Below are 57,082 nucleotides of genomic sequence, written 5' to 3'. Positions count from 1 at the left end.
GAATCCTGATTTGAAGAAGGGCTTCAGCTAACCATATGATTACTGCAAATCTGCCACAGCGGATCCAAATCAATGACGTCGCGGTGCGTGATGGCTTCCAGAGCGAGCCGGCATTCGTGCCGACCGAAGAAAAAATCAAGCTGATCGATCGGTTGTCGTGTACCGGCCTGGCCAAGATCGAAGTCACGTCCTTCGTCTCGCCCAAGGCGATCCCGAACTTGCGCGACGCCGCCGAAGTCATGCAAGGCATCACGCGCGTGCCGGGCGTCACCTATGTCGCGCTGGTGCCGAACGAGCGTGGCTGCGAGCGTGCGCAGGCCGCAGCGGTTGATGAGATCAATCTGGTGATGTCGATCGGCGAGAGCCATAATCTGGCCAACATGCGCATGACTTGCGAGCAATCGCTGGAGCAGTTTCGTGGCGTCATGAAATTGGTGCGCGGCAGCGCGATGCGCGTCAACGGCACCGTGGCCACGGCTTTCGGCTGTCCTTTCGATGGCGAACAGCCGTTGTATCGCGTTCTGTGGGCGGCCGAACAATATCTGGGCATGGGCATGCACAGCATTACCTTGGCCGATACCACCGGCATGGCGCATCCCCGACAAGTCGAACAAGTCACGCGGGCGTTCCGTAATGCCTTTCCTGACGTGCCGTTAACCCTGCATTTCCATAACACGCGCGGCATGGGTTTGGCGAATGCCTTGGCGGGCGCTGCTGCTGGCGCGCTCAGTTTCGATGCCTCGCTGGGCGGTATCGGCGGTTGTCCATTTGCGCCTGGCGCGACTGGCAATATCTGCACGGAAGACCTGGTGCATATGTTCGATGCCTGCGGCATAGCGACCGGTGTCGACCTGGACGCATTGTTGACGGTGGCGCGCGATTTGCCGGCAATCGTCGGTCATGAGGTGCCGGGACAGGTAATGAGGTCAGGCAAGCGCACCGAGCTTTACGCGCGCCCGGCAGCATAAGACACGCATACCAATAAAAGGATGAGACACATGCAATTGCGCGACCCGAGCTTATTTCGCCAACAAGCCTATATCGGCGGCGAATGGTGCGATGCCAATACTGGCGCAACTCTTGCCGTAACCAACCCTGCCGATGGCAGCGTGCTGGGAAGCGTGCCCGACATGGGGCAGGCGGAAACCCGTGAAGCGATTGCGGCAGCCGAGCGTGCGCTGCCGGCCTGGCGCGCCAGGACCGGCAAGGAGCGTGGCACTATCCTGCGCCGCTGGCAAGACTTAATCGAGGAAAACCTTGAAGACCTGGCCTTGCTGATGACGCTGGAGCAGGGCAAGCCGTTGGCGGAAGCCCGCGGCGAAATCCGCTATGCCTTGTCCTTCGTTGAATGGTTTTCCGAAGAGGCCAAGCGAGTCTATGGTGACGTGCTGCCCGCGACTCGCGGTGATCAGCGTCTGCTGGCGTTTCGCCAGCCGATCGGCGTCTGCGCGGCGATCACTGCGTGGAATTTTCCGAGTGCGCTGGTGACCCGCAAGGTGAGCCCTGCGCTCGCGGCCGGCTGCACCGTGGTGCTGAAACCGGCAGAACTGACGCCATACTCGGCGCTGGCGCTCATCGAGCTGGCTGAACGCGCCGGTGTGCCGAAGGGCGTCTTCAATATCGTCACCGGCAACCCGGTGGCAATCGGCGGCGAGCTGACTGCCAACCCGACAGTGCGCAAGCTGACCTTCACCGGCTCCACCGCGACTGGCCGCCTGCTGATGCAGCAAAGCGCAGCCAACATCAAGAAGCTGTCGCTGGAGTTGGGCGGGAATGCCCCCTTCATCGTGTTCGATGACGCCGATCTGGAGCAAGCCATCGAAGGCTTGATGGCTTCGAAATTCCGCAATGCCGGCCAGACTTGCGTATGCGCCAATCGAATCTATGTCCATGAGGCGGTGTTCGACGATTTTGCCGGACGTTTGGCGCGCCGTGTCGCCGCCTTCAAGGTTGGCAATGGCCTGGAAGCGGAAGTCGAGCAGGGCCCGCTGATTGATGGGCGTGCTCTGCAAAAGGTACAGCGGCTGGTCGATGATGCCGTCGCCAAGGGCGCGCAAGTGCATGTCGGCGGCAAGCCGCATGCACTGGGCGGCACGTTCTTCGAACCGACGCTCCTTTCCGGCATTACTGCCGACATGGAAATCGCGCATGAAGAAATTTTCGGCCCGGTGCTTGGCCTGGTGAAGTTCAGCAGTGAGTCAGAAGTGATTGCCATGGCCAACGATAGCGAAACCGGCCTGGCTGCATACTTCTACAGCGAGAACCTGGCGCGCGTCTGGCGTGTGATGGAAGCCCTGGAGTACGGCATGGTAGGCGTTAACACCGGCATGATTTCCAATGAGGTCGGCCCCTTTGGCGGTATCAAGGAATCCGGTCTGGGGCGCGAGGGTTCCAAGTACGGCATCGAGGAATTCATGGAGCTGAAATATGCCTGCCTGGCGGGCAACTTCTCCGCCGGTGCATGAGCCAGCCAGGGTTCGGCAATAAAAGGACAAGCAACACCATGACATCAGTATCCAATAAGAACGCAGAGACATTCGATTACGTGATCGTCGGCTCGGGCGCCGCCGGCGCCATCCTGGCCAGTCGCCTTTCCGAAGATGGCAAGACGACCGTTTGTCTGCTGGAAGCCGGTTCATCTGACTGGCATCCATTCATCCATATTCCAGCAGGCTTCATCAAGACCTTATTCAACCCGGATTTCACGTGGCAATTCAAGAGCGAGCCGACGGAACTCACGGGCGGCCGCCGCATTCCGCTGCCGCAGGGCCGCGTGCTGGGCGGATCCACCTCGATCAATGGCCTGGTGTACAACCGTGGTCAGCGCAATGATTACGACCAGTGGGCCGAGATGGGGAACGCGGGGTGGAGCTATGCCGAAGTGCTGCCTTATTTCAAGCGCATGGAGCGCCGGACCGGTGGCGACGACCGCTATCGCGGCCGCAATGGCGCCTTGCCGGTATCCGATATCGAATGGAAGCATCCGATCTGCGACGCATTCATCGCCGGTGCGCAAGGAATCGGCATTCCGCGCAACCCCGATTACAACGGCGCCGATCAGGCTGGCGTAGGCTATTACCAGCGCACCATCAATGGCCGCTGGCGCATGAGCACTTCCCGCACTTACCTGTGGCCGGCCCGCTCGCGCACCAACCTGGCGATCAGGACCAACTCCCAGGCGATCCAGATTCTGCTGGAGGGCAAGCGAGCAACCGGCGTGCGTTACATGAAAAACCGCGAACTGGCCAGCGCCACGACTGTGCTGGCACGTCGCGAAGTGATCATATGCGCCGGTGCCATCAACACCCCCAAGCTGTTGCAGCTTTCGGGAATCGGCCCGGAATCCTTGTTGCGCGAGATCGGCGTGCCGGTGCAGCATCACGCACCCGGCGTCGGCGCCAACCTGAGCGACCATTTTTCCGTACGCCTGGTAGCTCGCGTTAAAAATATCTCCACCATGAATGAGATGGCGCGCGGCTTAGGCCTGGGCGGGCAAATCGCGCGCTGGCTGCTGGGTAGGCCGAACATCCTGGCCTTGAGTCCCTCGCTGGTGCATTTCTTCTGGAAGTCCAGGGAAGAACTGACGCTGCCGGATCTGCAAGGCGTATTTTCCCCGGCCAGCTACAAGGAAGGCTATGTCGGCATGCTCGACAGTTTTCCCGGCATGACCGCCGGCGTCTGGCAACATCGCCCATACAGCCGCGGCACTGTGCAGGCGCGTTCGGCCGATGTGTTTGCCGACCCTGTCATCCAGGCAAATTATCTGGAAGACGAACGCGATCGCGAAGTGCTGGTCAACGGCATTCGCCTGGCGCGCCGCCTGTTGCAAACGCCGGAGCTGGCCAGGTATGCCGAGTGCGAAACCTTGCCTGGTCCGAGCAAAGTCGGTGATGACGAGTTGCTCGACTTTGCGCGCCGCTACGGCGTCTCTTCCTATCATCTGAATGGCACGGCGCGCATGGGGCGCGCAGACGACGCCATGGCTGTCGTCGATAACCAGTTGCGCGTGCATGGACTGACAGGCTTGCGCGTGGCGGATTCCTCGGTCATGCCGAGTATTCCTTCCGCCAACATCTGCGCCGCCACGATGATGATCGCAGAAAAAGCATCGGACCTGATTCTTGGGCGCGCGCCTCTGGCGGCCGAGGAGTTGCCGAAAGCGGCATAAACCATATCAGCATGGTGGCAATGGCCGGAGCCGCCCTGGCGATTTTCGTATGCAGACCGGAATGCCTGCGGCAGTAATGCTTCAGGAAATCTGGCACGTAATCCGGCACGAACCAATTCATGGAGATGAAAATGCAATTCAAACGTAAGGCAGTAGCATCGGCTGTGGCAGTTTCGATGGCTATGGGCATATCAGCGCCGGCTTCGGCGCAGATATCCGACGACACGATCAAGATCGGCATGCTGACGGATATGTCTGGCGTGTATTCCGACATTTCAGGGCAGGGCGGCATCGAGGCGCTGAAAATGGCGATCGCCGACATGGGCGGCAGCATCAACGGCAAGAAGATCGAGCTGGTGTACGCCGACCATTTGCACAAGGCTGACATCGCCTCCAGCAAGGCGCGCGAGTGGGCAGACCGCGACGGCGTCGACTTGCTGATGGCCGGCGCCAATTCGGCCGTCATGCTGGCCATGGGCAAGATCGCCAATGAAAAGAAAAAAGTCTTCATGATTCCGGCTACCGGCACCGGCCGCATCACCAATGAAGATTGCAATCCCTACATGATTCACTACGGCTATGATACCGTGGCGGCGGCCCGCGGCACCAGCTCGGCCGTGGTCAACCAGGGTGGCAAGAGCTGGTACTACCTGACTGCCGACTATGTGTTTGGCCACTCGCTGGAAGGTGACTCTGCCAAGGTGGTCAAGGCCAATGGCGGCACGGTACTGGGTGCGGCACGTCATCCGCTGAATGCTTCGGACTTCTCTTCCTTCTTGATGATGGCGCAGGCTTCCAAGGCACAGGTGCTGGGTTTTGCCAATGCCAGCAATGATCTGGTCGCTTCCATCAAGGCCGCCAATGAGTTTGGCGTGAACCGTTCCATGAAGATGGCGGTATTGCTGATGTTTATCACCGACGTGCATGCGCTGGGCTTGCAGCAGACCCAAGGCCTGTACTCCACTGCCGGCTGGTACTGGGATCAGAGCCCGGAATCGCGCACCTGGTCCAAGCGGTATTTCGCGGTGATGAAGCGCATGCCGACGGCGCTGCATGCCTCGACGTATTCGGCAGCCATGACGTACCTGAAGGCGGTCAAGGCGCTGGGCACGGATGATTCGGACAAGGTCATGGCCTACCTGAAGAAGAATCCGGTCAATGACATGTACACCAGCAATGCGAAGATCCGCGAGGATGGCCGCCTGATGAGTGATCTCAAGCTCATCCAGGTCAAGAAGCCGGAAGAATCGAAGGCGCCTTGGGATTACTACAAGATCGTGCAGAACATCAAGGCTGAAGATGCCTTCACCACCAAGGCCGAATCCAAGTGCTCCTTGCTGAAGTAAGCTGACCCAGCGGTAAGCTAAGTAATTCCGCAATAAAAAAATGGCACCGTCAGTCGGTGCCATTTTTTATTGTCGCCGCGCTCAGGCGGGTCAGTGCAGCTTCCTGTTTTTCAGCATGTCCTGCAAATCCGATTGGCCATGCATCGTTTCAGTCTTGCCCAGCATGCGCACGAAGTTGGCGAGCCGGTCATCCTTGATGAAGCTGGCGGCGGATTCCGCTTCCAGCAGCTTGGCCGGGTCCTGCGGGCGCGAGACCGCATAGCCTTGCACGTAATCGACGCCGATCTCCGCCAGCGTCTGCACGGTGGCATGGTCTTCGGCCCATTCGGCGATGGTCTTCATGCCAAGGTTCATCGCCAGGTTGACGATCGCCTCGACGATCGCCACGTTGGTCGGATGCTCGTTCATGTTCACCACGAAGCTGCCGTCGATCTTCAGCACATCTGCCGGCAATTCCTTCAGATAGGAGAAGGAGGTGTAGCCGGCGCCGAAGTCGTCCAGCGCCACGCGCACGCCGTAGCCGCGAATGCTGTCGATGAAGCGGCGGGTATTGTTCAAGTCGTGCAGGGCCACGCTCTCGGTGATTTCCACGCAGAGGCGGCTGGCCGCGCGCGGGTTATCGGCCAGCATGGCGTAGGCATCGTGAATGAAGCGTTCATCGTTGAGCGAGGCGCCGCTCAGGTTCATGCAGACGAACCGGGTGCGCGAGAGGCGATCGTAGTGGCGGTCGATCCACGCCAGGGTGGTGGACATGACCCAGCGGTCCACCACGCCCGTGCGGCCGCTGTTTTCCGCGGCGCCGATGATGCGGCCTGCCGGAATCACGCTGCCATCCTGGTTACGCATGCGCAGCAGCACTTCGAAATTGAGCGAGTCGTGCGGCGCTTTCAAGGACATGATCGGCTGCATTTCCAGGAACAAGCCTTCCAGCAGGCTATTGCCGGAGAGGCGTTCAACCAGCTTCAGCTCGGCTTCGCGCTCGATGAAAGCTTTGGCATTCTTTTCATACACCACCAGGCCTTCCTTGTGGCCGCCCTTGGCTTCGCGGCAGGCGCGGTCGGCGTTGGCCAGCGCATCCTTGAATTGCGTGCCCGGGCTGATATCGATGAGACCGATCGAGACGCCGACCTGGAATGCCTTGTCGCCGATGCGGTACGGCTCGGCGCTGACGCATTCGATGATGCCGCGGCAGGTCCATGAAGCCGGTTGCATCGCCGTCTCGGCCATGACCAGCACGAATTCGTCGCCGCCGACGCGGCCGATGAACTGGCTGCCGGCCAGCATGCTGGTGATGCGTTCGCACACCTGGCGCAGCACCTGGTCGCCGGTGGTATGGCCGTACAGGTCGTTAATCAGCTTGAAGCGATCCAGATCCAGGTAAGCCAGCGCCAGCGGTCTGGTTTCGCTCACTTGCGCCACCGCCGCTTCGTACATCTGTTCGATGCCGCGCCGGTTGTAGACGCGCGTGAGCGGATCGTTCAAGGCCATGAAGCGCAGGTTTTCATCGGCCTTGGATTTTTCCGTGACATCCTGCAGCCAGCCTTCGATCTTGCCGTATGCCAGGATCGCCTTGACGCGGTAGCGTTTCTGATCGTTGGCTTGGCCTCCTTCGCGGCCGCGAATTTCCAGCTCGACTTCGGAACCGGCATGAATCAGGTCCAGCAGGCGGCTCCAGGCGCCGGGCTCGAAATGCTGGCTCCATTGCTTGTGCTGCGGCGCCAGCACATCCTTGCCGAGCATGGCTTGCAGGGCCGGATTGGCATTGATGAAACAGCCCTGCAGATCCAGCGTGAACAAGCCGATCGGCATGACTTCGTAGTTATGGCGAAGCTGCGCTTGTGCTTCGAGCCGTTCCTGGTGCTCGGTGCGCATTTGCGCCGCCAGCGCCAGCGAAGCCAGCAGGCTCGACGACAGCGCGGCCGTGACGCTGTTGATCGTGCCGAGCATGCCTTTCCAGCCGAACGCGGCGGAAAATACTTCATAGAGGCTTGCCGCCAAGGTGATGGCGATCGAGGTGCTATACCAGATAGCCACCGGCGAGCGCGCATACATCAGGATGCGGACCAGCAAAAAGATCAGCAGCGGCACACCGATTGCGGTGGCAACCCAGAAGAACTGGAGAAATTTCGCATGCGGCAGGATGAAAGGCAGCGGCAGCATCACCAGGCAGATCCACTGCATGACATGCATCACCCAGCGGTAGCCGACCTTGCCAAGATCTTCCTTGAACAAGGCCCGGAACAGGCCGACCGTGGCGATGTAGTACGCCATGATGGTCAGCAGTCGGCTGAACTGCACCCACTCCGGCGGAATCCTGTGCCCGAGCCATTGGAAATCCCAGCCTGCGGAAATGGAGCCGACACGCAGGCAAGTGATCAGCCATGCCGCAAACAGCATGTAGATCGCCGTGCGGTTGATGAGCGCCGTCACCAGCATGAACAGCGCCAGCATGATCATGCCGCCTTCGAGCAAGCCGGAATGGCGGTGGAAAGCCAGCACGTTGGCGTTCAGTTTCGCTGCCGGCCATTGGGCGACGGCGATCCGTGCGGGTCCGACAAAGCTGGCCTTGCAGAGCACGCGATCGGCGAGCAAGGTTTCTTCCAGGCCGATGGCGAAACCGGCCTTGGCTTCCGACATGGCGCCCTGGACGCGGCTTCGATCGGCCCGCCCCAGTTCCTGCAAGGTGTCGGCATTCCAGCACACGGTTTGTTCCGCATGCCGCGAAGTCAGCTCAACCGCGATGGCTTGCCCATCGGCGGGATGTCTGACATCGAAAACAAACCAGAAGGGTGTTTCTGCCAGCCTGGTATCGAACTTTTTAATTTCCGAAACTTGGTTCAGGCCGGCGAGCGCCTGTTCGGGAGAGAGAACATCCTTAGCATCAGGAATAAGGCGAAATGCCAGGGGCGTGACATTTTCCGATGTGGGGTAGTAGGTCTTCCAGGCGAGCAGGGAAATGACCGAAAGTGCCGCGATGAGGAAGGGCAGCGCATACGCGGTAAAGCCATACAGGATCCGGTCCAGTAGTTGGACTGCACGGGCGGTATGGCGCCCTTTCGGCAGAAAATGGAAAGCGGTAGTCATAGTGAGGAATCGGCATTACTACCGCATCTTAGCCGAATTTTACATTCTATTGCTCCGACGTAACAATTTAGTCGTCCAGCAGCAACACTTCGAATGCGAACGCTACCCAAGTCAGGATGCTTACTGCAACAGATGGCTGTTGCGCTTGCCGACATCGATATCCGGGTGATCGGTGTGGAACACGAAGTTGGTCAGCGGATGCTTGGCCTGGTTCCAGCGCTCTTCGGCCGTGCCGACTTCAAACGACAGCACGCGATGCGGCATATTGTTGGCATGCTGCAGCGGGATATAGCCCATGCCCGGATAGACATCGGAAAACAGTAGGCGGTCATACTGGCGATCGATCGGCGAGCGGCCGGCAATCACCATCCACTCGATGCCGTTCTGCACGCAGAACTGGAAGTAGGCCTTGAAGAGCGCGGTCTTGACGTTGCGGCCGATGCTTTGCTCGGTGACGCCAAGGCGGGTGGCTTCCGCCAGCGAACGGTTCTTCAGCCACTCCGGCAATTCGATCGATTGCTCCAGGGTGAGCGGATTGAACCAGTTGGTCTGGATGCGCATGGTCCCCAGCGGCGAGCCGTCCAGCTTGGATTCGGCCAGCAGGATGGCGACGCCATCGGTGTTATCGAGCGGCTCGGCCATCTTCAGCGTTTCGGCAAAAGTCGGCACATGGCGCGCATAGGCGGAATAACGGATTTGCAATGCCTTGCTCAACTGCTCGTCGGATTGCACCAGTCGAATAGTGAAGGGCAGGTATTCCTTTTTGCTTGGCGTCGCGCGTTGCGCTTGCGGCGCCAGCGGAGCGTATTCAATATGATTGCTTGATACCGGGGAGATTTGGGCTTTGGTGTCCATGTGCGGCTTCCATAAATTGGCTATGTTGACGTGTAACATCGTAGCCTCCCATTGCCGGTTTTTTAATTGAGAAAAGACTCATGAAAGCAGCCCAATTTCGCGGATTGAGTGCAGGTGCGCTGGACTTGGCGGCCAATCAACCGGGCGGCGAAGAGGGCGATTGAACAGGAAAACTTGGCTTCGGGGGCCGGGTGCGCATGACCTTGGTCGAAGCACAACCATAGGCGCCATGATGTTTGACAAAACTTGGATGCGATGCAATCCAGCCATTAAAATTGTGGCGAAATCAAAAACTTGTCAGGAACTTATTTGCATACTGCCCTCACGAAGAATGAAATCTCAAGCGTTTCTATCTTGCGAGGTGCGCAATGGCCCGGGTCGAATATGAAGCTTACAAGCTGGAAGTGCTCGTCGAAGCCGCGTGCCGTTATACGCTTGTCATGGATTTGCTGTCTGCCATCCATGATATGCAAAAAGAAATGCGGAACGGCCAGCCAATCAATTTTGCCGAATCCGAATTGCTGAACACCGCCAGCGTGGCGGCATTGCTGGCTCGCGCCGAGCGTCTCAATCAAGGCATCGATAAAGAATAAGCGTATTTTTCCCTCTCCTCGCTCTTACACAAGCAGCATCAGCCTGCTAGACTTGAAATCACGAAATATCAAAATGTAGACTGGAACGTATCAGGCACGTGCTATCGCATGGCTGTATACGAAACAGGATAGAAAAAACAAGCGGGACAATCGGCGGGAGACAGTGCGCCGTCAAGGGAGAGTAGGGTGAAACCGGGCTTGCACATCGATGGCATCGATGCACGTTTTCTCGTGCATGGCCGCATGGAGATTCTTGCGCTGCTGAACGAGCTGATTTACTACAGCGAACCGGTCAGCGTGCATTTCGGCGTGGACGAGTGCATGGAGACGCGCCTGCTGGAAGCGCGGGAACATGCCCTGGTATTTGAAGCCGGCCGCGATGCGCAAGCGAATGCGCGCCTGGCGGCAGCCTCCGCCTGCACTTTTTCCGCACGTCCGCAAGGCATCCAGGTGTTGTTTGCCGCGGAGCGCGTTGAGCCGCTTCGCTGGGGCGACAGCGCCGCTTTCAGCGTGGCGCTTCCCACGAAGCTGGCACGCCTGCAGCGCCAGGAAAATGTCCGCACCATCGTCCCGTCCCAGCAGCCGACTGCAGTGGCGCTATACGCCGGCGACGGCAAGTTGCTCGGCGAGTGGCCCTTGCGCGACCTGAGCGTCGGCGGACTGGGCGTGGCGTTGCCGACGCCGGACGAATTGCGCCGTGCTGCCAGCGCCGTGCGCGCACGGCTGGATATCGCCGGCCATGCTGTGGTCGATTGCGCCGTCAGCGTGCGCCATGCCACCGATCTCGCGCAATCCGAGGATGAATCCGGCTACCGCATCGGGCTGGGGTTCATCGACTTGCCGGAGCCGGTGCGCGTCGCGATTCTGCGTTACATCGTCGACATCGAGCGGGAACGGCGCGGCGCATCGCCGTCACATCAAGCGGAAGACTGACATGCTGCCTTCTTTGAGCGACGATGAAATCGAGGACCGTTACTTCCTGATCGGGAGGATGGAAATCCTGAGCGTCCTGAACGAGCTGATTCTGCGCAGGGAGCCGGTGACAGTGTACTTCCGCAGCGGCCGTGATTTCTTTCAAACGACCTTATTGGAAGCGCGCGCCGACGCGCTGGTGTTCGACCTCAGCGGCGATCCGGAAATCAACAAGCGCTTGCCGATCAGCGTCAGCTGCATCTTTGTCTCCAATCTCAATGGCATCCGTGTGCAATTCGCCTGTGGCCAGGCCGAGCGATTCGAGTGGGGCGGCAGCGATGCTTTCTCGGTGCCGCTGCCGGATCGCATCGTGCGCGTGCAGCGGCGTGAGAGTTATCGCATCCTGCTGCCGGTGGCCAAGCCGTTGATGGTGAAATTGTTTGACGACGATGACCGCGTATTAGGGGAGTGGCCCGCGCATGACTTGAGCGTCGGCGGCCTGGGATTTTCGACCGTCGGCGAGCCGCCTCTGCAAATCGAGCAGCACATCGCGCGGCTGCACTTGCCCTTGCCAGGACAGGTCGATGTGCAAAGTGCCGCTCAGATACGACACGTGACGCCGATGGTCGAGCGACCGGACGGTGTCCGGTTCCGGGTCGGCGTATCGTTTGCCGATCTGGCTCCCGCCACCGGCGTGGCGATCCAGCGCTTCATCACGAAGATCGAACATCAGCGACGCGGCCAGGATAACGGCAGGCGCCTTCGTTGACGGCTGCGCGCAGCGCAATCAGGCCGCGCGCAATTCCCAGCAATCGGTCGGCGTGGTCGCCTGGCTGGTCTTGACCAGCCATTCTTTTTCCAGCAAGACGACTTCGGATTCCAGCGCCGCGCTGGTATAGGCATGCACATTCATTGCCGCATCCTGCGGACAGCGCTGCGCGAACGCCTTGGCAAACCAGTGCAATACTGCGGGGCAGTGCACACCCGAACTGAGGTTGACAATAAAGAGATGGAAGACATCCTTGCGATACGCCTGTGAGGCTTCCTTGAGCAGATGCGCGACTTCAGGCGCCGCCTGTTCGACGTCAAGTTCGATGCCTTTTTTCTGCAGGTAGGCATGCTCTTCGCGGAAATTCTGCTGCATTTTCTTCAGCATGATCAGCCAGCCTTCCCAGCAAAACAGCGCAGGATCGGCGGCACTGGGTAAATCACCCGCAGCGCGCGTCTCCTTCATTTCCTTCAATACGCCTTCGGACGATTCCGCCCAGTCTTCCGTCGCCGGCAGCCAGGCGCCATACTTGCCCCGGCTTTTCAGCAAGGCGTGTTCGATGACCAGCGCCAGCTTGTCGCGTGCCAGCGAGCTGGCCAGCGTGGCGCCGAGGTAAAGCGTACGGCCATGGAGCACTCGCCGGTTCGGTTCCAGGCGCATCTTGCCGAATTCCAGCCGGCACTCGGGCACAACGCCGATGACGAGATGGTCAGGCATGGCGACTTCAAGACGAAGACAGGCATCGCTTATCAGCAACCAGATCGCCGGAGCATCCTGTGGCGAGACTGTCTTGCCGGTGCGGGACCGGCTAAAGCCGCGCCATAGTTGCCATGCAGCCTTGGCGTGCGGCGGCACGCGGATGACAGCGACGATGCCGATGACGGCGGCAATTTGTACGCCAATTTTGTCGTTACCCCACCAGACCTGTGGAGCAAACCACATCAGCAACCCACCAGTCACGCCACGGATGATCACCATCACAAACGTGATCAGCAAGCCAATGGCACCCAGCCAGGAGGCGTTGCGCAAGACCCATTCCTGCCAGCGCTGCGACCAGTTCGGCAGGGAAGCGACCAGCAACATAAACTTCGGAATGAAAAAGACGAGGCCCAGCGCGAGCCATTGCGCAAATGCCACCGGCGTATACAGATCGCAAATGCCGGTGCTGTTGCTGTGGCAGAAATCAGCCAGAGATAAGGCCTGATCCGGATGGGCACGCAGCCAATCGAGCTCCATTTTGTGCAAGGCTTCGCGGGCCCAATACCAGCAAAAGAAGGGAATCGGCAACAGCAGATACAGATAACGGAATGGGCTGAACGGTACCGGCTTGGTGATGGCGGAGCGCGAAAAGGGCTTGCGCGGATCGACTTGGCGGACGTCTACACTCATGGCTTTTCCTTAGTAAGACTGCATTACTGTTTGGCCTGCACTACTGTTGCCTGCCGAAGCGGATTCAGCATCAGTTTGCGCTTGAAGAATTCGAACATCTGTTTCTGGCCTTCCTGAGTCGCGGCAGCGTCGTAGCTGAATGTCATGCGGTCGCCACGAAATGTGAAGGTGGAACGGCCACTGACTTCCTTCAAATCCCAGCCATGGCCGGCTTGGGGAAAGACGTGCCATTCGACCGGTGCGCCTGCAGCTTGCAATTCCTGCAGGTGCGGTTCGCAATCATAGGCAGGCGTGTAGATATCGTCGCCACCCATCAGCAACAGCAGCGGCTTGTCGATATCCTGGCGCAGGAAGTCGGCTTCCTGTTTGCCGTAGCGCGCCGACAGATAACACAAGGGGTACCAGGCCGCGCCGGCGGCAAAGCGTCGTTGCCGGCCGAACAGCGCCGTCGATTGTTTCGATGTCAGCATCAACGCCACCGTGCCGCCCTGGGAGTAACCGGCGACGGCAATCCGCTGCGGATCGACTTGCGGCATCTTGCTCAAGTGGTCCAGCGCATCGTAGGCATCCTTGATGCGCCGCTCGAAAGACACGCGCAGGGGCGATATGCAATTGTTGGGATGGCCGCGCAAGCTGTCGACCACCATGACGACATAGCCTTGCGCGATGCCGGCTTCGACGCGCTGCTGCATGCTGGCTCCGATCCTGCCGCTGCAATCCGGCAGCAACACCAGGGCAGGGAATGGCCCAGATCCGCTCGGCTTGAATACGGCATTGGATAGCTTGCTGAGAGTGCTCAACTCTGTCGCTTCAGTGGCAAAGCGCAAGTCGTCATGCTTGGTGAGGACTTCGCGCGCTTGTGTTTGCAGCTGCTCTTCGAATAAGCGGGCAGCCGCATCGCGCATCGCCTGCGGCTGGCGCCGCTGTTCCTGCCACGAGCCGCCGTCGCCGTAAAACACCCAGCGACCGTTTTCACGGAATAGCCGTGCGCTCTTGGGAATGGCACCGGCTTCCGTGCGGATTTCTCCATGGATGACGGCGAAGTCGCCATCTTCGCGCAATTCCTTGACTTGCCATTCATAGCGGCGCGTATGGTTGAAGAGCTTGCGCATGGCCGCCAGGTCTTTTTGATTGGTGACCTTGAATGCCGGGTGATGCAGGCCCAGCACGGCGTCCATGTCCTGATTCGCCCATGCCGCGGCATTCGCATCCAGCAGTTGCCGGATTCCGGCTGGTACTTGCGTATTGGCGAAAGGGTACACGTGCAACTTGTATGCGCCTTCGCCTTGCACATGCATGGCCAGCGCGCGGCTGCCGGGGGCAAGCAATTCCTTCCACAGCGCTGCCTGCGGGTTCACAGTCATCCAGCCGAAACCGCTGTTGAAACTCCGGGGGGGCGCTAATGCCTGGAACGATGCCTTGATGGCGGCGCCGCTCTTGTCGAACAGGAGCCAGTCGTCGGGATTATTCGGCCAGTCTTCCCGATACCGCGAGGTCTTGGTGGTGACTACCGAATCAAACGCCACCTCGGCAAGCGTCGCACCGTCGCGCCGCACCGATACTTGCCACTGGTCGCCGAGCGAGCGCTGGATATCGATATCGGCAATAAATTTCGGAAAGCCGATCGCCTTGCCGGCTTCCACGGCGAGCCAGTCGGTCTCCGGCATGGCCAGGAGATACCAGACATTGTCGCCATCCTTGCTGGCCAGGATGCTGAGCTGCGCCAGCCGGTAAGGGCGCTGCGGCAATCCCATGCGCTCCCACGTCGTCACCGAGACACGGACATAGGGATGTGCCGGCATGTCATAGCCTTGCGGCAGATGGCGGCGGTACGCTTCGAGATCGGCCGGCGAAAAATCCGCCACGATATTGCTGAAGCGCTGGTACAGGCTGGCTTCCTCGCGCTGCTGGTTGCCGTGCAATTTCCACTTGCCGTCTTCCTTGACGAGCTTCGCGCCGGCTTGCAATGGCAGTAATTGCAGCGAGGGCGCCAGCACGCCTTTTTCGGAAGTGGCATAGGCGCTCAACTCGATGCCATCGGCGTGCTCACGCATCTCGACCGGCGTGATGTGCGAGGTGCTGAAATATTGCCGGTTCTTTTGCAAGTGGTCGAGGAAGGCGTCACGGTTCATGCCCTGATATAAAAAATCCTGCGACAGCAACGATGCCACTGCCTTGCCATCCGCTGCGCCATAAGCCTGTCCCAACTGACGCAGAAAAACGGCGATATCATCGGGCACCGAAACCGCAGCCGGCTGCTCATGGCTGGTTGGCACATCATTGGCATCGAACTTGATTTGCGTGAAGCCCAGGCCGCAGGCAAACAGCAGCACACCTGCCACGCCGAGCGTGCGCGGGCGCAGCGGTAGCGCATGACGATGGCCGTTGAGCAGGGCGCTGACCGGCGTGTAGCGCACCAGCAGCAGATAAGTCAGCAGGCACGCCGTCGTGGTGGCAGCCAGGTTGATCGCGATCTTGGTCAGGGCACTATAAGGCGCATCGTAGAGCAGAACGCCAAAGCCGACGGTGAATGGGAAATGTACCAGATAGACCCAGTAGGAGCTGTCGGCAACAAAGGAGAGCGCACGGTTTTGCGCCGGCAGGTGGCGCATGAACAAGCCGATCAGCGCGAAGCTCCACAGCCAGGTGGCGCAGTGATACAAATAGGCGAGCAGCACTTGCACATGTGGCAGCACGTGCGGATTTTTGTCGAAGGCGTCGAACACGCCCATGGCGACAATGAAGAATACCAGTCCGGCGCCGGCGTAACGCCAGCCATGTTTGACGTAATGCGGCAGCAGGCTTTCCTGATGCCGGTACAGATACAGGCCGAAGGTAAAGAACAAGCCGTTATGGACCAGCTCGGCGGCATTAGGCAAAAACGAGCCATCGGGCGAGACGATGCCATTCCAGTAAAACGATCCCGTCACCGCCAGCGGCAGCGTCAAGACCAGGAAGCCCCACCAGCGGGATGCGAGCATGCGCCATGCTGCGGCGACGCCATTGCTGAGCCGCTGCGGAGCATATCGGCCCAGCATATTGCATAACGCGGCCATTGCGCAAAACCACAGCAGGTAATACAGGAACCACAGGTGCATGGTATTGACCAGCCTGTCCTCCGGCGGTTGCGGCGGCTGGCCATCCGCATCCAGCGGCATCAGGCTCAGGTACTGCTTGATGAAGAATCCTGTGGTGACGAAAATCAGCGGCCAGAAAATCAGGAAGGGGAGGCCGATACGGCGCAAGCGATGCTTCATCATGCCCGCCGCGCCGCGCCTTGCCATCAGTAGCGCGACAAAGAAACCCGCCAGGATGAAAAACACCGGCATGCGGAAGGTATGGATGAATGCCATCATGAAGTTGGCCGCCAGCGTGGTTTCCGGATCGCGCCAGAACAGCGGCGACTTGCCGACCATGTGATTGACCGCGACATGCAGCACGATGCCAAGCCACATCATCACGGCGCGCAAATTGTCGAGAGAATGAAAACGCTGCGTCGGGTTCATGGGGTTTCTCTTTCGTGGCGTGTTATTTTTGATTGTTGTTGGCCAGATCTTTTGCCAGGCAATAGTCGCTCGATGCCGGGCGTTGGAGTGCCGCTCCGGGTTGTGTGGCTCCGTGCGGCGCAGCGCCTCCTGCAATCCATGCACGATGCAGATACTCCTGCAACTTTGAACTGAGGGCGGCGCCCGCGCGCAAGGTCGGGTCGCTGGCAAGAGCTAGCAACAGCTTTTTGCGCAACTCGGCATCATGGTTGACGATACGGTCGACAAGGTCATTCCACTTGGCCACGGCCTGTTGCGCTGCCGGACTTTCCGGTGCCACGCGCGCTTTGATTAATCTATCGAGCTCGGCCGCCAGCGCGGTCCATTCCTTTTCCAGCGTGACGTTAAAGCGGCTTAATTCCTCCAGCGTGAAATGCTGGCGCAGCGCGCCCATGCGCAAGGCAATCGCCTTGTGGATGTATTGCGACATTGCCACGCTTACGCCATTGCGCCCCTGCACGATCGGTTCTTGCTTGTACATGCGGTTCCAGCGCGCCATCAATTCAAAATCGCCACCCATCCAGAGATGCGTCAAGTCCATCCATTGCCGTGCCAGCGGCTGGACCTCCGGGTGTTCCGGCGCCATGCCGCGATCCATGACGCTGCGTACCTTGGCGATCAGGGGCGGCCACAGCGTTTCGATGCGCTTCCAGTTATCCAGGATGACCTTGGTCTCGGCTGCGCTGAAATACCTGTTGTACGTGGCCATGCGCTCCAGTACCGATAGCCAGTTGCTCATGTCGGGCTCATCGCCTTCGGTCAGGCGGGTTTGCAGCATGGTGAGCTGGGTGCGCAGTTCGTTGGCGCGGGCGATCTGGCGGTCCAGTGCCAGCAACTGGCGCTGGATGGTGGCGGGAAGCGGCTCGCCTTCGCCTGTCAACAGACCGGCAATTTCCGCCAGCGGCATGCCGACCTGCCGCAGCGCCTGAATCGCATGCAGGCGCGCGATATCGTCGCGGTTGTAGAGCCGGTAACCGGCTTCGCTGCGCGCAGAAGGCTTGAGCAAGCCCATGGTATCGTAATGATGCAGGGTCCTCACGGTCAGGCCCGTGCGGCTCGCCAGTTCCCCCACCTTCAGCAGCATGCTGCCTCCCTTGGCTTGTATTTATGTCAAGGCAGTGTAAACCCTGACGTTATGTGAGGGTCAAGGATTCGGGGATGAAGCAGGTGTATTGTTGTATTAATACAGCTTGATCACGATTGGGCAACCCGGCGCGCCGGGTGCATAATGATTTTCACCAGCAGCCAGATAAGGAATCTCACCATGTCGACTCCCTTCATTGATTTGCCTGGCCTTAGTTTCGATCATGGCGACGATATCGCCGCCTTGCGCAGCGCCATCCAGCAATTTGCGCAGGCAGAGATCGCCCCGCGCGCTGCCGAGATCGATCGCAGCGACCAGTTTCCGATGGACTTATGGAAGAAGCTCGGCGACCTCGGCGTGCTGGGCATCACGGTGGAAGAAGAATACGGCGGCGCGGCGATGAGCTATCTCGCCCATATCGTCGCCATGGAAGAAATCTCGCGGGCCTCGGCCTCGGTCGGCTTGTCGTATGGCGCGCATTCCAACCTGTGCGTCAACCAGATCCGCCGCAACGGCACGGAAGAACAGAAACGCAAATATCTGCCCAAGCTGATTGCCGGCGACTTTATCGGCGCGCTGGCGATGTCCGAGCCGAATGCCGGTTCCGATGTGGTCAGTATGAAGCTGCGCGCGGATAAGCAGGGCGACCGCTACATCCTCAACGGCAGCAAGATGTGGATCACCAATGGGCCGGATGCCGATGTCCTGGTGGTGTATGCGAAAACCGATGTGCAAGCCGGTCCGCGCGGCATCACCGCCTTTTTGGTCGAGAAAGGCTTCAAGGGCTTCTCGGTCGCGCAAAAGCTCGACAAGCTGGGCATGCGCGGCTCGCACACGGGCGAGCTGGTATTCCAGGATTGCGAAGTCCCGGAAGAAAACATCTTGGGCGGCGTTGGCAAGGGCGTCAATGTGCTCATGTCAGGGCTCGATACCGAACGCATCGTGCTCTCCGGCGGGCCGCTAGGCATCATGCAGGCTTGCATGGATGTGGTCATCCCCTATGTCCACGAGCGCAGGCAATTCGGCCAATCCATCGGCGAATTCCAGCTCATGCAAGGCAAACTGGCCGATATGTATTCCACCATGATGGCGTGCAAGGCGTATGTCTACGCGGTGGGCCAGGCCTGCGACCGCGCGACCACGCCGGATGCGGTACGTGCGCTGCGCAAGGATGCCGCCGGCGCAATTCTCTACAGCGCCGAAAAGGCGACGTGGATGGCGGGCGAAACCATCCAGGCGCTGGGCGGCAATGGCTATATCAATGAGTATCCGGCCGGACGGCTGTGGCGCGATGCCAAGCTGTACGAGATCGGCGCCGGCACCAGCGAAATCCGCCGCATGCTGATCGGCCGCGAATTATTCGACGAAACGGCATAGCGATATCCCGTCTACGTTTCGTTTTTTCGCGAATCTGGTAAAAAGTTTTATTCCTGGAAACTTTTTCTGCTAGGATGGTAAAAAAAACGAACCATATTTGGGTGGATTATTGGACGCTGATTCCTTGCCGCTTCAGGCTAAACGGGCACAATCCCTGGCGCGGCAGGTAGTACTTGCGTCGCGCTCGATTTCCAGGATAGTGCTGGAAAAGGTCAAGATTGAGAACTTTCAGTTCAATCTCACCTATGCCGCGATTCTGCCGGCAATCGACCTGGAGGGCACGCGGCTGACCGAGATTGCGCGCCGTACCGGCCTGACCAAGCAAGGGCTCTTTCCTTACATAAGCGAATTGGAGTCCCTGGGCTTCATCACCAAAGTCGAAGATCCCAAGGATAAGCGGGCCAATCTCATCATGTTTTCCGCCAAGGGGCGGGCATTGCTGGAACAGGTGCATCATGCTCTGTCCGAGGCGGAGCAGATGGCCCAGGAAGTCTTGGGGCCGCAGCATGCCGTTACCGTGCGCGAAGGCTTGGCCAAATTAAATGAGGTGCTGGTTGCGCAAACCGATCTCAAGTCCCATCCAACGCAAACCGCACTTCCATCCAGCGCAGATCTCTTCAGCAGCGCCTTCACGCATGCGGCGATCGGCATGGCCCTGGTCGGCCTTGATGGCAGGTGGCTGGATGTGAATAACTCGATGTGCGAGATCGTCGGCTACACCCGTCCCGAGCTATTGAAGCTGACATTCCAGGACGTTACCCACCCGGACGACCTTGACGCCGACCTGGAATTTGCCAAGCACTTGCTGGAGGGGCGTATCTCATCCTATCACCTGGAAAAGCGTTACATCAAAAAGAATGGCGAGACGGTGTGGATTCTGCTGACCGGTACGCTGGTGCGGCATGCGGATGGATCACCCTACCACTTCATCGCGCAAGTGCAGGATATCACCGACCGCAGGCAGGACAATGCGTGAAATGCCTCGCAGCAGTATCGCGCGGAACAGGGCGAAACCAATGGCGACGCTACAAGATAAATCAAAGGGGAATGGATGCTTGTGTTGATTGTGGATGACGACACGTTGACTGTCGCGATGATGTCGCGGCTGGTGTCTTCCATCGAAAATATTACCCCTGTATCTTTTACCGATCCCTGGCTGGCGATCGAATGGTGCCAAGCCAATGAGCCGGACATGGTGATGGTCGACTATCAGATGCCGCAAATGTCCGGGCTCGATTTTATCGAGGCATTTCGCAACTTGCCCGGCAAGGAAACCATTCCTATCGTGATGGTGACGTCGGAAAGAGATGACGAGATCAGGCGCAAGGCCTTGGCACTCACGGCCAACGACTTTTTACTCAAGCCGGCCGACATCGACGAGCTCAAGGCCAAGATCAACGATATGCTGGTCTTGCGCAGGAGCCTTGTGTTGAATGTACTGATGCGCGGTTCCAAGCTGGGCGCGCCGCAATAAAGCGCGAGTCAACTTTGAAAAGAAAAACGGCAGTGAAATGCATCACTGCCGTTTTTTATTTGAGGAGCTTATGGGTCTGCTTTTACTTGCCGGTCTCGATCCCCGCGCCATGCGCCTGCTGGTCGGCATGGTAGCTTGAGCGCACCATGGCGCCGACAGCCGCATGCGCAAAGCCCATCTTGTAGGCTTCCTCTTCCAGCATCTTGAACGTATCCGGATGCACATAGCGGCGCACCGGCAAGTGGTCGCCCGAAGGCATCAGGTACTGGCCGATGGTCAGCATGTCCACGTTATGCTCGCGCATGTCGCGCATGACTTGCAGGATTTCCTCGTCGGTTTCACCCAGCCCCACCATGATGCCGGACTTGGTCGGCGTATTCGGATGCATGTCCTTGAAGCGCTTCAGGAGATTGAGCGAATAGGCATAATCCGAACCCGGGCGTGCTTCCTTGTACAGGCGCGGCACGGTTTCGAGATTGTGGTTCATGACATCGGGCGGCGCGGCCTTGAGGATTTCCAGCGCGCGGTCCATGCGGCCGCGGAAGTCCGGCGTGAGGATTTCGATGCGTGTCTGCGGCGACAACTCGCGGACCTTGCTGATGCATTCGGTGAAGTGGCCGGCGCCGCCATCGCGCAAGTCATCGCGGTCGACCGAGGTGATCACCACGTAGCTCAATTTCAGCGCAGCGATAGTCTTGGCCAGGTTGAGCGGCTCGTCCGGGTCGAGCGGATCGGGGCGGCCATGGCCGACATCGCAAAAAGGGCAGCGGCGCGTGCACTTGTCGCCCATGATCATGAAGGTGGCGGTGCCCTTGCCGAAGCATTCGCCGATATTCGGGCACGACGCTTCCTCGCACACCGTCACCAGCTTGTTGGCGCGCAGGATATCCTTGATTTCATAGAAGCGGGTCGTCGGCGAGCCGGCCTTGACGCGAATCCAGTCCGGCTTGGGCAGACGCTCGGCCGGAATGATCTTGATCGGGATGCGCGCAGTCTTGCCGGCGCCTTTTTGCTTTTCGCTGGGGTTGTAGGCGGGTGCCGCCAGGTCCTTCTTGTCGGTCGGATTTGCGTCCATGATGTGAACCGCGCCCGTCATGATCATGCCGGCGGGGTGGGCCGGTACGCCATGACTGGCGTGTCTATCCTTTCAGTCTTTTCAATAAATGTTCAGTGAGCGCAGCTTGCGCTTCGGCCAACGGCACCGTCACGCCAAGGGTTTTCATGTCGACGGTCCGCAAGCCGGCATAACCGCAAGGGTTAATCCAGCCGAATGGCGCCAGGTCCATGTCGACATTCAGCGCCAGGCCGTGATACGTGCAGCCGGAAGCGCGCACCTTCAATCCCAGCGCGGCGATCTTGGCGCCTTGCCAGGGGCCATCAGCGATATAAATGCCGGGGGCTCCCGCTTTTCGCTCACCCGCGAGATTATACGCCGCCAGGGTATCGATGACGGCTTCCTCGATGGCGTGCACCAGTTCGCGCGCGTACATGCGCCCGCCGCGACCGCGCTTCAAGTCGAGCAGGAGGTAAGCCACCACCTGGCCGGGGCCATGGTAGGTGACTTCGCCGCCGCGATCGGTCTGCACCAGCGGGATGCCATGGGCGTTCAGGACGTGCGCAGGGTCGGCGCCCAGGCCCAGCGTATAGACGGGCGGATGTTCGACGATCCAGAGTTCGTCTTCGGTATCGGCGCCGCGCGCATCGGTAAAGGCGCGCATGGCGGCGAAGGTCGGTTCGTATTCCGCCCGCCCGAGTTGGCGTATCTGCACTACAGGACCACCTTCACCATCGGGTGCGAAGACAGCGCGCGGTACAGGTTGTCGAGCTGCTCACGGCTGGTGGCGCGCACGGTGACGGTCAAGGCAAGGTAATTGCCCTTGGAGGAGGGGCGCATTTCCATCTTCCCGGCATGGAAAGTGGGGTCATGCAGAGTCACGACTTCCACCATCGTCTGGGCAAAGGCGTCCTGCATGGCGCCCATGATCTTGATAGGGAAGTCGCTTGGATATTCGATCAGGCTTTCGTTGGGTAGCGTTGGCTGCGGCATGGCATTTCCAGTAATACATTCATACCGCAGCTATTTTACGCGCTTCTTACTTCAGCATCAGGCGCACGGAATCCCAGGCGCGGCCGAACATGCCGGCTTCGCTGACTTGTTCCAATGCCAACACCGGCAATTCGACGATGGTCTTGCCGTCGGCTTGCATCTTCAGCGTGCCGACCTTGCTGTTCTGATCGATCGGCGCCACCAGCGGGTCCTTGCGTTCCAGCACGGGCTTCAGCTTGCCGGCCATGCCTTTCGGCACGGTGACATACACGTCCTGGGTGAAGCCGATCTTCACCTGGCTCTTCGAACCTTTCCACACCTGCGGCGTGTCGACCGGCTGGCCCTTGGCATACAGCTTGACGGTGTCGAAGTTCTGGAAGCCCCAGTTCAACAGCTTTTGGCTTTCCTGTGCGCGCATCTGGTCGGAATTGGTGCCGATCATGATCGAGATCAGGCGCCGCTCGCCGCCCACGCCGGCGCGCTTGGCGGTGGAAACCAGGCTGTAGCCGACGGCATCGGTATGGCCGGTTTTCATGCCATCAACGGTCGGGTCCAGCCACAGCAGGCGATTGCGGTTGGACTGGGTGATCTTGTTATAGGTGTAACTCTTGGTCGAGTAATACGTCTTGTAAAACTCGGGGAAGTCGTTGATCAGGCGCGTTGCCAGGATCGACAAGTCGCGCGCGGTCGAATAATTTTCCGGGCTGGGCAAGCCGTGGGAATTGACGAAATGGGTGGATTTCATGCCCATCTTCTGGGCTTGCTGGTTCATTTGCGCGGCGAAGGTTTCTTCGGTGCCCGCCACCGCTTCCGCCAGTGCGACGGCGGCGTCATTGCCGGACTGGACGATCAGGCCATACAGCAGGTCATTGATCTTCACCGGGGTGGCCGGGTCGATGAACATCTTCGAGCTGCTGGGATCGACTTTCCATGCGCGTGTCGACACGTTGACGCTCTGGTTCAGGTCCAGTCGCTTTTCTTTGATCGCGGCAAAGACCAGGTAAGCGGTCATGATCTTGGTCAGTGAGGCCGGTTCAATGCGCATGTCCGGATCCTGGGCGGCAACTACCTGGTTGCTGGTGGCATCCAGCAGCAGCCATGACTTGGCGGCCAGGGTCGGCGAGGGCAGGGTTTGGGCAGGGACGGATGAAGCTGCAAAAAGCAAGCTGGCGGCACAAGCCGCAATCAATTTTTTCATGGGTAAAAAGCCAATACGGATGGGTTGCAACAGCGCGGAAGTAGGGAATTATAGCGCGCTGCACTTAGGCAAGAATTAGGGAAACCCTTAGTGCAGCGTGGGTTTCGCTATCGATGCCACATTTCGACTACGAAATTCTTGATATGTTGCAATTTTCTGTGGAAAAAATGATCGCAGCCCGGAATCACGATGACCGGCAAGTCTTGTGGACGCGCCCAATCCAGTACATCGATTAGCGGAATGGTATCGTCCTGCTCGCCATGAATGACAATCGTATTGGCTGGCACTGCAGGAACGGGCCATTTGCCGGCTGCCGTGCCGGTCAAGACCAGCCGCTCGGCCGGGCGGCCTTGTTCGGTCAGGCGCTGCTGCAATTGCGCCTGCACCAGGGTGCCGAATGAAAATCCGGATAACGCCACCGGCAAGGCGGGATACTGCGCTTGCATATGGTTCAACAATAATTCCATGTCATCGGTTTCACCGCGTCCTTCGTCATGCACGCCGGCGGACTCGCCGACGCCGCGAAAATTCATGCGCACCGCGACATAACCCATGCCGGTAAAGGTGCGCGCGAGCGTCGTGGTCACCTTGTTATCCATGGTGCCGCCAAATAGCGGATGCGGATGCGCCACCAGGGCGATGCCGCGCGGCGCGGTAAAACGTTCGGTATCGGGCAATTCGAGGATGCACTGGAGCGCGCCAGCCGCGCCATGCAGGGTAAAGGGCTGATTACGGGAACTCATCGGGAAGCCGGGCGGAATTTAGATTTTCAGACGTTCGACGACTTTGCCGCCGACGAGGTGTTCATCGATGATTTCATCGATATCCTGGGTATCGACATAGGTGTACCAGGTACCTTCGGGATAGACCACCAGCACCGGGCCTTCCTCGCAACGATCCAGGCAGCCGGCCTTGTTGATACGCACCTGGCCCTGGCCATTCAGACCGAGTTCCTTGATGCGCTTCTTGGCATGCTCCTGCGCTTGCTGCGCACCCTTGTTAAAGCAGCATGGACGGCCTTCCTCGCGGTGATTCAGGCAAAAGAACACGTGATGTTGGTAGTAAGGTGTATCGCTCATGGCGCGGATGCTTTCTGTCTGACACGAGCTCAACATGATACACCCGCCTCATGTTCGCTTCACGCGATGGGATGGATGCAGCAGGTACCAGAAAGCGAAGAAGGGCCACATCACGGATAAGAAACGCGCCGCGCCATTGAAATTCAGGAATTTGCCTTGTACCCAGCTTTGCAAAGTGGCCATGAAATAGGGATTGCTGGGCATGAGGTTGACGACAATCAGGCTGATCAAGAGCATGAGCACGGCAATCCGGCGCTGCGCCACTTGCGGCGCGAACGACAGGCCGAACAGCATGGCGGCGGCAAACAGCAAGCCTCCCTGCGCACCGGGCGTGAGCCAGCTGAAGGCATTGGCGGGATTGAACAGCAGGGCATTGGCCAGCGACTTGAGAATAAGCGTGGCGCCCACCAGAGCCCAGGCCAGCCAGGCGCGCGGCGCCGCCGGCTTCAGCGTCACCAGCAACAACAGCACCGCGCCTGCCATGCCGCAGGCCGTGATGATGGTTTCGGCGAGCCAGTATTGCTCCACTGTGAAATCGATATTGTTTTGCAGCGAGGTGAACAGGTCTACCGGCTGTTCCAGCCAGTCGGACAGCCATTCGGAGAGAATCGGCACGATTTGCCCATGGCCGAACAGATAGGCTTGCGGATAGATCTGCGCCAGCGGCCACAGACTCGCGACGATCAGGCCGCGCCCGGCATCATGAAAGAACCAGTGCCGGCGCAAGCTCAAAAAGCGGCTTTGTTCGAGAAATGTCGGCGTCAGCAACACGCCGGCAATGCCGCCGATCAGGCTGCCCGATACATTGGTGTAGAGATCGAGGATGGACGAGACGCGCGAAGGCAGAAAGGTTTGCGCCGCCTCCATCGAACCGGAAAGCAGGGTGCCGGCAACCAGCGCCAGCAAAATGGCGCCCATGCCGCGCACGTGCGGATAAACAGCAAAGGCCACCAGGATACCGAAGGGCACATAGCCCACCACATTGGTGAGCACGTCAAAGACGGTCCAGTAATGTGGCAGCGGGCCGGACAGGAAGGCCTGCGGGGCAATGCCATTGTCGCGCCAGCCGGTGAAGGGAAACAGGCTGGCGTAAACGATCAGCAGCAGATACATCACCAGGCCTACCCGGGCAAAGGTCGAAGGCGTGGCGGGAGATTCCTTGGCTACAGCCATCCGGCAAACCTCAGCGCTTGAGCGTCTGGCCGGCCAGCCAGTTCAGCATGTCGGTGATGACGATGTCGCTGGCCGCAGCCAGCGCGCGGGCGCCGCCCTGGGCATCGCTGCTGGGCGCCGGCGCGCGGGCGGTGAAACTCTTTTGCGTGATCAGCGTGCGGCCATTGTAGAGCGAGACGCGCACGGCGACGTTGCCGAAGCTCTTGTCGGGCGATTCGAACACATGGGTGAAATCGTCGGCTTCCATGCGCAGTTGCAGGAGATTGGTTGGGCCGTCGATGGCGGACGCCGCGACGCCGCCGGCTTGCACGATGCGGGCCTTGAGCCGTTGCGTGAAGAGAGCCGCAGGCTGCATCACCCAGCGCGGTTGCGCATAAGCGCGAGTCTGTTGCGCGTCTGCATACAGCAGACGGTAGAACATGAGCTGGCTGTCCAGCCAGACCGCCGGCGTGACATCGGCCACGCTGACGGCGATGGCCGGCAGCGACGGCTGTGGCGTGGCGGCCGAGGTGGTCGAGCCGGGCAGCGGGCCAAGATCATAGAAATTGGCGGTGGCCACACGGCTGCTTTGCACGCTGCAGCCGGCCGCCAGCAATACGCAGCATATCCAGAGCGCGCGGATCGACCGGTGAAACGGCCAAGTGAAGCGACGGGAGCCAGGAGTGTTTTTCATATCGGAGTGAGGTTCTTATGATAGTCGATTAATGTTGCGGCGGCGTGAAGCCGGCCTCGCCTGGCCCCGGGGCGCGCTCGTCGGCGCCGAACAGCAGGCTTTGCGGCTGATCGCGGAACGTGTCGACGGTGCGGTTCAAGGCGCGCAGGGTCGAACGCGCATCGTTCGTCAGCGGCAGCACTTCGGTATCGATGCGGTTGGCGACCGCGCCGACCTGGTCGATCGTGATCGTCAGCTTGTCGATGGCGCCGTTCGGCTGTTGCAGGCTGCCGCTGAGGGTATTCAGGCTCTTGCTCAAGGAGCCGACGTCGCGCGCCAGCGAATTGACGGCAGCTAGGGTTTGATTGGTCTGCTCGGCCAGGGCGGGAAGTTTTGCCAGCGTCGGCTTCAATTGGCGCGGAATGGTTTCAAGTTCGTTTGCTGCCTGGCCGACGGAGTGGAATGCCTGCAGGATCATTTTCTGATTATCGGGTTCCAGCAGCGTGTTGACGCGCCGGGTGACTTCCTCGACCTGCGTCAGGATTTCCATGCCCTTGCTTTGCAACGAATCGAAAACGCTCGGGCGCATTTCGATACGCGCGACTTTGTCGTCCGAACTCGGCAGGCGCACCGGCTTGCTGCCGTCATCGTCCAGCTGGATGTAGGCGATGCCCGTGACGCCCTGATAGCCCAAGGTGCTATAGGTCGATTGCGTGATCGGCGTGTCGGCTTGCACGTGCATGCGCACCAGGATCTGTCCCGGGACGGCAGGATCAAACTGGATAGTGTCGACCTTGCCGACATCGAGACCGCGGTAGCGCACGGCCGCCTGCGGACTCAGGCCGGGCACCGACAGCTTGGTGGCGATTTCGTAGGGCACCATCTCGGTCGTGTCGCGCTGCAGCCACATGGCGATCGCCACCGCAGCCGCCAGCAGCACTATCGTGAACAAACCCGCCAGTAATGCATGTGCCTTGTTTTCCATAAGCTTGCCTTTTTTCGTATTCCTTCCGTTACGGGCGCGCGGCTTTGCCTTGCACTTCTTCGAGTGCACGCAAGCTGCGCTCGCCCCAGAAATATTCCTGTATGAACGGATGCTTGACCGCCATGACTTCTTCGCGCGTGCCGGCGGCAATCACCTGCTTGTCGGCCAGCACCGCAATGCGGGTCGACAGGGCATATAAAGTGTCGAGGTCATGCGTGACCATCACGACCGTCAGCCGCATCGACTGGTGCAATGCCTGGATCAGTTCGACGAAGCTGTCAGCCATGGCCGGGTCAAGCCCTGCGGTCGGCTCATCCAGGAACAGCAACTCCGGCTCCAGCGCCAGCGCGCGCGCCAGCGCGACCCGTTTGACCATGCCGCCGGACAGGTTGGCCGGCATCGTCATCGCCTCGGCGGGCGAAATGCCGACCAGATGCAGCTTGAACAGGGCGGCGTCGCGTATCAGTGATTCCGGCAGCGTGCGCAACTCGCGCATCGGCAAGGCGACGTTTTCGAAGGCCGACAATGCCGAGAACAGCGCGCCATGCTGAAATAGCATGCCCCAGCGCTGGCGCAATTGCTGCACCCTGGACGCATCCCCGCCATGGATATTTTCGCCGAACACTTCGACTGTGCCGCGGCTCGGGCGATTCAGTCCCAGCATCTGCCGCACCAGCGTCGTCTTGCCGCTGCCGGAGCCGCCCACCAGCGACAGGATTTCCCCGGCGCGCACGTCCAGGCTCACATCCTGGTGAATCACGCGCTGGCCGAATTGCGTCCACAGGTTCTTCACCCGGATGACCGGCTGATCCTGGTTTTGCGGCGTGGCAGCAATAGTCTGCTCCTGCATCAGCGATACCCCATGTCGCTGAAGACAATGGCGAATACGGCGTCCGCGAGGATGACGATGGTAATTGCCGTCACTACGGAAATGGTGGTGCCCTGGCCCAGGCTTTCGGTATTGGGCTTGATGCGCAAGCCGAAGTGGCAGGCCACCAGCGCGATCAGCAAGCCGAATACGCAACCCTTGCCCAGGCCAATCCAGTAGTTGGCGATCGGTACGGCATTGGGCAGGCGCTGTATGAAGTAAGCCGGCGACAAATTCAATTCGAGATGGGCGGCCGCCATGCCGCCGATGAGCGCGATGGCATCGGTCCAGATCACCAGGAGCGGCATGGCGATTGCCAGCGCCAGGACTCTTGGCATGATCAAACGAAAGCCATGCTGCATTCCCATCACCAGCATGGCATCCAATTCCTCGGTCACGCGCATGACGCCCAGTTGCGCCGTGATGGCCGATCCCGAGCGGCCAGCCACCAGGATCGCCGCCAGCATCGGCCCGAGTTCGCGCACCACGCTCATGCCGAGAATGTTGACGAGATAGATATCGCCGCCGAAGGTGCGCAATTGTTGCGCCGAGAGATAAGAGAGCACCACGCCGATCAGGAAGCCGACCAGGGCGGTGATGCCAAGTGCCTGGTAGCCGGCATGAAAGACATTGGCGGAAATTTCCTTCCATGGTCCGCGCAAGGGACGCCGCAGGAAGCGGCCGAGGTCGAGCATTAATTGGCCGAATAGCGTCAGCAAACCGAGGAAATGCTCAAGCAGGCTTTGCCAGGCTGACAATACGGTAGACAGCAGCGGCCAGCGGCGCTTGCGCGGCTTGGGCAAGGCTAGCGCGCCGGCTTCGGCCAGCCTTTCAAAATAGGCGGCATGGATAGGCGATACGACCAGCTCGGCAGGGCGCCGGTGGTCCCAGGCATTCCACAACCATTGCGCGCCAATATGGTCGAGTGCGGAAATGCCCGACAGATCCCATTGCGGCTCAGCACCGGCCGGCAGCTTTTTCAGCATGGCCTGGAGCGCCGCCAGATCGCTGGCACGTGTCAGGGCATGCACCTTCCAGGCACCGTGTGCGCATACTTGCAACGGATTGTGTTGTGACAGCGTGAGTGCCGGTTTATCGAATTGAAGCATGTCCTGAGTGTAAGGGAGAATGGTAAAAACGTCATCTTGGCAAGATTGCGTATTCGCATGCTCTCGGCAGGACGGATAAAGTGACGGATAAATCCGGCTGTTCAATTGCAAAATTGACATGCCTTAATTCCTTGCCGGCAAGGAGATGTGGTAACGTACGCGCCACATCACACAGGTAAAATTTCCAATTGGAAATTATTCAATATGAATAACTGGGTCTTGCTGGTCGAGGACAATGCCGATGAAGCACTGCTCGCCAGGCGGGCCTTTGCCAGCGCCGGGCTGGCGGAGCGCTTGCGGGTGGCCGAGGATGGCGAAGCGGCTTGCCGATTGCTGCGGCAGGAACCCAACACGACCTGGCCGGTGCTGATATTGCTCGACTGGCAAATGACAGGCATGGATGGGGCATCGGTACTGGATGAACTGCGCGTCTTGCACAAGGATTGCGCTGGCGAAGCTGTATTGCCGATCGCGGTGCTGTCGTCGTCCGACGATCCGGGTGATATCGCTGCCGCCTATGCGGCTGGCGCCAGCAGCTATTTGAGAAAACCGGTGGATTTTGACCGGTTTGTGGACCTGGTGCGCGACTTGTACCGCTATTGGGGAAACCACAACGTCTTGCCGTCGCCACGGGAGCGCCTATGAACCATGCCTTGCTGCGCGTGCTGCTGGTCGAAGATGCCGATGACGATGCGCAGTTGCTGCTGCGACTATTGCGCAAGGAAGGCTATGCGCCGGATTACCTGCGGGTGGATAGCCCGGAGGAGATGGCGGCGGCACTGTCCTCCTCGACCTGGGACCTGATCATCGCCGATTACGCGATGCCTGGTTTCACTGCGCACGACGCCCTGAAAATCTACAAGCATGCCGGGCTCGACATTCCTTTCATCATCGTGTCCGGCCACATCGACGATGTTTCAGCCGTGGCGGCCATGCGCGCGGGCGCCCATGATTATCTCTTGAAGGATAACCTGGCGCGGCTGGCGCCGGTGATCGCGCGCGAGCTCGACGAGGTACGCGTGCGGGCTGCCAAGCGCCGCGCCGAGCAGGAATTGCGCTTTCATGCCTGCCATGATCCGCTGACCGGCCTGTTGAACCGGCGCGAATTCGAACGCGCCATGGAGCTGGCGGTCAGCACCGCCCAGCGCGACCGTTCCCGGCATGTGCTGTGTTATCTCGATCTCGATCAATTCAAGCTGGTCAACGATACATGCGGCCACATTGCCGGCGATGAGCTGCTGCGCCAGCTGAGTGCCGGCCTTGCCCAGCATGTCCGTGGCAGCGATACGCTGGCGCGCCTGGGCGGCGATGAATTCGGTTTGCTGCTGGCGAACTGCCCGCTGGATGAGGGCCTCCGGATCATCGCCGGCCTGCAGGACCTGATCCGCGATTTTCGTTTCCACTGGCGAGAAGTCGCATTCCAGGTCGGCTGCAGCATCGGCGTTACCGTAATCGACGGCGAGACGGCCGATGCCGGCGAGGCAATGAGCGCGGCTGACGTCGCCTGTTACGTCGCCAAGGAGCAGGGGCGTAATCGCTGTCATGTTTATGAAGCGGACGACCATGAACTGGCGCAGCGCCGGCGTGAGATGCAGTGGATATCGGCCATCGGCAGCGCTCTGGAAAAGAACAGTCTGGTGCTGTACCGGCAACCGATTTATCGTATTGCGCGTGACGCCGCGCCGGTTCTTGCGGGTTACGAGATCCTGCTGCGCATGCTGGATGACGGCGGCGCGCTGATCCCGCCCAACGTGTTCATTCCGGCGGCGGAGCGCTTCAAGCTGATGGCGTCGGTGGATCGCTGGGTGGTGCGGCGCCTGTTTTCCGCCATCGCTGCCGGCAAGATCGGCGGCGAGCTGTTGCAGGATGACCAGCTCCTGTTCGTCAATATTTCGGCAGCCACCATCAACGACGCTTCATTCTTCGATTACGTGCAGCAGCAGTTGGCGGAATTTTCCGTGTCGCCGCGCAAGGTGTGCCTGGAAATCACCGAATCCGCCGCGATTGCCAACCTCGCCGCCAGCACGCCATTATTTGCTCGCCTGCGCCAGCTTGGCTGCCGGTTCGCGCTGGACGATTTCGGCAGCGGCCTGTCGTCGTTCGGTTACCTGCGCCACTTGCCCGTCGACTTCGTCAAGATCGATGGCGGGTTTGTGCGCAACATCGCCCACAACGTCGTCGACATGGCGATGGTGGAGGCGATCAACAAGATCAGCCATGTAATGGGATTGCAGACGATTGCCGAATTCGTCGAATCTCCCGAGGTATTGCACGCCTTGTGTGAGCTCGGCGTCGAATATGCGCAAGGGTATCTGCTCGGCCGGCCGCAAATCCTGGTGGCTGCCGATCCGGTATCACTAAACGAGGACTAGCAAGTGACGCCGCCGCAGTCTGTGCCACTATCCTTGCCGCTTTATGGACGCCGTAAGGCGATCGCCAGGCTGACGCATGCCTGCCGCCAGCTCAACCCGGCGCAGCCGGTATGGGTATTGGCCGAAGGTCCCGCCGGCATCGGCAAGACAAGCCTGGTGGCATTCGCGCGCGCGGCGCTGCAATTGGCGCCAACCCAATTTGGCGCCGGCAAGTTCGAGCAATTTCACCGGCAGACACCGTACGGCGCGTTGATCGTCGCCTTGCGCAAGCTGTTGCAGGGCGTGCTCGCATTGCCGCAGGCACTGCAGGCCGAGTGGCGCGACTTGTTGCTGGGCGGCGGCGCCGCGCAGGTAGCACCATTGAGCGACATTTTGCCGGAACTCGGCATGTTTCTCGGCGCCTTGCCGGTGCCGGCTGCCTTGCCACCCAAGGACGCGCAGGAGCGCCTCGAAGCGGCATTCGCATACTTCATCGGCTGCTTTGCCAGAAGCGGTCATCCACTCCTGCTGTTTCTCGACGACCTGCAATGGGCCGATGTCGGCACCTTGCGCCTGCTGCGCAAACTGGACCATGCCGAACGGCTGGGGCAGCTTGTCATCCTCGGCACGTTCCGCGACAACGAAGTCACCGCGCTGCATCCCTTGGCGCAATTGCTCGACAACCTGGAAAAACGGCCGCAGCCGCCGGTGCGTATCCGCCTGGGGCCGCTGTCGGCTGCCGATATCGAGGAATGGCTGGCAGACACTTATCAGCTCGACGCGCCGGATGCCGCCGCCTGGCTGCAGCAGCAATCCGAAGGCAACCCGCTGTTCGTCAGTCAATTACTCAGCGCCTTGCGCGAGCGCGGCGTCATGCGGCGTGAAGGCGGCGGCTGGCAATGGGATGCCGAGCGCCTGGCTCAGGCTCACCTCTCAGGCAATATCCTGGGGTTTATGGAAGCCCGGTTGCGCGAGCTGTCGCGGGAGCAGCAAACCCTGTTGACCTGCGCGGCCAGCCTGGGCACCGAATTTGGCGAAGACGAGCTGATGTGCGTGCTCGAGCTGCCGCGCGCACAGGTCAAAGGCCTGTTGGCGCGCACCGAAGAAGCGCAACTGACCGAGCATGTGCGGGACGGCAACTGGCGATTCACGCATGACCGCATTCAGCAGGCGGCATATCGCCTCTTGCCGGACGAGCAGCGCCGCCAGCAGCACTTGCGCATCGGCCGCATGCTGCTGGCGGCGACGCTGCCGGAAATGCTGGATGCCGCCAGCTTCGACTTGGCGGCGCAATTCAATCAAGCCGTCGATTTGCTGAGTCCGCGCGAACAACTGATAGTGGCCGGGCTCAACCTGCGCGCCGGACGTCGCGCCAAGGCAGCCGCCGCATTCGAGTCGGCGCTGGCGTACTTCCGTGCCGGCAAGGCCCTGCTGCCGGCATCGGCCTGGAGCAGCGACTATGCCTTGGTCTTCGAATTGACCACGGAGAGCGCCGAGTGCGCCTATGCCGCCGACGAACTGGAGCTTGCCGGCCAGCTGTTTGATGAGGCGATCAGCCATGCGCGCGATCGGCTCGACCGCGCCCGCGTCTACGGCATCATGATCATGTTCGCGCTCAATGGCGGCCGAGCGCGCGATGCCTGGAATTATGGCGGCGCCTGCCTGGCCGAATTCGGCATCGACTTAAGCGGAGACAATGACGCGCTGGCACAGGCCATCGAACGCGATGAGCCTATTCTGCGCGCCAGTCTGGAACGGGAAAGTCGGCAGAGCCTGCTGGGCGAAGCAATCCCGCCGAGCGTAGAAGATGAAGCGGTGGCCAACTTGTTTCTGCGCCTGTACGCGGCCGGCTACCAGTTGGGTAAGAACACGTATGCCTATATTACGCTGCGCATGCTGGAATTCGGCCTGGCGAGCCGGCACCAGGCGGCGCTGGCGTATGGCATGATGAACTTTTCCGTGCTGCTGGCATCGCGCCATGGGGCCTACTCCGAAGCCGAGCGCCACGCCCAGCTGGCGCTGCAACTGGCGCAGCGCCTCGATAACGCGCAATTGCGTTCGCGGATCGACTATATCTATGGCTCCATGGTCGCGCACTGGACCCGCCCCATCGCTACCGGACTGCAGGCGCTCAATAGCAGTTATGAACTGGCCCATCTCACCGCCGACAAGGTGCATATCGGCCTGGCGCTGAGTTTCAGCTTCCGGGCGCATATCATGGCCGGGGACCCCGTACCCGCCTTGCTGCACCTGTGGGAGCAGACCGCGCCGGTGATCGAGCAAATCAATTCCGTGCCGATCGCCGCGATGTACACGATGATCCGGCAATGGCTGCTCGCCTGGCAGGGAAAAACACTGGCGCCGACCACGCTGGCCAGCGAGGATTTCGAGGTGGACGCCTTCGAGGCAAAACTGCAAGCCATGCCGGCCAAATCTCCATACCACTGGTTCGCCTTGCTGCAGGCCATGCTGGCGCACATGCATGATGAAAATGCCTTGGCACAGCGCTGGATCCGGCATGCCGATGGCAATCTTGAGGCGGTGACGGGACAGCTTGCCATACCCGAGCATCATTTCTGGCGCGCGCTGATCCTGCATGCCGGCGGAGATGCCGAAGCCTTGCCGGCGGGCTTGCGAATGATGGAAGCATTGGCGACATCCAGTCCGGATAACTTCAGCGCCCGGATGTGGCTGTTGCGCGCCGAGCTGCTGCGTTCTCGCAAAGAGACCGATGTCGCGCTGGAGGCATACCATACCGCCATCGACCAGGCGCGCCTGCAGCAGCACTGGCTATTGCTGGCATTGGCGCTGGAGCGTGTCGGCGATTATTTTCTCGGATTCGGCCTGAAGCACCAGGCACGCGCCTATCTGCAGGAAGCGCTGGCGACCTACCATGACTGGGGTGCGCCGGCCAAAGTCCAGCAGATGCTGGCGCGTTATGCCGATGATGCCGGGTTGGCGGCAGCAGGCGCCAGGGATGCCGCCGCCGAGATTGCGCAAACCATCGTGGCTGCCCTGGGCGATATTCACCTGGATGGATTGCTGCGGCAGCTGCTGCCTTTGCTGGCCCGCGCAACCGGCGCTGCGCGCACTGCTGCATTCATCGTGCGTGAAGGCGAGCTGATGCTGGAAGGGCACTACGATCAGGACGATGCCGCCGCAGAAGCGTATCCGCTGCCATTGGCGCTGCAGCACGCCACGGACTATCCGGGACAGATGATTGCCGACAGCTGCGCCCGGGGTTCACCGGTGTTACTGGCTGCGCCGGCCAGCCATGCCACCTACGGCAAGCTGGAATGCTGGGGCAGGCACACCGCCAGTGCGGCCCTGTGCCTGCCGATCCTGCGCCATGGCCGGCTGCTCGGCGCCCTCTATCTGGAGCGCAGCAAGGGAGACGGTTTTGCCGCCGCGCTGGCGTTGCTGGAACCCTTATTGCCGCAGATCGGCACGGCCATCGAAAATGCGCTGTTGTACGCAGACCTGGAGCAGCAGATCATCGACCGCACCAGAGCGGAAAAGGTGGCCCGCGAAGGCGAGCGCCGCTGGCGTACCTTCCTCGATAATGCCCACATGGCAGTGATGGCGCTCGACCTGTCCGGCGCCATCGAGTACGTCAATCCCTTTCTCTGCGAACTGTTCGGCTATTCCAGGGAAGAGCTGGTGGGACAGGACTGGACACGCGTATTGGCGCCCCAGGAAGGCGCCGGGATGCAGGCGGCGCTTATCGCCGAACTGCAGGCGCACGGCCACTGCAATAGCCTGACCACGCTGCGCACACGCGATGGCCAAGACAGGCTGATTGCATGGTCGAGTTCGTTGCTGCGCGACCCGGACGGCCGACCTCTCGGCAGCATCGGCATCGGCGCCGACATGACGGACCAGCGCAAGGCCGAGCGCGCGTTGCGGGAGCTGAACGAGGACCTCGAGCTGCGCGTTGCGCAACGCACCAGCGACCTGGCCGCAGCGAACCTGGAACTCGATTCCTTTGCCTATTCGATATCGCATGACTTGCGCGCTCCCCTGCGCAGCATCGACGGTTTCAGCCAGGCCCTCGCGGAAGACTATGGTCATGCCTTCGATAGCCAGGCGCAGGATTATTTGCGGCGCGTGCGCAATGCCGCCCAGCGCATGGGCGGCATGATCGACGCCATGCTGCACATGTCGCGCCAGACGCGCGGGGCGCTGCACCTCGAAGACATCGACTTGTCGGGCATGGCCCTGGAAGTGCTGGACGAATTGCGTCAGCGCCCCCCCGAGCGCAGCGTGCGCATCCATATTGCTCCAGGCATGCGCGCCCGTGCGGATGCCCGGCTGTTGCGCGTGGTGCTGGATAATTTGCTGGGCAATGCCTGGAAGTACACGGCCGGCAAGGCGGACGCGGAACTCGCATTCGTCATGGAGCAGCGCGATGGCGAAGCGGTATATTGCGTAAGCGATAACGGTTCCGGCTTCGACATGGCGCGCGCCGGCAAGCTGTTCCAGGCGTTTCAGCGCCTGCATGCCGATGTCGAGGGATTCGGGATTGGGTTGACTACCGCGCAGCGCATCATCCATCGCCACGGCGGGCGCATCTGGGCTGAAGCCAAGCCTGGCAAGGGCGCTACGTTTTCCTTCACGCTGGCTGCCTGAAAACGCAGTCGGCACGGTAATTCCCGCTACAATTGCCGGCATGAGCAATTTTTTGTCTTCTTCATCCATTGCCGCGCATGCACCTGCCGCAGCGAACGTTGCTATCGAGGTCGTTGAACAGACTGGTTCCACCAATGCCGATTTGCTGGCCCGGGTAGGGCGCATGCCGCAACCGTCCTTGCTGGCGGCGGAATTGCAGACTGCCGGCCGTGGCCGCGCGGGCCGCTCCTGGATCTCGGCTTCCGGCAGTCTGGCATTTTCCCTGGCCTGGCCATTCCGGTGCGCACTGCGCGACCTGGCCGGCATGCCTCTCGCGGTCGGCGTCGCGCTGGCCGAGACACTGGCGGCCAATGATGTGGCGGTGCGCCTGAAATGGCCGAATGACTTGTGGCTGGATGACGCCAAGCTGGGCGGCATCCTGATTGAAACCGCGCTCGACCGATCCGGTGCCCAGCAAGGCGTTCCGCAGGTATGGGCCGTGATCGGTGTCGGTATCAATATCGCGCAGCCGGAAGAACTGTTGCAGCAAATCGGCCGGCCAATAGCGGCATTGCCGGCAAACCTGGCGCAGGACCGTAGCCGTTTGATGGGCATGCTGCTGGATGGCCTGGCTGTCGCGTTGCGGCAGTTCGAGCAGGAAGGATTTGCCGTATTCGCGGCGCGCTGGAATGCCTTGCATGCCTGGACCGGCCAGAACGTGGTCATCCTAGAGAACGGGCACGTCATCCAGGAAGGGATCGCTACCGGAGTCGATGCGCAAGGGCAGTTGCTGTTGCAAGGGCCGGACGGCGTGGTGCCGGTGCTGGCTGGCGATGTGTCGCTGCGCAGGCAGGAAAGCGGGAATAAAAACAAAGAGAACGACGACAAGGGGAGTGAAGAACATGCTGCTGCTGGTTGACGCAGGCAATACCCGCATCAAGTGGGCGTTGATGCACTCCGCGCGCGTCGGTGCCGCCGAACTCGGCCACTGGGCCGGCTACGGCTCGGTGCGGCGCGAAGATGTCTGCCAGATGGCGGATGCGCTCAAGGGAGTGGATATTTCGCGCGTGCTGATATCCAATGTGGCCGGCGCCGAGATGCGTGCGACGCTCGAGCGCATGGCGCTGCGGGCGATGGGCATGAAACCCGTGCCGCTGACCTGGTTCGTCTCCCAGGCGGAGCTGGCCGGCGTCAGGAATTGCTATCCCGATCCGGCGCGCCTGGGCAGCGACCGTTTCGCCGCACTGATCGGCGCGCGCGCCCTCCATCCCGGCGTGCCGCTGGTGGTGGCGACTTGCGGCACCGCCACCACGATCGATGCGCTGGATGCGGAGGGCCGCTTCGTCGGCGGGATGATTTTGCCTGGCTTGCGGCTGATGGCGACGTCACTGGCGCAACATACCGCGCAATTGCCGGAAGTGCCGCAATATAATGTCGGCGCGCATCCTTTTGCCGACAATACCCAGGATGCCATTGCCAACGGTTGCATTGCCGCGCAGGCTGGCGCGATCGAACGGGCACTTGCCGCGCATGCGGCATTGCTGAAGCAGGATGCGCATTCCCTGCAATGCATCATTTCCGGCGGGGCCGCCGCCGCGATCGCGCCGCATGTGGCAGGCACGGTGCGGCAGGTGGATAACCTGGTGCTGATCGGCCTGCAGGCGGTACTCACTTTGACGCAAACATCATGCTGAAATTCGTTTTCTGGATCCTGGTCATAGCCAACGGCGCCTTGCTTGCCTACCGCCAAGGCTATCTTGACAGCTTTATTCCATCCGGCCATGAGCCGGCCCGCGTGGCGCAACAACTCAATGCTGACAAGATCCGGCTCTTGCCGGCCAATGGCAAGCAGACGGACCAGCCTGCGCCTGCGGCGCCGGTCGACAAGCCGGCTGCCGAGCAAAGCCCGGAAAGCACGGACAAGAGCGATGCCGCTGCAGCAGAGGTTGCCAAGCCCGATGCCGGCAAGCTCATGCCCGCGGCCCTTGCGGTAGAAAGCGAAAAAAAGCCGGAGCCGGAGAAAAAGCCGCAAGCCGAAGCCAAGCCGGAGGCAGACAAAAAAGCCGAGGCTGACAAAAAAGCCGAGGCTGACAAGAAGCCAGAAGGCGACAAGAAAGCGGAGAGCGACAAGAAAGCGGATGCCGCAGAGAAGATGACCAGTGCCGATAAAAAGCCTGAGCTTCTCGCCTGTACCGAGATCGGCAATTTCAATGAAGCCGACGCCGGTCGCTTCGAATCACGCGTGGCAGCGCTGACGCCGGGCGCGCGCCTGTCGCGGCGCCTGATCCGCGAAACCACCAGCCACATCGTCTTTATTCCACCCCAGGGCAGCAAGGAAGCCGCTGACAAGAAAGTGGAGCAACTTCGCGCGCTCGGCGTTACCGATTTTTACCTGATCCAGGATCAATCGGAACTGCGATGGGGCGTTTCGCTTGGCATATTCAGCAGTGAGGAATCGGCAAAGAAGCGGCTTGATCAGCTGAAACAGCAAGGAGTGCGTACCGCCCGCATCGGCGCGCGCAATTCCGCCACCAAGGTCGCCATCCAATTACGCGCTCTGGATGCTGCCGGTCGCGAAAAGCTGGAAAAGCTCAAGTCGGATTTCCCGCAGCAACAGCAGCGCAATTGCGCATGATTATTGGCTTGATGGCGCAAGCCTCACGCGCCATGCCGATAGCGCGCTTCAACTTAACGGCCTGGATTTCCAGGGCTGGAAGAGTGTTGCAGGGCAGCGATCAAGCAATTCCGGCACAGGCAGCCAGGTTGGCGATTCATGGCGGTGCGTGGCAATTGTTCGCGTGCGGAAGTCGGCAATGGCGGCAATTCCATGCACCAGCATGATGCATCTGCCGCGCTTGCAGTCGCCGGGCGATCTGCTGCCCCGCAAGAGAATGCAGCGCCGCAGCGTGCGCAAATGCTCATGACCAGGTGTCGTCCAGGCTGCGCGCCTTGGGCTGATGCGTGCTGTCGAGGCGCTTCATGGCTTGCCGCATCAACTGCAGCTGGCCGCTGAAATTATGACAGGCATCGCACAGCATGACATGCGCGCGCAAGCGCGTGCGCTCCACCAGCGACAATTCCCGGTCCAGGGCTTCGGATAGCAGCCGGTGCGATTCCTTGCAGGTAAGCTTGAGTCCCATTCTTATTTTTTCCCCGAGGTGGCGCGCTCACCGAACCAGTTCAATTCCAGGCATTCGCGCAGGCGCAGGCGCGCCCGGTACAGTATGACCCAGGCATTGGAGGTGGAAATTCCCACCTCCTTGCAAATTTCTTCCGTATCCAGTTCCAGCCATTCCCGCATCATGAAAATGCGCGCCGTCTTCGGCGGCAGCTTCTCCAGGCAGAGTTCCAGGATCTTGAAGAAATCCTGCTGTTCCAGCGTGGCATCCGGGTTACCCCAATGGCGCGGTCTTTGCATGGGATGACCATCGGCGGCGAACAGGGCATCGACCTGTTCCTGCGAAAAGTCGTCGTCGGCATCCTCTGCAAATTGATGAAGGCGCCGGGCATGACGCAAGGCATCGACAATCTTATGTTTCATGATGCCGATGACGTAGCTGCGCAGGGAAGACTGGCCGGCATAGCCATCCGGCTTTTCAAGCACGGCCATCAAGGCATCCTGCACGACATCGTCGGCTAGGCTGTCATTGCGTAATTGCAGGCGGGCGAAGCGAACCAGTATGGGGCGCAGGGATTCTAATTGTTCTGTGATAGGGGTGAGCATGATGGTGCGATTGCCAATTGGGCAAAAGACTAGCGGATTGGCCTGGGAAATACAAGAATTCTCCCAGGAAAAACCTGCGCATTCGCTGTAAAATCGCGGAAATATTTTCTCAGGACTTGTCATGATTACCCAAGAACCCGATCTCGCCAAAGTCTCGCCACTAATCAAGGCCGAGATCCTTGCTCAAGCGCTGCCTTACATCCGTAAATTCCACGGCAAAACCATTGTCGTCAAATACGGCGGCAACGCCATGACCGAAGAGCACCTCAAGCACGGTTTCGCCCGTGATGTCATTTTGCTCAAACTGGTCGGCATGAACCCGGTGGTGGTGCACGGCGGCGGCCCGCAAATCGACAATGCCCTGAAAAAAATCGGCAAGCAGGGCAGCTTCGTGCAAGGCATGCGCATCACCGATGAAGAAACCATGGAAGTGGTCGAGTGGGTACTGGGCGGCGAAGTGCAGCAGGATATCGTCATGCTGATCAACCACTACGGCGGCCAGGCGGTGGGCCTCACCGGCAAGGATGGCGGCTTGATCCGCGCGCGCAAGATGAAGATGGCCGACCGTGAAAAACCGGGCGAATTCCTCGACATCGGTTTCGTCGGCGAAATCGAGGCGATCAACCCCGCGGTGGTGAAAGCGCTGCAGGATGACGCCTTCATCCCGATCATCTCGCCGATCGGCTTTGGTGAAGATGGCCAGGCTTACAATATCAATGCCGATGTCGTGGCCGGCAAGATCGCCGAGATTCTGAAAGCCGAAAAGCTGATCATGATGACCAACATCGCCGGCGTGCAGGACAAAAAGGGCAACCTGGTGACCGACCTGTCGGCGCGCGAAATCGACGAGATGTTCGAAGACGGCACCATCTCCGGCGGCATGCTGCCGAAGATTTCCTCGGCGCTGGATGCCGCCAAGTCGGGCGTCAATACCGTGCACATCATCGATGGCCGCATCGAGCATTCGCTGTTGCTGGAAGTGCTGACCGAACAGGCTTTCGGCACCATGATCCGCTCCCATTGATTACCTGGCTGTTCGACCTCGACAATACCCTGCACAACGCCTCGCACGCGATCTTCCCGGCGATTCACGCCAACATGAACGCGTACCTGGCGCAGGTGCTGGGCGACGGTACTACCCCGGCCGACCCGGCCCGCGTCAATGCAGTCCGCACCCATTACTGGAAGCGCTACGGCGCCACGCTGCTTGGCATGATCCGCCATCACGATGTGCGCCCGGACGACTTCCTGCGCGAGGCGCACCGCTTCGATAATCTCACTGACATGATCCGCGCCGAGCGCGGCCTGGTGCGGTTGTTGAAGCGCCTGCCCGGGCGCAAGATCCTGCTGACCAATGCGCCGCGCCGCTATTCGCAGGATGTGGTGCGCCATCTCGGCTTGCACCGGCATTTCGCCTATCACGTCCCCATCGAATCGATGTGGGTGCATCGCCAGTTGCGTCCCAAGCCTTCGAAGATCCTGCTGCGCAAATTGCTGAAGCAATACCATGCCAAGCCGGAGCGCACGATCCTTGTGGAAGATACGGTCGACAACCTGAAAGCGGCCAAGGCTCTCGGCTTGCGCACCGCGTGGGTCAGCGGTTACCTGGCTGCCAGCGCACTGCCGGCGGCACGCAATGCCACAAAGCTACCCGCTTACGTCGATGTCAAAGTAAAATCGGTGCGCAAACTTCCCGCCAGCCTGTCGAGGCTGCGCTGACTGTCTAACCGACGCGTCTAACCAATTCAACCGCTGACGGACCGAACAATCATGGCCACCACCAAACCGGGCGAACGCAAGCTGCAGATTCTGCAAACCCTGGCTTCCATGCTGGAACAGCCGAAAGGCGAAAAAATTACCACCGCGGCACTGGCGGCAAAACTCGACGTTTCCGAGGCCGCGCTGTACCGCCATTTCGCCAGCAAGGCGCAAATGTTCGAGGGTCTGATCGAGTTCATCGAATCGAGCGTGTTCGGCCTCATCAACCAGATCACCGAGCGCGAGGAAAACGGCTTGCAACAGGTGCATGCGATCGCCGCCATGCTGCTCAATTTCGCCGAGCGCAATCCTGGCATGACCCGCGTGATGATCGGCGACGCCCTGGTCAATGAAAACGAGCGGCTGCAGGCGCGCATGAACCAGTTCGTCGAGCGCATCGAGCTGGCCTTGAAGCAGGCCTTGCGCGTGGCCGCTTCCCAGGGGCAGGCCGATGAAGCGCAGGTGGCTGCCCGCGCCGGCATGATCACCAGTTATGTCATCGGCCGCTGGCACCGCTTCGCCAAGACCGGTTTCAAGCACAGCCTGGCCGAGGGAGCGCCGGCGCAATTGGCGATGCTGCTCGCCTGAGCATCGTCCGCTTTTCCAACTTCCGACCATGTCCTGTTTCGCCCTGCTTGACGACGCCGGCGCAAGCGGTGCGCAATCGCGCCTCTATACCGACTACGTCGGCACGCTGACTTGCACCGATGCGCGGGATCTGCCGGCTATGCTGGGTCGGATGCAGGACGCGCTGGCGCAAGGCATGCATGCGCTGGCATTATTTAATTACGAACTCGGCGCGCACATGCACGGCATCACGCCGCGCGTGGATTGCCCGCCGCTTGCGCAGATATTGCTGTTCCAGGCATGCCGCCTTCTTACCTCTGCCGAGGTGAAGCAGTGGCTGGAGCAAGAGGGCGTTGCGGGAGAGACTGCGGCAGCATCGGCCGATGTGGGCAGTCTTGCGGAAAATGATGGCGCGGCTGGCATTGCAGACTTGCGTTCCAGTATCAGTGAAGCGCAATTCCATGCAGCCCTCGCGCGCATCCGCCAGTATCTCGAAGCAGGCGATACCTACCAGGTCAACTATACCTACCGCCTGCGCTTCGATGCCTATGGCTCGCTGGTAAATCTTTATCGCCGTCTGCGCGCCAGTCAGCCCGTGCCTTACGGTGCGCTGATCGCCTTGCCGGACGGTGGCGGCATCCTGTCATTTTCGCCGGAGCTGTTCGTACGTAATGACGGCGGCGTGCTCACTGCCTGTCCGATGAAAGGCACTGCGCCCGCAACCGGCAACGCCGACCGCGACGCCGAACAAGCACGCACACTCGTGGCAGATGCCAAGACCCGCGCGGAAAACCTGATGATCGTTGATTTGCTGCGCAATGACCTGGGTCGCATTGCCCAGCGGGGCACGGTTCGGGTCCCGCACTTGTTCGACGTCAGCCGCTTCGGCCAGGTCCTGCAAATGACCTCGACGATCCAGGCGCGCGTGCGCGACGACATCGACCTGGCGCAATTGCTGGCGGCACTGTACCCCTGCGGCTCCATCACTGGCGCGCCGAAACGGCGCACCATGCAAATCATTCGCGAACTGGAGCCCGATGCGCGCGGCTGGTACACCGGCGCCATCGGCTGGTTCGAGGCTGCGAAGGAAGAACGGCGCATCGGCGACTTTTGCTTGTCCGTGCCGATCCGCACGCTGGTGCTGCAATCCGAACAAGGTGGCGTGCGCCAAGGCGAAATGGGCGTGGGCGCCGGCATTGTCTACGATAGCGAGTCCGCCAAAGAGTATGCCGAGTGCCGGCTGAAGGCGCGTTTCCTGACCGGGCTCGCTCACGACTTCGAGCTGCTCGAGACCATGCAAGCCAGCGCATCGGGTTGCCTGTACTTGGAAAGACATTTGCAGCGCCTTGGAGCGTCGGCCCGCTACTTTGGTTTTACGTGGCACGAGGCCGCGCTGCGCGCGCAATTGCAGCAGACCTTTGCATCGCTGCCACCAGGACCGCATCGGTTGAGGCTGGCATTGCGCCCCGATGGCACGGCGAGTATCCAGACCGCAGCGCTGATGCCATTGACCCAACCGGTGAAGCTTTTGCTGTCGCCGCAATTCATGTGGACAGACGACTTGTTCCTGCGTCATAAGACCACGCGCCGCCAGGTGTACGACGCTGCCTGGAAAGCCGCCGAAGCCCAGGGCGCATTCGACATGCTGTTCCATAACGAAGCCGGCGAAATCACGGAAGGTGCGCGCAGCAACCTCTTCATCAAGCTGCGCGGACGCTGGGTGACGCCGCCGCTTTCGGCTGGTTTGCTGCCGGGAGTGATGCGTTCGGTGCTGCTGGACGATCCGTCATGGCAAGCCGTCGAGGCACCCGTGACGCTGACCGATTTGCACAATGCAGAAGAGATTGTCGCCTGCAATGCCCTGCGCGGCGTCCTGCAAGCCACGCTGGTGGCTTCTGCCTGAATTTCGTCTTTAAGAATATTTCCTTCGGTAAATTGCAAGACTGGTAAATCGGCCAGTTCTGGTCGACCGGCCAGTGTCATTTTTAACAATTCAAAAGTACGATGCCTGCGGCAATAAAAGATCCCTTTTCAGGGACACTCATATCAATCAGGAGACGAATCGATGCAGCTGAAAAAATCTCTGCGAGTCACGATTGCTGTGTTACTTGGTGCTGGTGTATCGGCTTCGGCATTTGCACTCACTCCCGGCAGCGGCACCTGGGTCAAGGAATCGGCAACTTACGGCACGCCCAACCTGCAGGATGCATATCTCTATGTGCCGAAAAATCCCGCACCACAAGTTCTTGGCGGCAAGCGCGCGCTGATGCTGAGCCTGCACGGCTGCGGCCAGACTGCCTCGACCAGCGTGATCGACAAGCGTTTCAACTGGGAAGAAACCGCGGAAAAATACGGCATGGTAGTGGTCGCGCCGACCGTACCAACCGGCACTAGTTCGACGCGCGCCGCCAGCGGCTGCTGGGACTGGTTCGGCACGGCGCACAACCGTACCACCCGCGATGTCGTTCCTCTCATTAAGCTGATCGACGCCGTCAAGGCACGCACCAATCTCGATATCGATCCCAACCAGATTTATGTGAGCGGCCTGTCGGCCGGCGCGGGTGAAACCCATGTGCTGGGCTGCTCCTTCCCCGATTACTTTGCCGGGGTCGCGCCGAATGCCTCGCCGTCGTTGGGTTCTGCCGCAGGCGATATCTCGGTGCCGCCCAAGCGCACGCCGCAGCAAGTCGCGGATATGTGCCGCGCCATCAATGGCAACCAATTCAATGCTCACCTCGATACCCAGATCTTCGCCACGGTCTATGGCGACAAGGATTACCTGGTGCTGCCGGCGCATAATGAAGTCAACCGCGATGGCATGAAGATCGCCTATGACGCTACCGTATCGGCCGGCACCGCCAGCGTCGACGGCGGCGGCACGGCCTCACTCTTCAAGGATAGTCGTGGCCGACTGCGTATCTCCAGCATGGTCGTGGCCGGCATGAGTCACGCCTGGCCGTCCGGCCCTGGTGCTGCGCCGTATATCGCCTGGGTCGATTCCACCCGGGTCAACTATCCCGCCTATGTCACGCAGTTCTTCTTCGAGAATAATCTCCGCGTCAACAAGTGGAAGATTACCTGCTCGGTGAACGTGCCGAACGCTAGCAGTGCCACGGTTTCCGCTTCGGCGACTGCCGCCGCCGGCGCAACGGTCGCCAGCTATCGCGTCGCGTTGCAAGGCAAGACCGCCATCAACGATAACGCTGCCGGAAGCGGGACCAGCCTGAACAAAAGCTATAACCTGGGTAATGGCATCTATGCGGGCACGGTGACTGCTGTCGACTCCAAAGGTGTGGAATCGGAGGCGTGCCAGCTGTCGTCTTTCCAGGTTGGCCAGCTTGATCCGCTGTATCCGCCTTCCGATATCCAGGCAACCGGCATCTCTTCCAGTTCCATCAAGCTGAACTGGAGCGCCGTGTCGAGCGCCACTGCCTATGATGTGCGTCGCAATGGCGGCGCGCCGGTACGCGTTACTGCAACCCAGTACACCGATACCGGCCTGGCACCAGACACCAGCTATTCCTACACGGTCACTTCGGTGAACGACAACATGACCAGCGGACAATCCGGGCAGATCATCGGCAAGACTCAGCCGGTCACGTACACGGAAAAAGTGACCGCGACTGTCACCGGTCATTATTCGGCTGGCCGCATCAACGTCAACCAGTACCTGCAACTCGGCGCAAAGTATGGCTATAACGCGTCGCTGACCCTGTACAAGTGCGAAGGTGTCTGGACCAACTCGTCCAGCTGCGGCCCGCTGCAGTAAGTTCCTTTGGATGCTGCTGCCGGAACTTTCAGGCAGCAGCATTGGCCTCATGCCAGGTTGGCCAGTCGGTGGATGCCGGCTGGTCTTTTTTATTTACGTCGGCCGGGCGGCAAAGCGCTTGGCCAGCACCGCGCACACCATCAATTGAATCTGGTGGAACAGCATCAACGGCAGCAGCATCGGCCCGATAGCGGCACTGGCAAACAGGACTTGCGCCATCGGCACGCCGGTAGCCAGGCTTTTCTTGGATCCCGCAAACAGGATCGTGATGCGGTCTTCGATATTGAAGCCAAGGCGTCTGGCAAGAAAATACGTCAGCCCCAACACCAGCGCCAGCAACAGTGAGCACGCCAGTAACAGGGCAGCAAATTGCGTCAGCGGCAGCTTCGCCCAGAGTCCTTCCACCACGGCATGGCTGAATGCGGTATACACCACCAGAAATACCGAGCCCTGGTCGACATTCTTCAGCCAGGACTTGTTCTTATCGATCCAGGCGCCGATCCAGCGCCGCGCCACTTGTCCCGCCACGAACGGCAGCAACAACTGCACCATGATCTTGCCGACCGCATCTCCCAAAGAATGCCCATGCATGTCGCCGCCGATGAGCAGCATGACCAGCAGCGGCGTCAGGAAAATCCCGATCAGGCTCGACGTGGCGGCGGAACAGATCGCCGCCGGGATATTACCGCGCGCCATGGATGTGAAGGCAATCGCCGATTGCACGGTCGCGGGCAGGGCGCACAGGTACAGCATGCCGACATACAGCTCCTGGCCGATCAGTGGCAGCAGCACGGGCTTCAATGCCAGGCCAAGCAAAGGGAACATCAAGAAAGTGCAGGCAAACACCAGGGCATGCAGGCGCCAGTGCGACAGGCCGGCAATGACCGCCTTGGTCGACAGCTTGGCGCCATGCAAAAAGAACAGCAGGGTAATGGCGGCATTGGTAAGCCATCCCATGTAGACGGCGAACTGTCCGCGCGCCGGCACTACGCTTGCCGCCACGATGATGGCAAGCAGGATGAGCATGAAATTGTCTGGTAAATAGCGAGGGCGGACCAATTGAATTCCTTTACAGCGTAACGACAGGCGTCGTTCAGGCCGGGTTTTGCGGATGACACACGAGGCAGTGATCGTTGCGGGTGATGCCGATGCTGCTCCATTCCATGCTGCGGGCGTCGAGCATCAGCAGGCGGCCGGCGAGGGATTCGCCGATTCCGGCGATGAGTTTCAGGGCTTCGGCCGCTTGCATGGCGCCGATGATGCCGACCAGCGGCGCAAACACGCCCATGGTGGCGCATTGCACTTCCTCGAATGGCTGGTCGGGCGGGAACAGGCAGGCATAGCAGGGCATGTCGCCGCCACGCGGATCGAATACGCTGATTTGCCCATCGAAGCGGATTGCCGCGCCCGACACCAGCGGCACGCGGTGCGCCACGCACGAACGGTTGACGGCATGGCGCGTCGCGAAGTTGTCGCTGCAGTCGAGCACCACGCTGGCAGCGCGGACAAGTTCGTCTAGACGTGCGCCCTCGACGCGCTCAGCGACCGTGGCGATGCGCACTTCCGGATTTATCTGTCGCAGGGCCAGTTTTCCCGATTCCACCTTGGGTTGGCCGATGCGTTCGGTCGTGTGCAGGATTTGCCGCTGCAGGTTGGTTAGATCGACTTCATCGTTATCCACCAGCGTCAGCGTGCCGATGCCGGCCGAGGCCAGATACAGGGAGGCCGGCGAGCCCAGGCCGCCTGCGCCAATCACCAGCGCATGTGCAGCCAGAATTTTTTCCTGACCTTCGATACCGATTTCATCGAGCAGGATATGGCGGGAGTAACGTAACAGCTGTTGGTCATTCATTGCATGGGTGCGGACTGATACAGACCGATAGTGTCGCATAATCCACGTGCTTGCGGGTTTGCCCGCTGTCTCCGCTATAGTGCGCTCAAGCCGGGATGCCGCGCACGACGACGCTGCCGGCGCCGATAACTGTTTCACCGCCAATGGTGACGCCCGGGCCGAACAGCACGTGATCGCTGATGCTGACCTTGGTTACGTATTACAGCCTTCTGCGAGAAAGAAATAGAGCGATCCCGCCAAGCACCGCGGCCGATGCGATGACCAGGCGCAGCGTCATCGACTCATTCAAAAACATGATGCCACCCAGGGCGGCAATGACCGGCACGCTGAGCTGGACGATCGCCGCCGTCGTGGCCCGCAGCGCGGGCAGGGCGGCGTACCAGATGGCGTAGCCCGCGCCTGACGCCAGCGCGCCGGAAGCAGCCGCGTACCAGAGCCCGGTTTCGTCGAGATTGGTATCGTTAAGCATGAAGAGACTCAGCGTCGCCGCAAACGGCACGGCGCGCAGGAAATTCCCCGCCGTGACCCTAGTCGGGTCGCCGGCCCCTTTGCCGCGCAGCGAGTAAATGCCCCAGGCGATGCCCGCGCCCAGCATCAGGAGCGAGCTTGCCAGCGGCGGCGCTGAAAGGCCGGGCAGCAAGAGCAGGATTAATCCGCCAAGGGCAAGGGCCATGCCTATCCCTTGCAGCAAGCCTAAGCGTTCTCCCTTCCACAAGCCGTGGCCGATCATGGTCGCCTGCACAGCGCCGAACAGCAACAGCGCGCCGGTTGCCGCTGGCAGGCTGACGTAGGCAAATGAAAAGCATGCTGCGTAGGCAAACAGCGCAAGGGCGGAAAGCCAGTTGCCTTTGCCGGCAAGGGATGAGGAATGCAGGCGAGCGGCCAGCCAGAGAACCGCGGCGCCGGCAACGATTCTGACGATCGTAAAGCTTGCCGAGTCGATGCTGGTGTGGCGAAGCGCGGCCCGGCAGAGTAAGGAGTTGCCCGCAAATGCCACCATTGCAATGACAGTCAGCGTGATGATGCGGATGCGAGGCATGGAAGTCCTCAGTCGTGAAGTGGAACTCCGAGGGGGCTAAGCGCGTGCTGATAACATAGCATAAGCAGGCTATGGACCTGTGCTGGCGCACAAGCCAGCGACATAAAACAAAAGGCCGCATCGCTGCGGCCTTTTCTCTTTCGATCAATGACGATTATTTCTTCTCGTCATTTTTTTCATCTTTCTTTTCATCCTTGTTTTCGTTGATCGTGTTTTCTTTTTTGCTTTCTACGACCTTGTTCTTCGACAGTTGCACCGGCATGCCCTTCAGATGATTGATGGCCTGAACCAGCTGGAAGTCTTCCTTGCTGCCGAATTCCAGCATCTTGCGCTTCTTGGCAAGGGCCGCCAGGCGCTGTTCCTCTTCCAGTTCATCGATCACGTTCTTGGTGCTGGCCGGGACTTCCTTATCCTTGTCGTTACGCAGATGCTTTTGCAGATCCGCTTCGTGCAGGCGCAAGCCGCTCAAGACATCGCCATCGGCATATTCATCCACCATCAGGTCGGGGACAATGCCCTTGGCCTGGATCGAGCGCCCGGTCGGCGTGTAATAACGCGCGGTAGTCAATTTGACCGCAGTATCGGAAGTCAGCTGGCGGATGGTTTGCACCGACCCCTTGCCGAAAGTTTGCGTGCCCATGATGGTGGCGCGCTTGTAATCCTGCAGCGCGCCGGCGACGATTTCCGAAGCCGAAGCCGAACCGGCATTAACCAGCACGACCATCGGCACTTTCTTGACCGCTTCCGGCAGCTTGGCCAGCGGATCGCTCAGGGTGCGCGAAGCATAGAATTCGCGGCGTGCGTAGAACGTCGCCTTCGAATCCGGCAACTGGCCATTGGTCGAGACGACCGCCACGTCCTTCGGCAGGAAGGCGGCGGACACGCCGATCGCGCCCGGCAGCAAGCCGCCCGGATCATTGCGCAGGTCGAGCACCAGACCTTTCAGCTTCGGATCTTCGGCATAGATGGCGTTGATCTTCTTCACCATGTCATCCACGGTGGGTTCCTGGAATTGCGACACGCGCAGCCAGGCATAGCCGGGTTCGACAATCTTGGACTTGACGCTCTGGACGCGGATTTCCTGGCGCGTGATGGTGACGATGATCGGCTTGTCCTCATCCTTGCGGGCGATGGTCAGCGTGATCTTGGTATTGGGCTCGCCGCGCATGCGCTTGACCGCCTCGTCCAGGGTCATGCCCTTGACCGGGGTGGTATCCAGACGCGTGATCAGGTCGCCGGCTTTCAGGCCGGCCTTGAATGCCGGGGAATCCTCGATCGGCGAAATCACCTTGACGTAGCCGTCTTCCATGCCGACTTCGATGCCGAGGCCGACAAACTTGCCCTGGGTGCCTTCGCGCAGCTCCTTGAAGGCCTTTTTGTCCAGATAGGCCGAGTGCGGATCGAGCGATGCCACCATGCCGGAAATCGCCTCGGTCAGGAGTTTTTTATCCTCGACAGGCTCGACATAATCGGTCTTGATCAGGCCGAAGACATCGGCCAAGGTACGTAATTCCTCCAGCGGCAGCGGTGACGCGGCATTTTTTTGCGCCATTGCCTCGAATTGGAGCGAGCCGGCGACACCCGCCAGGATGCCAAGGCCGATCAGGCCGAAATTCTTCAGTTTACTGCCCATTTTTCACCTAAGAGAAATCCAGTCAAGGGGATCAAAAGCGCGGCCTTGATGCCGCAATTCAAAGTATAAACCCGATTGTTCGAGGCCGCCGCTATTACCGGCATTGGCAATGATCTCGCCCATGCCGACAGCGTCGCCACTGCGCTTCAATATTGCCTGATTGTAGCCATAAATGCTGAGGTATTGATTGCCGTGATCGACAATGATCAAATTGCCAAAACCTCGCAGCCAGTCGGCGAATACCACGCGTCCGGGCGCGATTGCCCTGACTTCGGCGCCTTCGGGAGCGCCGATAAACAAGCCTTTCCAGGCTGGGCCGTCGTTGCGCTTGCTGCCGTACTTCGCCAGCAGTTCCCCGCGTACCGGCAAGCGCAACTGACCACGCAAGGAAGCAAATGCCCGGCCATTGCCGCCACCTTGGACAGGAGCTTGCGGCGTGAGTTCATTACGGCCATAAGATTTTGTCGGCGGCTCATCGTCGTCGATGGCATCCGGATTATGATTTTTCTCAGGCGACTTGCCGCCTTTCGCGGCATTTTTTGCCTGCTGCGCCGCGCGTTTTTCCGCTTCGCGCTGAGCCAGGCGCCTGCGCTCGGCTTCTTCCTCGCGGCGCTTGCGCGCCTCGGCTTCCGCTTTCTGCTGTTCTTCGATCAATTGTGACAGGCGATTAACCAGGCTGCCCAGCCGCTGCTCGTTGCGCTGGATGCTGTCGGCTTGCTTGCGTTGCGCGGTCAACTTGTTCGAGAGTTGGGCCAGTATCGTGGCGCGCTTGGCCTTTTCCTGCTCCAGCACCTGTTTTTGCTGGGCTGCTTCCTGGGCGATTTCATCCAGCTCATCCTTGGCATTCTGCGCCTGTGCCTTGTTGGCCTCGATCTCGCGCAGATTGGATTGCAGCGACTCGAGCAACTTGGCCTGCGCCTGCGACACGTAACCCAGGTAGCGCAGTTCGCGGTTGATGCGGTTGGGATTGTCGCCCGAGAGCAGCAGCTTCCAGTGGTCCTCGTTGCCCGATACGTACTGCTGCTGCAGCAGCTTGGCGAGCTGCTTTTGCTGCGCATGCACGGTCTGGGCCAGTTTCGCCTGTTGCTTATCCAGTTCAGTCAGCTTTTGCCGGGTTTGCTGTTGTTCACTAGCGAGGTCATGCAAGGCGCGGTTGGCTTCCGAAATGGCACGCTCGGATTGCGCCAGGCTGTCGGCGGCATGTTCCTTCGCGCCTTCGGTCTGCTGAATGTCGCGCTTGAGATCATCCAGCTTTTTCTGCAGGCCGGCGCGCTCGCTTTCGGCTTCCTGTTTTTGCTTGGCGCGTTCGGTCAGCTTGCTGGCATGCGCGGGAAGCGCGCTGAGGCATAGCGCCACGCCCAGCGCCAGACCCAGCAAGCCCGGTGCGGCGGTCGATAGCGGCCAGCCTCGCTTCGTCGACGCGACAAGCGGGCAGGCCGCCGTCAGAAGACGGCGGCCTTTTACCTGATGCAGAAAAAAGCGGAACAATTGTCTTCTTACTTCGCCTTGCCCTGGCTGGCCACAGCTTTCAACGCGGCTTCGATGGCGTCGGCGTCGCCCAGGTAGTAGTGGCGGATCGGCTGCAGGTCGGCGTCGAGTTCGTACACCAGCGGCTGGCCATTCGGGATGTTGAGCTTGACGATATCTTCATCGCTCATCTTGTCGAGGTACTTGATCAGGGCACGCAAGCTATTGCCGTGCGCCGAGACCACGATGCTCTTGCCGGATCGGATGGCCGGTGCGATCTCCTCGTTCCAGTAAGGGATGACGCGTGCCACGGTATCTTTCAGGCACTCGGTCAGCGGAATTTCCTCGCGCTTCAGGTCGGCATAGCGCGGATCGTTGTAGGAAGTACGGTCGTCGTTCGGATCCAGCGGATTGGGCGGCACGTCATAGCTGCGGCGCCATACCAGAACCTGTTCATCGCCGAACTTGGCGGCGGTCTCCGCCTTGTTCAAGCCTTGCAGGGCGCCGTAGTGGCGTTCGTTCAGGCGCCAGCTGTTTTTGATCGGGATCCACATACGATCCATTTCATCCAGCGCCAGCCACAGGGTGCGGATAGCGCGCTTCAGCACGGAGGTGTACGCGAGATCGAAGGAAAAGCCGGCTTCGCGCAGCAGCTTGCCGGCCTGGCGCGCTTCATTGATGCCTTTTTCAGTCAAGTCGACATCGGTCCAGCCGGTAAAACGGTTTTCCAGATTCCAGGTGGATTCGCCGTGGCGCATGAATACGATTTTGTACATGGTTTTTGATCGAAATAAAAAAAGAAAAGGGTCGGGTGGAGCAAGCCTGCCACGAAAAAGCTAATTTCCAGTGGCTTTCCTGCTTCTATTTTATAATGGCGGGATTACTTAACACCATTCTTGCCCTCGATTACCGTGAAATTCATCATCGATAACATCTGGTTGTTCGCCGTTCTGCTGGTTTCCGGCGGTGCGCTTCTCTGGCCTCACCTGCAAACCCGTGGCCGCAAAGTCACGCTGCTCGAGGCCACGCAAAGAATCAACCAGGGCAAGACCGTGGTGCTGGACGTCCGCAGTGCCGAGGATTTTGCCAACGGCCACATTCGCGGCGCCCTCAATATTCCCTTGCAAGATTTGCCCAAGCGTGTGGGCGAGCTGGAAAAATCCCGCGCCAAGACGATCATCGTCGTGTGCCAGTCCGGCGTGATGTCGGCCAAGGCCAGCGCCCAGCTCGACAAGGCAGGCTTCAAGGATGTGTATAGTTTGACTGGCGGCCTGACCGCATGGCAGGGCCAGGGGCTGCCGGTTGCCAAATAAGGCTAAACAAGCCCAAGTTAGGATTGGAGTGCATATGAGTTCGCGCGTCGTAATGTATAGCACTGGAGTGTGTCCGTATTGCGTGATGGCCGAGCGCCTCTTGAAGGCCAAGGGCGTCGACGACATTGAGAAGATCCGCGTTGATCTCGATCCGCAGCAGCGCGCGACGATGATGGAAAAGACCGGCCGCCGCACGGTGCCGCAAATCTACATCGGCGATACGCATGTCGGCGGCTTCGACGACCTCTCGGCGCTGGACCGGCAAGGCAAGCTGGATGAATTGCTGCGCGGCGCCTGAAGGCATACCAGGAAATAATTGATTCACCCTTAAGCGGAGGATGCCTGGCATCTTCCACTTTTACTTTTACAAAGGCATCCCATGTCCGAAGAACAAAACCTGCAACCCGTTTTCCAGATCCAGCGCGTCTACCTGAAAGACCTGTCGCTCGAGCAGCCTAATTCCCCGGCAATCTTCCTGGAGCAGGATGCCCCGGCCATCGAAGTGTCCGTGGATGTCGGCGCCGAGCCGCTGGCTGAAGGGATTTTCGAGTCGACCGTGACCATCACCGTGACTGCCAAGGTCAAGGACAAGGTGGCCTTCCTCGTCGAAGGCAAGCAAGCCGGCATTTTCGAGGCGCGCAATATTCCGGCCGAACAGCTCGACCCGCTGCTGGGCATCGGTTGCCCAAACATCGTGTATCCCTACCTGCGCGCCAATATCGCCGACGTGATCACCCGCGCGGGCTTCCCGCCGGTGCATCTGGCCGAAATCAATTTCGAAGCGTTTTACCAGCAGCGCCTGCAAGCGCTGGCACAACAGCAAGAGCAGCAAAACGCTGGCGGCTCGGGCCTGGTCATGCCTGACGGTACCGCTGCCAAACACTAAGTCGAGATTGTCTGCGGCAGGTGCCGGAACAGGCGGGCAGCCTGCCGGCATCTTTGTGGGAGGAGTTTCATGAGAATCCTGCGCTACATGCTTGGCGCGGCGGCCCTGTTGGCGGCAACTGCCGGCGCACAGGCGCTCGAATTCAAATCGGTCGGCGCAGCGCCGGCCATCCTGTACGACGCGCCTTCGCAAAAGGGGCGCAAGATGTTTGTCGCCCCGCGCGGCATGCCGGTCGAGATCGTGCTGACTTATGGCGAGTGGACCAAGGTGCGCGATGCCAGCGGCGACTTGGCCTGGATCGAATCGAGCCAGCTGCAATCCAAGCGCATGCTCGTCGTCAAGGCAGCCAATGCCAAGGTGAGGGCGATCGCTGACGATGCCGGCGTGGCGGTATTCCATTGCGATAAGGGTGTGCTACTGGAATTCGTAGAGGCCTTGCCCGGCGGATGGCTGAAGGTGCGCCATCGCGATGGCCAGGGCGGCTTTGTCAAGGCTGCCGAGGTATGGGGCGAATGAACGGCTTTTCCCTTTTCGATGGCGGGCGCTGACATGCGTATTTCCATACTGGGCGCCGGCGCTTGGGGGACGGCGTTAGCCATTGCCCTCGCCGAGCGTCATGACGTCGTGTTGTGGGGCCGTAGCGAAGACGCGATGGCGCAAGCTGCCCGATCCCGCGAGAACACCGCTTACCTGCCTGGCCACCCCTTGCCCGCTGCGCTCAAGGCGACCGCCGATTTTTCTCTGGCGCTTGATCATGTGGCGCAGGGCGACGGCTTGCTGATCGCCGCCACTTCGGTGGCCGGGCTGCGGCCTTTGGCGCAGCAATTGCAAGGCAAAGCAATCCCCAACCTGGTTTGGTTGTGCAAGGGACTGGAAGAGGGGAGCGGGCTGCTGCCGCACCAGGTAGTGCGAGAAGTGCTGGGCACCCAGTTGCCGGCAGGCGTGCTGTCCGGTCCTTCCTTTGCCCAGGAAGTGGCGCAAGGCTTGCCCTGTGCGCTGGTGATCGCTGCCGAGGATGCGGCTCTCCGCGAACTGGTGGTCGCGGCCGTGCATGGTCCGGCGATCCGTGTCTATTCAAGCGATGACGTGGTGGGCGTCGAGGTCGGCGGCGCGGTCAAGAATATCCTGGCGATTGCCACCGGCATCCTCGATGGCATGAGCCTGGGGCTGAATGCGCGTGCGGCGCTCATTACGCGCGGCCTGGCGGAGATCACCCGTCTCGGCATCGCCCTTGGCGCCCGTGCCGAAACCTTCATGGGACTGGCCGGTGTCGGCGACCTCATTCTCACCTGTACCGGCGATTTGTCGCGTAACCGTAAAGTCGGTCTGGGACTGGCTCAGGGCAAGCCCCTGGAGACTATCGTCACGGAGCTTGGTCACGTCGCAGAAGGTGTGCGCTGTGCCGCTGCCGTGCGCAATCTGGCGCAGCAATTGCAAATTGAGATGCCGATCACCAATGCCGTCGCCGGCATTCTTTTCGATGGTCATTCTCCTCGCGCCACGGTCGAGCAACTGCTCGCCCGCCATCCACGCGACGAATCGATTTCCGCTTCCTGAGCCTTTCCGTGGTTGCGCCGCATGCGTGGCGCAACGCTCCTTGGCGCGCTTGTCTGCATGCTGAGACCAAGTCGCGGCGACGAAGACAGCACGGGCATACGGCAAGGAGTCGCAACGCCGCAAGCAGCATGTCGATCGTCGCGCTTACGCTTCGTGCTTCATCAATATCGTGACCAGCAAGGAAGAATCTTCCTGAGCATGCAGGGCATGCACGACCCCGCCTTCAAAGTACACCAGGTCGCCGGCACGCATTAACTGCGTGTTGCCATGCGAAGTCAGCTCCACGCTTCCTTCGATACACTGGATCGTGCATTCCCCCGGCACGCGGTGCTCGGGCACGGTTCTCCCGGCTGGCAAAACCATGTGCATCAATTCCAGGCCTGAGGTTTTCAAGATGGCGCGAGAAGGTGCCGACGTCAGCTGGCTTCCTAGCGGACGGACATCGATCAATTGGCCGGAACTCGCGTGCGGTAGGGCCATAAGATTCTCCAAAAATATTCAAATCGATAAAGGGTAATTGCCAAGGTGCTTGCCAATGCAGCATAGCAAGCCAAAGGCTGCTCATGCTGAGAGCTGACAAACTTTTCCGACTTCATGGTGGAGTGCTACGAAAGGTCAAAATTCCTTGAAAACAGAGAGAAAACAACATCCAGGGCAATTAACAATCGTTTGCAAAACTTATGCAGAAATTAATTGCTAACCGAAAATTAGAGGATCATATTTATTGCAACAGGGAAACAAAATGCAGCAAAAAAATTAAGTGTTTCCCGCGTTGATGGATGAAAGAAAAATAAGAAGCAACCACCTCCCAGCGGGTGGCAAAGGAAGAGCTGGAAAGCGCAGTCGGCAGT

General features: G+C 60.1%; 53 protein-coding genes (1 of these 53 only partly in view). 27 read left to right on the top strand and 26 right to left on the bottom strand.

Annotated features, from left to right (window positions below; all coding sequences use genetic code 11):
- From EDC30_RS06180 to EDC30_RS06160, 5 genes are all read left to right on the top strand, one after another.
- On the top strand, positions 1 to 14 hold the 3' portion of the coding sequence (locus EDC30_RS06180) for an alpha/beta fold hydrolase (protein WP_207907222.1). The gene continues 730 nt to the left of window position 1, outside the view; 14 of the gene's 744 nt are visible here — the last part of the coding sequence; its start codon lies beyond the left edge, outside the window; the stop codon is at positions 12 to 14.
- Positions 15 to 35: 21 nt separating this feature from the next.
- Entirely contained in the window at positions 36 to 968 is a 933-nt protein-coding gene (locus EDC30_RS06175; protein WP_132257933.1) for a hydroxymethylglutaryl-CoA lyase, read from the top strand.
- A 30-nt stretch (positions 969 to 998) separates the two neighbouring features.
- Entirely contained in the window at positions 999 to 2,465 is a 1,467-nt protein-coding gene (locus tag EDC30_RS06170) for an NAD-dependent succinate-semialdehyde dehydrogenase (RefSeq protein WP_132257932.1), read from the top strand.
- Positions 2,466 to 2,503: 38 nt separating this feature from the next.
- Positions 2,504 to 4,168, top strand: coding sequence for a GMC family oxidoreductase (locus EDC30_RS06165; RefSeq protein WP_132257931.1), 1,665 nt, complete (start codon positions 2,504 to 2,506; stop codon positions 4,166 to 4,168).
- Positions 4,169 to 4,299: 131 nt separating this feature from the next.
- On the top strand, positions 4,300 to 5,514 hold the full coding sequence (locus EDC30_RS06160) for an ABC transporter substrate-binding protein (protein WP_132257930.1): 1,215 nt from the start codon (positions 4,300 to 4,302) through the stop codon (positions 5,512 to 5,514).
- Between the two features lie 90 nt (positions 5,515 to 5,604).
- On the opposite strand, the gene EDC30_RS06155 is transcribed toward EDC30_RS06160, so the two are convergent.
- Entirely contained in the window at positions 5,605 to 8,598 is a 2,994-nt protein-coding gene (locus EDC30_RS06155) for an EAL domain-containing protein (protein WP_132257929.1), read from the bottom strand.
- Between the two features lie 120 nt (positions 8,599 to 8,718).
- Positions 8,719 to 9,453 (bottom strand): hypothetical protein, encoded by a 735-nt coding sequence (locus EDC30_RS06150; RefSeq protein ID WP_132257928.1) that lies wholly within the window; start codon positions 9,451 to 9,453, stop codon positions 8,719 to 8,721.
- Positions 9,454 to 9,821: 368 nt separating this feature from the next.
- On the opposite strand from EDC30_RS06150, the gene EDC30_RS06145 reads away from it, so the two are divergent.
- From EDC30_RS06145 to EDC30_RS06135, 3 genes are all read left to right on the top strand, one after another.
- Positions 9,822 to 10,046 (top strand): hypothetical protein, encoded by a 225-nt coding sequence (locus tag EDC30_RS06145; protein ID WP_132257927.1) that lies wholly within the window; start codon positions 9,822 to 9,824, stop codon positions 10,044 to 10,046.
- A gap of 186 nt (positions 10,047 to 10,232) precedes the next feature.
- The gene (locus tag EDC30_RS06140; RefSeq protein WP_132257926.1) at positions 10,233 to 10,979 is read left to right on the top strand and encodes a flagellar regulator YcgR PilZN domain-containing protein; all 747 of its coding nucleotides are present in this window, start codon (positions 10,233 to 10,235) and stop codon (positions 10,977 to 10,979) included.
- A 1-nt stretch (position 10,980) separates the two neighbouring features.
- Positions 10,981 to 11,727, top strand: a complete 747-nt coding sequence (locus EDC30_RS06135; protein WP_165973745.1) for a flagellar brake protein — start codon at positions 10,981 to 10,983, stop codon at positions 11,725 to 11,727.
- Between the two features lie 18 nt (positions 11,728 to 11,745).
- Here EDC30_RS06135 and EDC30_RS06130 read toward each other — a convergent pair whose 3' ends face one another.
- From EDC30_RS06130 to EDC30_RS06120, 3 genes are read right to left on the bottom strand one after another with little or no spacing between them, the layout of a single operon-like run.
- Positions 11,746 to 13,116, bottom strand: coding sequence for a M48 family metalloprotease (locus tag EDC30_RS06130; RefSeq protein ID WP_132257924.1), 1,371 nt, complete (start codon positions 13,114 to 13,116; stop codon positions 11,746 to 11,748).
- 23 nt (positions 13,117 to 13,139) lie between these two features.
- Positions 13,140 to 16,622: an acyltransferase family protein gene (locus tag EDC30_RS06125; protein ID WP_132257923.1), complete on the bottom strand. Its 3,483-nt coding sequence runs from the start codon at positions 16,620 to 16,622 to the stop codon at positions 13,140 to 13,142.
- A gap of 22 nt (positions 16,623 to 16,644) precedes the next feature.
- Positions 16,645 to 17,745, bottom strand: coding sequence for a MerR family transcriptional regulator (locus EDC30_RS06120; protein WP_132257922.1), 1,101 nt, complete (start codon positions 17,743 to 17,745; stop codon positions 16,645 to 16,647).
- 180 nt (positions 17,746 to 17,925) lie between these two features.
- Here EDC30_RS06120 and EDC30_RS06115 point away from each other — a divergent pair, with 180 nt between their 5' ends.
- The 3 genes from EDC30_RS06115 to EDC30_RS06105 all read left to right on the top strand — a co-directional run bounded on the left by EDC30_RS06115 (position 17,926) and on the right by EDC30_RS06105 (position 20,596).
- Positions 17,926 to 19,122: an isovaleryl-CoA dehydrogenase gene (locus EDC30_RS06115; RefSeq protein ID WP_132257921.1), complete on the top strand. Its 1,197-nt coding sequence runs from the start codon at positions 17,926 to 17,928 to the stop codon at positions 19,120 to 19,122.
- Positions 19,123 to 19,231: 109 nt separating this feature from the next.
- Complete coding sequence (locus tag EDC30_RS06110) at positions 19,232 to 20,098, top strand: MarR family winged helix-turn-helix transcriptional regulator (protein ID WP_165973744.1); 867 nt, start codon at positions 19,232 to 19,234, stop codon at positions 20,096 to 20,098.
- Positions 20,099 to 20,173: 75 nt separating this feature from the next.
- A complete protein-coding gene (locus tag EDC30_RS06105; RefSeq protein ID WP_132257919.1) occupies positions 20,174 to 20,596 on the top strand; it encodes a response regulator in 423 nt (140 codons plus the stop codon).
- 82 nt (positions 20,597 to 20,678) lie between these two features.
- Here EDC30_RS06105 and lipA read toward each other — a convergent pair whose 3' ends face one another.
- From lipA to EDC30_RS06050, 11 genes are all read right to left on the bottom strand, one after another.
- The gene (lipA, locus tag EDC30_RS06100; RefSeq protein ID WP_207907221.1) at positions 20,679 to 21,671 is read right to left on the bottom strand and encodes a lipoyl synthase; all 993 of its coding nucleotides are present in this window, start codon (positions 21,669 to 21,671) and stop codon (positions 20,679 to 20,681) included.
- A 64-nt stretch (positions 21,672 to 21,735) separates the two neighbouring features.
- Positions 21,736 to 22,314, bottom strand: a complete 579-nt coding sequence (gene lipB / locus EDC30_RS06095; protein WP_243656685.1) for a lipoyl(octanoyl) transferase LipB — start codon at positions 22,312 to 22,314, stop codon at positions 21,736 to 21,738.
- Positions 22,315 to 22,364: 50 nt separating this feature from the next.
- Positions 22,365 to 22,643, bottom strand: a complete 279-nt coding sequence (locus EDC30_RS06090; protein WP_132257916.1) for a DUF493 family protein — start codon at positions 22,641 to 22,643, stop codon at positions 22,365 to 22,367.
- A gap of 46 nt (positions 22,644 to 22,689) precedes the next feature.
- Positions 22,690 to 23,841 (bottom strand): D-alanyl-D-alanine carboxypeptidase family protein, encoded by a 1,152-nt coding sequence (locus EDC30_RS06085; protein WP_132257915.1) that lies wholly within the window; start codon positions 23,839 to 23,841, stop codon positions 22,690 to 22,692.
- 107 nt (positions 23,842 to 23,948) lie between these two features.
- Positions 23,949 to 24,584: an alpha/beta hydrolase gene (locus EDC30_RS06080; protein ID WP_132257914.1), complete on the bottom strand. Its 636-nt coding sequence runs from the start codon at positions 24,582 to 24,584 to the stop codon at positions 23,949 to 23,951.
- An 18-nt stretch (positions 24,585 to 24,602) separates the two neighbouring features.
- Positions 24,603 to 24,920, bottom strand: a complete 318-nt coding sequence (locus EDC30_RS06075) for a (2Fe-2S) ferredoxin domain-containing protein (protein ID WP_132257913.1) — start codon at positions 24,918 to 24,920, stop codon at positions 24,603 to 24,605.
- A 48-nt stretch (positions 24,921 to 24,968) separates the two neighbouring features.
- A complete protein-coding gene (locus tag EDC30_RS06070; protein WP_132257912.1) occupies positions 24,969 to 26,093 on the bottom strand; it encodes a VanZ family protein in 1,125 nt (374 codons plus the stop codon).
- A 10-nt stretch (positions 26,094 to 26,103) separates the two neighbouring features.
- Positions 26,104 to 26,766 carry an ABC-type transport auxiliary lipoprotein family protein gene (locus EDC30_RS06065; RefSeq protein ID WP_132257911.1) on the bottom strand — a complete coding sequence of 221 codons (663 nt, stop codon included), beginning with the start codon at positions 26,764 to 26,766 and terminating at the stop codon, positions 26,104 to 26,106.
- Between the two features lie 28 nt (positions 26,767 to 26,794).
- Entirely contained in the window at positions 26,795 to 27,730 is a 936-nt protein-coding gene (locus EDC30_RS06060) for an MlaD family protein (protein ID WP_132257910.1), read from the bottom strand.
- A 28-nt stretch (positions 27,731 to 27,758) separates the two neighbouring features.
- The gene (locus tag EDC30_RS06055; protein WP_132257909.1) at positions 27,759 to 28,580 is read right to left on the bottom strand and encodes an ABC transporter ATP-binding protein; all 822 of its coding nucleotides are present in this window, start codon (positions 28,578 to 28,580) and stop codon (positions 27,759 to 27,761) included.
- Complete coding sequence (locus EDC30_RS06050) at positions 28,580 to 29,707, bottom strand: MlaE family ABC transporter permease (protein WP_132257908.1); 1,128 nt, start codon at positions 29,705 to 29,707, stop codon at positions 28,580 to 28,582. The genes EDC30_RS06055 and EDC30_RS06050 overlap by 1 nt, the downstream gene beginning before the upstream one ends.
- A gap of 204 nt (positions 29,708 to 29,911) precedes the next feature.
- On the opposite strand from EDC30_RS06050, the gene EDC30_RS06045 reads away from it, so the two are divergent.
- The 6 genes from EDC30_RS06045 to EDC30_RS06020 are packed head-to-tail and all read left to right on the top strand — an operon-like array spanning position 29,912 to position 39,301.
- Complete coding sequence (locus EDC30_RS06045; RefSeq protein WP_132257907.1) at positions 29,912 to 30,352, top strand: response regulator; 441 nt, start codon at positions 29,912 to 29,914, stop codon at positions 30,350 to 30,352.
- Entirely contained in the window at positions 30,349 to 32,079 is a 1,731-nt protein-coding gene (locus EDC30_RS06040; RefSeq protein WP_132257906.1) for a GGDEF domain-containing response regulator, read from the top strand. Before EDC30_RS06045 ends, EDC30_RS06040 begins: the two co-directional genes overlap by 4 nt.
- Positions 32,080 to 32,100: 21 nt before the next feature.
- Positions 32,101 to 36,687, top strand: coding sequence for an AAA family ATPase (locus EDC30_RS06035; protein ID WP_165973743.1), 4,587 nt, complete (start codon positions 32,101 to 32,103; stop codon positions 36,685 to 36,687).
- A 52-nt stretch (positions 36,688 to 36,739) separates the two neighbouring features.
- On the top strand, positions 36,740 to 37,585 hold the full coding sequence (locus tag EDC30_RS06030) for a biotin--[acetyl-CoA-carboxylase] ligase (RefSeq protein WP_341539863.1): 846 nt from the start codon (positions 36,740 to 36,742) through the stop codon (positions 37,583 to 37,585).
- Positions 37,569 to 38,360: a type III pantothenate kinase gene (locus tag EDC30_RS06025; RefSeq protein ID WP_132257903.1), complete on the top strand. Its 792-nt coding sequence runs from the start codon at positions 37,569 to 37,571 to the stop codon at positions 38,358 to 38,360. Before EDC30_RS06030 ends, EDC30_RS06025 begins: the two co-directional genes overlap by 17 nt.
- On the top strand, positions 38,354 to 39,301 hold the full coding sequence (locus EDC30_RS06020) for an SPOR domain-containing protein (protein ID WP_132257902.1): 948 nt from the start codon (positions 38,354 to 38,356) through the stop codon (positions 39,299 to 39,301). The genes EDC30_RS06025 and EDC30_RS06020 overlap by 7 nt, the downstream gene beginning before the upstream one ends.
- A gap of 53 nt (positions 39,302 to 39,354) precedes the next feature.
- Here the strand turns inward: EDC30_RS06020 and EDC30_RS19985 are convergent, their stop codons facing one another.
- From EDC30_RS19985 to EDC30_RS06005, 3 genes are read right to left on the bottom strand one after another with little or no spacing between them, the layout of a single operon-like run.
- Positions 39,355 to 39,588 carry a cysteine-rich CWC family protein gene (locus tag EDC30_RS19985; RefSeq protein ID WP_132257901.1) on the bottom strand — a complete coding sequence of 78 codons (234 nt, stop codon included), beginning with the start codon at positions 39,586 to 39,588 and terminating at the stop codon, positions 39,355 to 39,357.
- Entirely contained in the window at positions 39,585 to 39,806 is a 222-nt protein-coding gene (locus EDC30_RS06010) for a zf-HC2 domain-containing protein (protein WP_132257900.1), read from the bottom strand. The genes EDC30_RS19985 and EDC30_RS06010 overlap by 4 nt, the downstream gene beginning before the upstream one ends.
- Before the next feature lie 2 nt (positions 39,807 to 39,808).
- Entirely contained in the window at positions 39,809 to 40,390 is a 582-nt protein-coding gene (locus EDC30_RS06005) for a sigma-70 family RNA polymerase sigma factor (protein ID WP_132257899.1), read from the bottom strand.
- Between the two features lie 121 nt (positions 40,391 to 40,511).
- Here EDC30_RS06005 and argB point away from each other — a divergent pair, with 121 nt between their 5' ends.
- The 5 genes from argB to EDC30_RS05980 all read left to right on the top strand — a co-directional run bounded on the left by argB (position 40,512) and on the right by EDC30_RS05980 (position 46,484).
- Positions 40,512 to 41,414 carry an acetylglutamate kinase gene (argB, locus tag EDC30_RS06000; RefSeq protein WP_132257898.1) on the top strand — a complete coding sequence of 301 codons (903 nt, stop codon included), beginning with the start codon at positions 40,512 to 40,514 and terminating at the stop codon, positions 41,412 to 41,414.
- The gene (locus EDC30_RS05995; RefSeq protein WP_132257897.1) at positions 41,411 to 42,109 is read left to right on the top strand and encodes a pyrimidine 5'-nucleotidase; all 699 of its coding nucleotides are present in this window, start codon (positions 41,411 to 41,413) and stop codon (positions 42,107 to 42,109) included. Before argB ends, EDC30_RS05995 begins: the two co-directional genes overlap by 4 nt.
- A 51-nt stretch (positions 42,110 to 42,160) precedes the next feature.
- Positions 42,161 to 42,736: a nucleoid occlusion factor SlmA gene (slmA, locus tag EDC30_RS05990; RefSeq protein ID WP_132257896.1), complete on the top strand. Its 576-nt coding sequence runs from the start codon at positions 42,161 to 42,163 to the stop codon at positions 42,734 to 42,736.
- Positions 42,737 to 42,764: 28 nt separating this feature from the next.
- Positions 42,765 to 44,618, top strand: a complete 1,854-nt coding sequence (locus EDC30_RS05985) for a chorismate-binding protein (protein ID WP_132257895.1) — start codon at positions 42,765 to 42,767, stop codon at positions 44,616 to 44,618.
- A gap of 162 nt (positions 44,619 to 44,780) precedes the next feature.
- Complete coding sequence (locus tag EDC30_RS05980; protein WP_132257894.1) at positions 44,781 to 46,484, top strand: extracellular catalytic domain type 1 short-chain-length polyhydroxyalkanoate depolymerase; 1,704 nt, start codon at positions 44,781 to 44,783, stop codon at positions 46,482 to 46,484.
- A gap of 93 nt (positions 46,485 to 46,577) precedes the next feature.
- Here EDC30_RS05980 and EDC30_RS05975 read toward each other — a convergent pair whose 3' ends face one another.
- The 6 genes from EDC30_RS05975 to gpmA form a co-directional block, all read right to left on the bottom strand.
- Positions 46,578 to 47,510, bottom strand: a complete 933-nt coding sequence (locus EDC30_RS05975) for a bile acid:sodium symporter family protein (RefSeq protein ID WP_207907220.1) — start codon at positions 47,508 to 47,510, stop codon at positions 46,578 to 46,580.
- A gap of 67 nt (positions 47,511 to 47,577) precedes the next feature.
- Positions 47,578 to 48,336 (bottom strand): HesA/MoeB/ThiF family protein, encoded by a 759-nt coding sequence (locus EDC30_RS05970; protein ID WP_132257892.1) that lies wholly within the window; start codon positions 48,334 to 48,336, stop codon positions 47,578 to 47,580.
- Positions 48,337 to 48,535: 199 nt separating this feature from the next.
- The gene (locus tag EDC30_RS05960; RefSeq protein ID WP_132257891.1) at positions 48,536 to 49,375 is read right to left on the bottom strand and encodes a DMT family transporter; all 840 of its coding nucleotides are present in this window, start codon (positions 49,373 to 49,375) and stop codon (positions 48,536 to 48,538) included.
- A 154-nt stretch (positions 49,376 to 49,529) separates the two neighbouring features.
- Positions 49,530 to 51,008 (bottom strand): S41 family peptidase, encoded by a 1,479-nt coding sequence (locus EDC30_RS05955; RefSeq protein ID WP_132257890.1) that lies wholly within the window; start codon positions 51,006 to 51,008, stop codon positions 49,530 to 49,532.
- Positions 51,009 to 51,011: 3 nt separating this feature from the next.
- On the bottom strand, positions 51,012 to 52,370 hold the full coding sequence (locus tag EDC30_RS05950; protein WP_132258145.1) for a murein hydrolase activator EnvC family protein: 1,359 nt from the start codon (positions 52,368 to 52,370) through the stop codon (positions 51,012 to 51,014).
- 134 nt (positions 52,371 to 52,504) lie between these two features.
- Entirely contained in the window at positions 52,505 to 53,251 is a 747-nt protein-coding gene (gene gpmA / locus EDC30_RS05945; protein ID WP_132257889.1) for a 2,3-diphosphoglycerate-dependent phosphoglycerate mutase, read from the bottom strand.
- 135 nt (positions 53,252 to 53,386) lie between these two features.
- Between gpmA and EDC30_RS05940 the strand changes: the two genes are divergently transcribed.
- From EDC30_RS05940 to EDC30_RS05920, 5 genes are all read left to right on the top strand, one after another.
- The gene (locus tag EDC30_RS05940; RefSeq protein WP_132258144.1) at positions 53,387 to 53,788 is read left to right on the top strand and encodes a rhodanese-like domain-containing protein; all 402 of its coding nucleotides are present in this window, start codon (positions 53,387 to 53,389) and stop codon (positions 53,786 to 53,788) included.
- A gap of 34 nt (positions 53,789 to 53,822) precedes the next feature.
- The gene (gene grxC / locus EDC30_RS05935; RefSeq protein WP_132257888.1) at positions 53,823 to 54,086 is read left to right on the top strand and encodes a glutaredoxin 3; all 264 of its coding nucleotides are present in this window, start codon (positions 53,823 to 53,825) and stop codon (positions 54,084 to 54,086) included.
- Between the two features lie 81 nt (positions 54,087 to 54,167).
- Entirely contained in the window at positions 54,168 to 54,674 is a 507-nt protein-coding gene (secB, locus tag EDC30_RS05930) for a protein-export chaperone SecB (RefSeq protein WP_132257887.1), read from the top strand.
- 69 nt (positions 54,675 to 54,743) lie between these two features.
- Positions 54,744 to 55,190, top strand: a complete 447-nt coding sequence (locus EDC30_RS05925; protein WP_132257886.1) for an SH3 domain-containing protein — start codon at positions 54,744 to 54,746, stop codon at positions 55,188 to 55,190.
- Positions 55,191 to 55,223: 33 nt separating this feature from the next.
- Entirely contained in the window at positions 55,224 to 56,231 is a 1,008-nt protein-coding gene (locus EDC30_RS05920) for an NAD(P)H-dependent glycerol-3-phosphate dehydrogenase (protein ID WP_132257885.1), read from the top strand.
- A 144-nt stretch (positions 56,232 to 56,375) separates the two neighbouring features.
- On the opposite strand, the gene EDC30_RS05915 is transcribed toward EDC30_RS05920, so the two are convergent.
- On the bottom strand, positions 56,376 to 56,711 hold the full coding sequence (locus EDC30_RS05915) for a cupin domain-containing protein (RefSeq protein ID WP_132257884.1): 336 nt from the start codon (positions 56,709 to 56,711) through the stop codon (positions 56,376 to 56,378).
- Positions 56,712 to 57,082 lie beyond the last annotated feature (371 nt).

Origin of the sequence: Paucimonas lemoignei, from assembly GCF_004342585.1 — a bacterium.
In the GTDB taxonomy this organism is placed as follows: domain Bacteria; phylum Pseudomonadota; class Gammaproteobacteria; order Burkholderiales; family Burkholderiaceae_D; genus Paucimonas; species Paucimonas lemoignei.
This window is presented reverse-complemented; position numbering and strand designations above follow the sequence as displayed.

Coding starts and splice junctions, on each gene's coding strand:
- lipA (WP_207907221.1), bottom strand. CDS start 21,671: ATGGACGCAAATCCGACCGACAAGAAGGACCTGGCGGCACCCGCCTAC.
- EDC30_RS06130 (WP_132257924.1), bottom strand. CDS start 13,116: ATGAGTGTAGACGTCCGCCAAGTCGATCCGCGCAAGCCCTTTTCGCGC.
- EDC30_RS06060 (WP_132257910.1), bottom strand. CDS start 27,730: ATGGAAAACAAGGCACATGCATTACTGGCGGGTTTGTTCACGATAGTG.
- EDC30_RS05915 (WP_132257884.1), bottom strand. CDS start 56,711: ATGGCCCTACCGCACGCGAGTTCCGGCCAATTGATCGATGTCCGTCCG.
- EDC30_RS06105 (WP_132257919.1), top strand. CDS start 20,174: ATGCTTGTGTTGATTGTGGATGACGACACGTTGACTGTCGCGATGATG.
- EDC30_RS06005 (WP_132257899.1), bottom strand. CDS start 40,390: ATGCTCACCCCTATCACAGAACAATTAGAATCCCTGCGCCCCATACTG.
- EDC30_RS06150 (WP_132257928.1), bottom strand. CDS start 9,453: ATGGACACCAAAGCCCAAATCTCCCCGGTATCAAGCAATCATATTGAA.
- argB (WP_132257898.1), top strand. CDS start 40,512: ATGATTACCCAAGAACCCGATCTCGCCAAAGTCTCGCCACTAATCAAG.
- EDC30_RS06170 (WP_132257932.1), top strand. CDS start 999: ATGCAATTGCGCGACCCGAGCTTATTTCGCCAACAAGCCTATATCGGC.
- EDC30_RS05970 (WP_132257892.1), bottom strand. CDS start 48,336: ATGAATGACCAACAGCTGTTACGTTACTCCCGCCATATCCTGCTCGAT.
- EDC30_RS06160 (WP_132257930.1), top strand. CDS start 4,300: ATGCAATTCAAACGTAAGGCAGTAGCATCGGCTGTGGCAGTTTCGATG.
- EDC30_RS06045 (WP_132257907.1), top strand. CDS start 29,912: ATGAATAACTGGGTCTTGCTGGTCGAGGACAATGCCGATGAAGCACTG.
- EDC30_RS06120 (WP_132257922.1), bottom strand. CDS start 17,745: ATGCTGCTGAAGGTGGGGGAACTGGCGAGCCGCACGGGCCTGACCGTG.
- EDC30_RS05975 (WP_207907220.1), bottom strand. CDS start 47,510: ATGCTCATCCTGCTTGCCATCATCGTGGCGGCAAGCGTAGTGCCGGCG.
- EDC30_RS05920 (WP_132257885.1), top strand. CDS start 55,224: ATGCGTATTTCCATACTGGGCGCCGGCGCTTGGGGGACGGCGTTAGCC.
- EDC30_RS06010 (WP_132257900.1), bottom strand. CDS start 39,806: ATGGGACTCAAGCTTACCTGCAAGGAATCGCACCGGCTGCTATCCGAA.
- grxC (WP_132257888.1), top strand. CDS start 53,823: ATGAGTTCGCGCGTCGTAATGTATAGCACTGGAGTGTGTCCGTATTGC.
- EDC30_RS06055 (WP_132257909.1), bottom strand. CDS start 28,580: ATGCAGGAGCAGACTATTGCTGCCACGCCGCAAAACCAGGATCAGCCG.
- EDC30_RS05985 (WP_132257895.1), top strand. CDS start 42,765: ATGTCCTGTTTCGCCCTGCTTGACGACGCCGGCGCAAGCGGTGCGCAA.
- EDC30_RS06050 (WP_132257908.1), bottom strand. CDS start 29,707: ATGCTTCAATTCGATAAACCGGCACTCACGCTGTCACAACACAATCCG.
- EDC30_RS06075 (WP_132257913.1), bottom strand. CDS start 24,920: ATGAGCGATACACCTTACTACCAACATCACGTGTTCTTTTGCCTGAAT.
- EDC30_RS05960 (WP_132257891.1), bottom strand. CDS start 49,375: ATGCCTCGCATCCGCATCATCACGCTGACTGTCATTGCAATGGTGGCA.
- EDC30_RS06165 (WP_132257931.1), top strand. CDS start 2,504: ATGACATCAGTATCCAATAAGAACGCAGAGACATTCGATTACGTGATC.
- EDC30_RS06070 (WP_132257912.1), bottom strand. CDS start 26,093: ATGGCTGTAGCCAAGGAATCTCCCGCCACGCCTTCGACCTTTGCCCGG.
- EDC30_RS06175 (WP_132257933.1), top strand. CDS start 36: ATGATTACTGCAAATCTGCCACAGCGGATCCAAATCAATGACGTCGCG.
- secB (WP_132257887.1), top strand. CDS start 54,168: ATGTCCGAAGAACAAAACCTGCAACCCGTTTTCCAGATCCAGCGCGTC.
- EDC30_RS06090 (WP_132257916.1), bottom strand. CDS start 22,643: ATGCCGCAGCCAACGCTACCCAACGAAAGCCTGATCGAATATCCAAGC.
- lipB (WP_243656685.1), bottom strand. CDS start 22,314: ATGCGCGCCTTTACCGATGCGCGCGGCGCCGATACCGAAGACGAACTC.
- EDC30_RS06135 (WP_165973745.1), top strand. CDS start 10,981: ATGCTGCCTTCTTTGAGCGACGATGAAATCGAGGACCGTTACTTCCTG.
- EDC30_RS06155 (WP_132257929.1), bottom strand. CDS start 8,598: ATGACTACCGCTTTCCATTTTCTGCCGAAAGGGCGCCATACCGCCCGT.
- EDC30_RS06125 (WP_132257923.1), bottom strand. CDS start 16,622: ATGAACCCGACGCAGCGTTTTCATTCTCTCGACAATTTGCGCGCCGTG.
- gpmA (WP_132257889.1), bottom strand. CDS start 53,251: ATGTACAAAATCGTATTCATGCGCCACGGCGAATCCACCTGGAATCTG.
- EDC30_RS06080 (WP_132257914.1), bottom strand. CDS start 24,584: ATGAGTTCCCGTAATCAGCCCTTTACCCTGCATGGCGCGGCTGGCGCG.
- EDC30_RS06115 (WP_132257921.1), top strand. CDS start 17,926: ATGTCGACTCCCTTCATTGATTTGCCTGGCCTTAGTTTCGATCATGGC.
- EDC30_RS06065 (WP_132257911.1), bottom strand. CDS start 26,766: ATGAAAAACACTCCTGGCTCCCGTCGCTTCACTTGGCCGTTTCACCGG.
- EDC30_RS05980 (WP_132257894.1), top strand. CDS start 44,781: ATGCAGCTGAAAAAATCTCTGCGAGTCACGATTGCTGTGTTACTTGGT.
- EDC30_RS06085 (WP_132257915.1), bottom strand. CDS start 23,841: ATGAAAAAATTGATTGCGGCTTGTGCCGCCAGCTTGCTTTTTGCAGCT.
- EDC30_RS19985 (WP_132257901.1), bottom strand. CDS start 39,588: ATGAGCATTTGCGCACGCTGCGGCGCTGCATTCTCTTGCGGGGCAGCA.
- EDC30_RS06025 (WP_132257903.1), top strand. CDS start 37,569: ATGCTGCTGCTGGTTGACGCAGGCAATACCCGCATCAAGTGGGCGTTG.
- slmA (WP_132257896.1), top strand. CDS start 42,161: ATGGCCACCACCAAACCGGGCGAACGCAAGCTGCAGATTCTGCAAACC.
- EDC30_RS05925 (WP_132257886.1), top strand. CDS start 54,744: ATGAGAATCCTGCGCTACATGCTTGGCGCGGCGGCCCTGTTGGCGGCA.
- EDC30_RS06040 (WP_132257906.1), top strand. CDS start 30,349: ATGAACCATGCCTTGCTGCGCGTGCTGCTGGTCGAAGATGCCGATGAC.
- EDC30_RS05955 (WP_132257890.1), bottom strand. CDS start 51,008: ATGGGCAGTAAACTGAAGAATTTCGGCCTGATCGGCCTTGGCATCCTG.
- EDC30_RS06020 (WP_132257902.1), top strand. CDS start 38,354: ATGCTGAAATTCGTTTTCTGGATCCTGGTCATAGCCAACGGCGCCTTG.
- EDC30_RS06145 (WP_132257927.1), top strand. CDS start 9,822: ATGGCCCGGGTCGAATATGAAGCTTACAAGCTGGAAGTGCTCGTCGAA.